We start from the raw sequence: 57,001 nt of genomic DNA, 5'->3' as shown, positions 1-57,001 counted from the left end.
GCTCCACCCCGAGGTATTCGGTGCCGGTGATCGAAGAGCAGCTGCCCGCCTCCGTGCCGGTGACGCCCGAGGTACGCTCGACCTGCGTGCCACTTACATGGCTGCCTGCCAGCGTGGTGCCCTCTTCAACCTTCGGCGGCGCATCGCCCTCGACAGGGCGCGGCCGGCCACAGGGACGCCCCGGCTCGGCCGAGCCACGGCCCAGCTTGCACAGTTCTTCACGGCGCTGCCGAGCGACTTCGCGGGCGGACATCCCTTGGCGCTTGGCGGCCTTCCAGGCGCCTTCCTGCGGCATGGTGCCGCGAGCCTGACCGCCGTTAAAACGCCGACGCTGGGCCTTCTTGCCGGTCTGCGCCATGGCATCCCGGCGCGCCATGCAGATCGCGCGAACCTCCGAGATCATCGGATGCGGGCCAGCGGCCTCACCCCCGGATTCGACCTTGTCGCACAGCTGGTCCAGGCCGCTTTCGACCATCGCGGCGTCGCGGCTCGGGGCGGTGTTGACCGACGCATCGCGCTCTGCCTTCTCGCCCTTGCAGCCGCAACCACAGTCCTTCTTGGATTCCTGGGCGGGCGCAGCCACCGGCTCCGATCCCTTGATGCGATCCCCACGGCGCGGTTCCGGCGCAACGGCCTTCTTGCCTTCCGTGGAGAGCGCCTGACGCCGCAGGCGGCAGATCTCGCGACCGCTCATGTTCGAGCAGTCGACCTCGACGTTCTGCGACTGGGCCAGGGCTTCCAGCTGGCGCGAACGCTCGGCGCCGGCGGGGGCCATGCCACCCGCGGCCTGGGCACGCGTATTGGTTCGGCCCACAGCCTTCTTGCCCTGGCGCGCCATCTTCTGGCGCCGCTCAAGGGCGGCCTGGCGCCCATTCGAGACGCCCGTGTGCGCGCCCGGTTCCGGGCGGCGCTCGGGCGTGGTGTCGCGGGTCTCGGCGGAGACCTGCGACGAGGATTCACTGGAGTGCATCTCCGGCTCCCGCGCCTGGGGTGCCGGGGCAGGGTCCGCCTTCGCCTGGCGCGCATCTCGCGCAGCCCCAGCGGAGCGGCTGCTCCCTTTGGTTTGGTCGGTCGACTTCACGGCAGCCTTGCCATTGCGAGACATGGCTTTGCGCCGTTCCAGGGCACGTTCACGCCCCGAGAGACCTTCAGACGCAGATGTCGGATTACTCATGGCACTTCCTTACAGTTGGCGGCAGCAACGGTAAATAACGCTTTACTGAACTGCCGGGCCCGAAGGCGGACCCGGCAGGTACGGGCCCTAATTAGCGACCGCGATCGACCACGAAGGCCGTGCCCTGGCTCTGGGCATAGTTATCGTAGGCGAGGAAGCGAACCATCATGCCTGGGTTGGCACGGCGGCACTGCTCGATCTCGCTCAGCACGGCCTCGACGGACTGCTCGCCGAACATCGGGAGCTTCCACATGTACCAGTAGTTGGACATGGCGTGTTCTTTTTCGCTGTACTCGACCGCCGGGTTCCAGCCCTGGGCAATCGTGTACTCGATCTGACGGCGAACCTGATCGGCGTTCATCTCGGGCAGGTAAGAGAAGGTCTCGTACTTCTGCACCGGCTTGAAGTTCTGAATATCGGACATGTCGTTAATCCTATGCGCTTGTTCTCTGAAGGTGCGGGCAGCCACTCAGGCCGCCCGCACACGGACGATCACTTGTGTTGGACGTCCAGCTTGTCGGTGGTGTCGAACTCGAACTTGATTTCCTTCCACGTTTCCATGGCGATCTTCAGTTCGGGACTGTGCTGGGCGGCCTGGGTCAGGATCTCCTTGCCTTCCTTCTCGATCTCGCGACCCTCGTTGCGCGCCTGGACGCAGGCCTCGACGGCCACGCGGTTGGCGGTCGCGCCCGGAGCATTGCCCCACGGGTGGCCCAGGGTGCCGCCACCGAACTGCAGCACGGAGTCGTCACCGAAGATCGCGACCAGGGCCGGCATGTGCCAGACGTGGATACCACCGGAGGCCACGGCGAACACACCCGGCATGGAACCCCAGTCCTGATCGAAGAAGATGCCGCGCGAGCGGTCTTCCGGGATGAAGGATTCACGCAGCAGGTCGATCCAGCCGAGCGTCGCCGCGCGGTCGCCTTCCAGCTTGCCGACCACGGTGCCGGTGTGGAGGTGGTCGCCACCGGACAGGCGCAGGATCTTGGCGAGCACACGGAAGTGGATGCCGTGCTTCGGATGACGGTCGATGACCGCGTGCATGGCACGGTGGATGTGCAGCAGCATGCCGTTGTCGCGGCACCAGTTGGCCAGGCCCGTGTTGGCACAGAAACCGCCGGTGATGTAGTCGTGCATGATGATCGGCGCGCCAATTTCCTTGGCGTACTCGGCACGCTTGTACATCTCTTCCGGGGTCGGCGCGGTGACGTTCAGGTAGTGACCCTTGCGCTCGCCGGTCTCGGCTTCGGCCTTTTCAGTCGCTTCCTGGACGAAATCGAAGCGGTCACGCCAGCGCATGAACGGCTGGGAGTTGATGTTCTCGTCGTCCTTGGTGAAGTCGAGACCGCCACGCAGGCACTCGTACACGGCACGGCCGTAGTTCTTCGCGGACAGACCCAGCTTCGGCTTGATGGTGCAACCCAGCATCGGGCGGCCGTACTTGTTCAGGCGATCACGCTCGACCTGGATACCCATGGGCGGACCACCACAGGTCTTCACGTAGGCGATCGGGAAGCGCACGTCTTCCAGGCGCAGCATGCGTATGGCCTTGAAGCCGAACACGTTACCGACCAGGGAGGTGAACACGTTCACCATGGAGCCTTCTTCGAACAGGTCGATCGGGTAGGCGATGAACGCGTAGAAGGACTCGTCGTCACCCGGGACGTCCTCGATCATGTACGCCCGACCCTTGTAGTAATCCATGTCGGTCAGGAGGTCGGTCCACACCGTGGTCCAGGTACCGGTGGAGGACTCGGCTGCCACAGCGGCGGCAGCTTCTTCGCGGTCGATACCGGGCTGCGGGGTAATCTTGAAACACGCCAGCAGGTCAGTATCCAGCGGCGTGTATTCGGGCATCCAGTATGTTTCGCGGTAATCCTTGACGCCCGCGGAGTACTTCTTGGCGGCAGACATGTGGCCTTCTCCTACGCGTTGGTTAATCGTGATGGTCGCCTAGATTAGGGAGGGCAATCACTAATAACAAATAAATAATCTAGATGCGACCGATAGACAATCGTTTATATAAAAGCCGGACAGCGGGAGGGCCACTGACCGGCAGGGGTTCGGGTTCGCAATGGTGCAGCCAGGCATCGAAACACCGACCGCGACGGATTGCGGAGGTCGATTGTAGTCGAAGACCGTAGCCTGTGCATGCCTTTGGCGCGACCCGCCGCACAGGCCCTGTGACGGGCCGCCGGGAACGCCCCGTCACACAGCCCACGACCGCGGGTATCAGGACGTGGCGGCAGTGGCAGGCTCTCCGTCACCGGCGGCATGGTGATCCCGCGCCAGATAGAGGTAGATGGCGGGCACCACGAACAGGGTGAACAGGGTCCCGATCGCCATGCCGCTCGCGATCACCAGGCCCATCGCGAAACGCGAGCCGGCGCCGGCCCCGGCGGCCATCAGCAAGGGCACCATCGCCACCACGGTCGCGGTGGTGGTCATCAGGATCGGCCGCAGGCGCAGGGCCGACGCCTCCTCGATCGCCTCGCGCAGCGTCCGGCCCTGGCGTTGCAGCTGGTTGGCAAACTCCACGATCAGGATGCCGTGCTTGGCGATCAGGCCGATCAGGGTCAGCAGCCCCACCTGGGTATAGATATTCAGCGAAGTCACCCCAAGGCTGATGAAGATCAGTGCCCCGGCGATCGACATCGGCACCGTGGTCAGAATGATCAACGGGTCGCGGAAGGACTCGAACTGAGCAGCCAGGACCAGGAAGATCACCAACAGGGCAAAGAAGAAGGTGACCACCAGCTCACTGCCCTCGGCCTTCAGCTGACGCGACTGTCCGGCATAGTCGACACTGACATCCGGTGGGAGCACGTCGGCGGCAATCTCGTCGACGATGTCCAGGGCCTCGCCCAGGGTCACGCCCGGCCGCGGCACACCCGACAGGGTCACGGCATTGAGCTGCTGGAAGCGCTTGAGCGAGCGCGGGGTCACCGTTTCTTCCAGTGTCACGATGCTGGATAACGGGATCGGCTCGCCGTCACGGGTACGCGTGAACAACTCTTCCAGCTGCTCCGGATTCAGGCGCTCGCTGCGCTGCACCTGAGGAATCACGCGATAGCTGCGGTTCTCCATCGCGAAGCGCCCGGCAAACCCGCCAGACAACATGGTCGCCAGATCGGCATTGAGCGTGGCCATGTCGATCCCGAGCTGGGCGGCGCGTTCGCGGTCGATCTTGAGATCCACCTGCGGCTGATCGAAGTCGAGATCGGAGTCCATGAAGATGAAGCGCCCGGTCGCCATCGCCCGCTGCATGATCTCGCTGGCGAACTGCTCCAGCTCCTCGAACGAACCGGTGGAGCCAAGGACCACACTCACCGGTGCACCGTCGCCCGGGGTGGGCAGCTGGGGCGGCTGGATCGCGAACACCTCCAGCGCCGGGATGCGGTCCAGACGTGGCTGCAGCTCCTCCTGCAGGATGGTCTCGGTATCCCGATCACGCTGATCCCAGGGTGCGAGGACGAAACCGCCCAGGGCCTGGTTGCCGGCACCGGCGATGCCCGGGCCGCCGCCAAAACCGTTCACGATAAAGATGTTATCGAGCTCCGGGATTTCGTCGAAGAAGCGGTCGGTCAACTCGGTGTTGCGTTCCAGCCAGTCCAGGCCCATGTAGGCATCGCCCTCCATGATGGAGAACGCGAAGCCCTGGTCCTCCGGCGGCTCCAGCTCGCTCTGCGAGGTGACGAACAGGAAGTAGCAGGACACCAGCACGATGGCACCGAACACCGCGATGGTGAAGCGGTCATTCAGCGCACCATGCAGGCGCCGACGATAGCGTTGCTGGAGGGAGTCGAAGCGTGCATCCAGCCAGCCTTCGATGCGTCCGCGCTTCTCGGTGGCGCCATCGCGCAGGATCTTCGAGCACATCATCGGCGACAACGTGATCGCGACAATCCCCGAGATCACGACGGTCGCCGCCAGGGTGAACGCGAACTCGATGAAGAGCGTCCCGGTCAGCCCGCCGATGAAGCCCAGCGGCAGGAACACCGCCACCAGGGTGGTCGACATCGCCACGATCGGCCAGGCGAGTTCGCGCGCCCCCTGGATCGCCGCGTCCATACGCGACATCCCCTCCTCGATATGACGGGAGATGTTCTCCAGCATGATGATGGCGTCATCCACCACTATGCCGATGGCCAGCACCATCGCCAGCAGGGTCAACAGGTTCAGCGAGAACCCCATCAGCAGCATCAGCATGAAGGTGCCGACCAGCGATAGCGGCACCGCTACGGCCGGGATAATCACGCTGCGCAACGAGCCGAGGAACAGGTAGATCACCACCAGCACGATCCCCAGCGCCAGGCCGATGGTCACCAGCACCTCGTCGATCGCACTCTGGATGTAGTCCGTGGAGTCGTAGACGATCTCGCCTTCCAGCCCCGAGGGCAGGCGCGGCAGGATGCGCTCGTCGAATACGTCGCGGACCTCGGCAATCACGTCCAGGGCGTTGGCATCCGGCGCCATCTCGATCCCGACGAAGGTGGCCGCCTCGCCATTGAAGCGCACCGAGGTGTCGTAGTTCTCCGAGCCCAGCTCCACCTCGGCCACGTCGCCCAGGCGCACCAGGTCGCCGCCGGTCTCGAACAGGATCAGCTGCTCGAACTCCTCCGGACGACTCAGATCGGTATCCGCCGTCAGGTCCAGCCCAACCATGGAACCCCGCGTCTGGCCCACGGCGGACAGCACATTGTTGCGCTCCAGGGCCTCGCGCACGTCGCGCCCGGTCACACCGAAGGCGGCCATGCGATCGGCATCCAGCCAGGCGCGCATCGCAAAGCTCTGGGCGCCCAGGATCTCGGCTCGCTGCACGCCGTTGATGGTCGCCAGTTCCGGCTGCACCTCGCGGATCAGGTAATCGGTGGTCTGGTTGTTGGACAACCGTTCGGAGTAGAACGACATGTACATTGCAGCCACGTCCTGCCCCACGGACAGATCCACCACCGAGTCCTCGGCCTCCGCCGGCAGGTCGCTGCGAATCTTGTCCACCTGGGCCGCGATCTGCGTCAGGGCCACGTTGGGATCGTAGTCCAGCTCCAGATGGGCCTCGACGATGCTGATTCCCGCGCGGCTGGTGGAGACGAGGTAATCGATCCCCTCGGCCTCGGCCACCTCGCGCTCCATCGGCGTGGTGATGAAGCCCTGCACCAGATCGGCATCCGCGCCGATATACGCGGTGCTGACGGTCACCACCGCGTTCTGCACCTCGGGGAACTGGCGCACGTTCAGATCAAATACCGCGCGCACCCCGAACAACAGGATGAACAGACTCACCACCGTGGCGAGCACCGGCTTCTGGATGAAGATATCGGTAAAGCGCATGCCAGCGACCCCGCTCTAGCGGTTCGCCGGGCGCGGGTCGCGCTCGGCATCGGGCTGGGCATCCTCGGTGATCTCGACCGGGGAGTCGTTTTGCAGCTTGAGCAGGCCACTGGCCGCGATACGCTCACCCGGCTCCAGCCCGTCAAGGACCTGCACCAGATCACCGCGGCGCGCGCCGGTCTCGATCAGGCGTTGTTCCACCCGCAGCTGGCCTTCGTCGTCCTCCGCGATCACGAATACCGATTGCCCCCAGGGCGCAAAGCGGATCGCGGTCTGCGGCGCGACCACCGCCTCCTCGGACTCCCCGCGATCCAGCGTCACCCGGGCGAACTGCCCCGCACGCAGGCGACCCTGTTCGTTTTCCAGCAGGGCCTGCACGCGGAACATGCGCGAGGCCGCGCGGACCCGCGGCTCGATGGCCGTGACCTCGCCGGTGAACTCTTCGCCAAAGGCATCCACCTCCACACGGACGTCCTGACCCAGGGCGATCTCGCCCAGGCGGCGCTCCGGCAGGGTGAAATTCACATACAGCGGCTGCAACGCCTCCAGCACCACGATCGGATCCCCGGGCCCGACGAACTGCCCGACGCTCACCTCGCGGATACCCAGTTCGCCAGCAAACGGCGCGCGCAGGCTCTTCTGCTGGATGCGCGCCTCCTGCGCCTTCACCGAGGCCTGGGCCTGCTCGGCCTCGGCGACCCGGCGCTGAAATTCCGAATCCGAGATGTCGTTGCGCTCGATCAGGCCCCTGGCGCGCTCCAGCTCGCGGCGCGCCAGGCGCTCGCCGGCCCGCAGGTTGTCGAGCTCGGCCTCGTCCAGGGTGGTATCCAGGTCGACCAGCGGATCGCCGGCCTCGACCCGCGCACCGTTCTCGAAGTGGATGGTCTTGACGATTCCCTGCGCCTCGAAGCTCAGGGTCGCGCCCTGCACGGCCTCCAGGCTACCGATCGCACGCACCTGCGGAGTCCAGGAGTCCGTCGACACCTCGGCGGCGTTGATGGTCACCACCGGCTCCGGCATATCTTCGAAGTACTCCGCAATCTCCTGATCGACGAAGGCCTTGAAGCCGAAAATACCGCCGAGCACGATGGCCACCGCCACCAGCATAAGGATGAAACGCTTCATTCAGGATCTCCCGGATCCGGCGGATTCAATGCCGCCTGCATCTTGAGTTGTAGTCGAAGTGCTAGCCGGCGGGTGGTGCGTCGCCCGCACCGATGCCCGCATCGTGCAGCGCCGCACGCACGCGCTCGGTCTCCGCGCGCACCACCGTGGGCTCGTCCGGGTCCAGACGCGGTTCCCAGCGCCAGCCGGTCATCAGGGCGTGGAAATGCCGAATCAGATGATCATAGGGGCGGTGGATGTCGTAGGCATCCAGCAGGCCCCGCGCACTGGCAAGGCTTTGCATCCCCACGTTCAGCGCCCACGGCCCCAGTCCCATCTCGTCTTCGGAGATCTCGCGCGCCGGGGGCAGATCGCTGCGTTCGCGCGCCTCGGCCACCACCGCATGCACCGCCTCGCTGATCGGCTTCCCGGCCTCCAGCAATGCCATGCGGCGCGGAAGCGACACATTCGCCCAGACCACCTCGGTCACCAGGTACTGGGTCAGGCGGTAGTAGTCGGGGTTCTGCGCGGCGAAATCGATGTCGGTCAGCACGATCGCCAGCATGCGCGAGCGTGTGCCCAGGGAGAGCTCGGGGATGGCCCGGAAAAGCGCCGCCCGCTGCAGCGTCGTGCGTGCCGCCACCGCCGCCAGCAGGTCCTCTTTCGACTCGAAGTGCTGGTACAGCGTACCGGTCGCGTACTCGCAGTCCGCCGCCAGCTTCGACATTTGCAGGGCCAGCAGGCCGTCCTCGCGGATGCGCTCGTGCGCCCGCTCGATGAACAGCGCCTCGCGCGTCTCGCGCTCGCGGCGTTTGCGATCCCCGGTAGTCATGGCGCTCAGCATATCGAACCCACGACGATTTTTGAACCCGGTTCAAAACAGATTCCAAAAAAGGCCGGGGCAGCATGCCCCGGCCCCCGGTTCGCGTATTCAGCCCGTCTCGCGCAACAGCCGCACGATCGCGTCGGCGACACTCTTGCTGGACTGTGGGTTTTGCCCGGTCACCAGCTTGCCGTCCACCACCACGTGATCGGCCCAGTCGTCGGCGGTATCCACCTCGCCGCCGAGCTCCTGCAGCTTGTCCTGCAGCAGGAACGGCATCGCGGTGTCCAGCTGGACCGCCTTCTCCTCGCTGTTGGTGAAGGCCGCCACCTTGCGCCCCTTCACCGCGGAACTGCCATCCGCCAGCATCGCACCGACCAGACAGGCCGGCCCGTGACAGACGGCGCCAACCACCTTGTCGTTGTCCATGAATTCCGCGACCAGGCGCTGGACATGCGGATTGTCCGGCAGGTCGAACATGGTGCCGTGGCCGCCGGGGAAAAAGATCGCGGCATAGGCGCCGTGGTTCGTGTGCTCATTCAGCGCGATGGTGTCATCCAGGGCCTCCTGCGCGGCCACCGCCGCGGAGCCCGCATGACTGGCCTCCAGGCTTTTCGGATCCAGCGGCACGGGGCCGCCCTTCGGACTGGCCACCTTGACCTCGAATCCCGCCTTGCGGAAGCGATCATAGGGCTCGGCGAACTCGTCGAACCATACGCCCGTCGCCTGGCCTGGAGCGATCTCGCCGTGACTGGTTACTACCATCAGAATCGTCTGGCTCATCCCTTGTCTCCTTGCATCCATGTCTCCGGTGGACTCGCCGGCCGGCTACAGGTTCCTGGTGTGCAAGGCCTGGGTGAACGAGCAGCGAGTCTGACGGCGAAAAACAGACGCGGAAGGATCAAGCAAACGAGAAAGCCGAAGGACCGCGCGGCCGGATCGCCGCGGGCTGGGCATCAGACGCGGTAGTACTCGCGATACCACTCGACGAAGCGGGCGATGCCATCTTCCACCGCGGTCGCGGGGGCATAGCCCACGTCCTGACGCAGGGCCTCGACATCCGCATAGGTGTCCGGGACATCCCCCGGCTGCAACGGCAGGAGGTTCTTCTCGGCCTTCATGCCCAGGCAGTCCTCGAGCACCTCGATGTAGCGCATCAGCTCCACCGGCTCGTGGTTGCCGATGTTGTAGAGCCGGTAGGGGGCTGCGCTGGTGGCCGAGTCGGGCTCGGCCCCGTTCCAGTCGGGGTTGCGCGGGGCCACGTGATCCAGGGTGCGGATCACGCCCTCAACGATGTCGTCGATATAGGTGAAGTCGCGCCGGTGGTGGCCGTAGTTGAAGACGTCGATCGGCTCGCCCGCCAGGATCTTCTTGGTGAACATGAACAGCGCCATGTCCGGGCGGCCCCAGGGGCCGTAGACGGTGAAGAAGCGCAGTCCGGTCACCGGCAGGTCGTAGAGATGGCTGTAGGTATGCGCCATCAGCTCGTTGGCCTTCTTGCTGGCGGCGTACAGGCTCAGCGGGTGATCGACGTTGTCGTGCACCGAGAACGGCATGGTGGTGTTGGCGCCGTAGACCGAGCTCGAGCTGGCATAGACCAGGTGCTCGACGCCGTTATGGCGGCAGCCCTCCAGGATGTTGCCGAAACCGACCAGGTTGGTGTCGACATAGGCCGCCGGGTTCTCCAGCGAATAGCGCACGCCGGCCTGGGCCGCCAGGTTCACCACCCGCTCCGGGCGGTGTTCGCGGAACACCCGCTCCATCGCGGCGCGATCGGCGATGTCCTCGCGCACCTCGGTGAAGTTCGGGTGGTCCTGGGTGCGCGCCAGGCGCGCCTCCTTCAGCGAGACGTCGTAGTAGTCGTTCAGATTGTCGACGCCGACCACCTGGTCGCCACGCTCCAGCAGGCGCAGGCTCAGAGCGCTGCCGATGAAACCGGCCGAGCCGGTCACAAGAACTTTCATCGCGTTAGTCCTGGTCGTCCGGCAGGGTAATGTTCAGCTCGAGGACCTCGCAGTCCCCTTCGCGGTCCACGTTCATCTGCACGGCCTCGTCGTCCACCTGAACGTATTTGCGGATCACCTGCAGCAGCTCCTGCTGCATGGCCGGGAGGTAGTCGGGCCCGGAGCGCGCCGCACGCTCGCGCGCCACGATGATCTGCAGACGCTCCTTGGCAACGCTGGCGCTCTTCTGCCGCGGCTGACGGAAGTAATCGAAAATCCCCATGATCAACCCTTGAACAGGCGCCCGAAGAAGCCCTTCTTCGGCACATCGACAAAGCGCAGCGGGCGTTCCTCGCCCAGGAACCGGTCCACCGCGTCCTGGTAGGCCTGCCCGGCGTCGGATTCCTCGTCCAGCACCACCGGCTGTCCGGCGTTCGAGGCATTCAGCACCGCCTGGGATTCCGGGATCACGCCCAGGAGTTCGATCGCCAGGATCTCGCCGACGTCCTCGATGCTCAGCATCTCGCCGCGTTCGGCGCGCTCGGCGGAGTAACGCGTCAGCAGCAGCTTGCCCTCGATCGGCTCACCGCCTTGCTCCACCTTGCGCGTCTTGCTCGCCAGGATGCCGAGGATGCGGTCGGAGTCGCGCACCGAGGAAACCTCGGGGTTGGTCACCACGATCGCCTCGTCGGCAAAGTAGGCGGCCATTAGTGCGCCGCGCTCGATCCCGGCCGGGCTGTCGCAGACGATAAAGTCAAAGTCATCGGACAACTCGTTCAGCACGCGCTCCACGCCATCCTGGCTCAGGGCGTCCTTGTCGCGGGTCTGCGAGGCGGGAAGGATGTAGAGGTTGTCCACACGCTTGTCGCGGATCAGAGCCTGCTTCAGGTTCGCATCGCCGTTGATCACGTTGACGAAGTCGTACACCACGCGCCGCTCGCAGCCCATGATCAGGTCGAGGTTGCGCAGACCGACGTCGAAATCGATCACGACGGTCTTGTGACCGCGCTGGGCCAGGCCAGTGGCAATCGCGGCCGAGGTGGTGGTCTTGCCCACCCCGCCCTTGCCGGAGGTAATCACTACGATACGTGCCATGTTGGCGGTAGCTCCTTGTCGTCTTGCACGCGCCCGGCCTTCCCGGGGCGTGCGGACGGGTTCCTGTCATTCGTGACCGGCAGGTGGCCGGTCAGATCTCCGCGATCTTGAGGCTTTCGTCGTCCAGTGTCACCAGCCGATTCTCGCCGCGTTCTGCTTCCGTGATGTCTTCGGCGATCCGGTAGTGTCCGGCAATGGACAACAGCTCGGCGTCCAGGCGCCGACAAAAGATACGCGCGGTCACCAGACCGCGCACCCCGGCCAGCGCACGCCCACGTAACGGACCCAGCACATGGATATGCCCGTCCGCCAGCAGTTCGGCGCCCGGCGAGACTGCGCCGGTCACGATCAGGTCGCCCCCACGGGCGTAGATCTGCTGCCCAGAACGCACCGGTTGATCGACGATGCGAGTCGCGCTGTGGACCGCCGCGACGGCGGCCGGCGGGCGTGCCTGCTCGGGCTCGACGGCCTTGTCCTGCACCGGGGGCTCGTCTTCCAGTGGCACCTCGCCGGAGGGTGCGCCGCCACGCCCGCCCAGTTGCAGCACCGGCAGGACGTCGAACAGTTCGGCATAGCTCTGCAGGCGCTCGGCGGCGGCACCTGCCTGCAGGCCGATCAGCTTAAAGCCCTCGGCGCGCACGCGCTCGATGGTTGCCTGCAGGTCCGACTCCGGGCTCTCGGCCACTGCCTCCAGATCGAGCACGATGGGCATGTCGCGCATCAGATCCGGAGCCTGGTCGCGCCGCGCGGCCAGCACCTCGCCCAGAACCTGCGGATCGGTCTGGTACACGCGCAGCACCGAGACCAGCATCATGCGGCCTTTCAATTCAATGGCCTGGACAGAACTCGGGGACGCGCTCATCGGATCGGCTGGCTCGCTGGCGGTGACGTGCACAAAACAGGGGCGGCGTCCGGCATCTGGAGCGCCGGACAGGACGTGCGCTTTATAGCGCGGACAGGGAAAGCGCAGCAAGGGTGCGGGATCACTTCCGCCGCCGCATCAGCTGCGCGGCGGGCCCGGGATCAGCGTGTTGGTGCGGCGCACGTAGTCGGCATAACCGGGGCGGGATTCATGCAGACGACTTTCCAGCAACGTGACGCCGGACACACGCAGGATCAGCAGGATCATCAGCACCGCCGAGGGCACGGCCCACCAGCCGCCCGCAGCCAGGGCCAGCAGGCCGAACCCGACCCAGACCACAATCTCGCCAAAATAGTTGGGATGACGGCTGTAGCGCCACAGGCCGCGATCCATCACCTGCCCGCGATTGCCCGGATCGGCGCGAAAACGTGCCATCTGCGCATCCGCCAGCGTCTCGAAAAAAAGCCCCACCGCCCAGAACAGCAACCCGGCGACGGCCAGCGGCCACCACACCGCCTCGACCCGCACCACGGCCAGCATGGGCAGGCCGATCACCGCCACCAGTGCGCCCTGCAGCCAGAAGATCGTGACCAGACTGCGCGCGGCAAAGGCACCCTCGCTTCGGCCCGCACGCATGTCCGTGTAACGCCCGTCCTCGCCGTGGTCCCAATTGCGCCAGGTAATAAAGGCGGACAGCCGCAGCCCCCACAACAGCACCGGGATCACGATCCACAGCCCCAGCACGGGCCACCCGGCCAGCCCCCACCACACCAGCGTGACCAGGACGAAACCCAGACCCCAGTAGCGGTCCACCAGGCTCGCGTCGCGTCGCAACACGCTCGCCGCCCAGACCCCCGTCATCAGGGCCAGCGCTGCGCCGAACCCGACCAGGAACATCACCCAACCGGCCATCCGCTAGGCCTCGGGCCGGCGAAACAGGATATGCGACACGAACCACTCGTTCCCGCCGCGATAATCGAACAACTCGGCGCAGGCCATGTAGAACATGCGCCAGCGCTGGAACCACAGCGCGGCATCCTGCGCGCCGTAGGTCTGTTCGAACAATGGCATCAGCTCGTCCCGCGCGGCGTCCTGGCGCGCCAGCCAGGCGTTCAGGGTGCGCGCGTAGTGGTGGCCGTTCACTCGCCACTGGCGCACCACGCGCAGATCCTCCTGAAAATGCCGCGCCAGATCATCCGATGGCATCAACCCGTCGCGGAAGAAGTACTGCCCCATCCAGTCGTGTTCGCCCTCGCTCTCGAAGAAGTAGGCGAACTCGCGATGGGCGAAGACATGCATGAACAACTGCCCGCCCGGACGCAGCCAGGTCGCCACGCGCCGCAGCAGCTCGGGCCAGTTGCGCATGTGCTCGAACATCTCCACCGAGACCACCCGGTCGAACCCGGTCTGGTCCGGGGCAAAGGTGTTCATGTCTGCGGTGACGATCGTGAGGTTCTCCAGGCCGCGCGCGTCCCGGCGGGCCTCGATCGAGGCTCTCTGAGTCGCCGAGTTGGACACCGAGACGATGCGCGACTTCGGGTATTGCTCCGCCATCCAGAGCGACAGCGAACCCCAGCCACAGCCCAGCTCCAGGACCTGCTGCCCATTCTCGAGGCCTGCTCGTTCGCAGGTCAGCTGCAGCATGGCCGCCTCCGCCCCGCGCAGGTCATCCACGCCCTCCGGCCACCAGGCGCAGGAGTATTTCAACCACGGCCCGAGGCAACGCTCGAAATATTCGGTCGGCACCTCGTAGTGCTGCTCGTTCGCCACCTCGGTGGACAACGCCACGGGCGCGGCGCGCATGGCCTCGATCAACGTATAGCGCCGCTCCATCGCCTCCTCGGCCGGGGCCCCGCTCTCGCGCAACCGCTCCGCCAGCAGCCGCCGAATGCCGGCCCGCACGAGCGTATCCGGCAACCGTCCCTGTTCCGCCCACTCGATCATTCGCTGCATGCCGTGCGTCCCCGCGTTGAGATGTTTCGTTGACCCGGCGAGAGGCATGCGGTTCCCCGGTGGCCGCGCACGCACAAAACCGGATCGCTGACACACAGGCCCGCAGGGGTGCTAGATTGTGCCCTTAACCAGCTGCATACCGCTCATGGCGCAACGTCACCGAATTCCGGCCCGAACCCTGCATCGCGTCTGGGCGCCCTTCTCCAAGGGCGTTCAGGAGCGTCTCGAAACCTTCCTGGGCGAGCTCGACGACCGCCTGATGGATGCCTCCGAGCGCGCGATCGATTCCCAGCGCGCGGCCCAGAATCTTGCCCTTTCGCGCCAGATTCGCATGGCGAGTGGCGCTATCCTCCAGCGTTTTCGTGACCGACTTCACAATGCGATCCTGCCCGAAGAGCCGGAACACGCGCTCCCTGCCACGGGCGAACACGAGCTGAGCCTGATGGACGCCGCCGATACCGAGCGCGAGGTGGCCCTGCGCAAGCTGGTCACGGGCGCGCGTTCCGTAATGTCGGCCGAAATCGATGCCCTGGAAACGGTCACCCGGGACTACCACCTGGTCCCCACACCCGAGGACGCCCCCTGGCACCCGCATGCCCTGGGCGAGGCCTTCCTGGAGGCACTGGAGGCCGTGCCCCTGCCACCGGAAGACTGTCTGGTGCTGCTGCACTGGTTCGATCGCGACGTGATGCGCGAACTGCAGCCGGAGATGCAGGCGCTGATGCAGGCCTTCCGTTACGCCGGCTTCGCGGTGCCCGAGGCACACGCCAGGGCACGCACCCGGCCGGGCGCTACTGCTCCGGCCTCTTCTTCCGCGCCTCAGGCTCCAGCCGGGGGCAGCGGGCCACCCCCTTCCGGCCCTTCCGGCCCTTCCGGCGCAACGGGCAATTGGGCGCAATTCGGTTATCAGGTGCCCGTCTCGGGACAGGTCGTCGCCAACACCGGTGTGGCACCCGGGACCGGTGCCGGCTACGGCTCGGCGGCAGAGGCGGTAACAACCGTCCTTAACAGCGCTCCGCCCAGCACGCTGGAACCCTTCGTGATGGACCTGCTGCAGGGCCTGTTCGACATGATCCTGAAGCGCGACGACCTCAACCCCGCTTTGCGCGAACCTCTGTCCGATCTGCAGCTCCCGCTGGTGCGCATCGCCATGCGCGAGACGCATTTTTTCCGTGACCGAACGCACCCGGCCCGGCAGATGACCGGCCTGCTGCTGAACATCGCACTGCGCATTGATCCCGACCTGCCGCTGGAAGAAGCCCGGGGCCTGCCGCTCAGCCGGCTGGTCTTCGAGAACGTCGAACGCGTGCGCAACGCAGGCCTTGGCGACAGTGAGGCCTTCAACGAGGCACTGACGCGCCTGCAGGACGATCTCGCCGAGGTCGAGGAGAAGATCGCCCATCAGGCGGCCGATGAACAGGCCGAGGCACAGCAGGAAGAGCGCACCCTGGAGATCACCTACAACGTGGAGTCCACGGTGGAGCGCACCGTGATCTCCATGGGCCAGGACATCCCCGACGAGGCCCGCGAGCAACTGATGGATGCCTGGGTTCCGTTAATGACCGCGCAGAAGACTGCCGAGGCACGGAGCGGTGATGCGGACGACACAACCGCAGCGGCCACCCCCGGGAGCGAAGCCACCAACGACAACGACGGCATGGCCCTGCTTCACGAACTGCTGGCTCTGATGCAGGCGGAACCGGATTTTCAGGCCTCGGCGCCATTGCTGGCGCGCATCCGCGCGTTTCTCGATCGAGCCCCTTTGACGAAAGAAGAACGTGCCCGCATCAAACAGGACCTGGTCAGCGCTCACCTGGTCGCCGCCGGAAAACGGCGCTCGGCACCGGCCGAACCTCCCTCGCCCGAGACAGGCCCCTCCACGACGTCGACGGACAAGGCCGGTTCCGCGGAAGAGCGCATGCAAAAGGCCCGGAAGCGGGCCGGCAGCCGGTCGAGTTCGATGTTCGATACCTCACCCCGGCATGCCGACGACGATCCGTCCCTGATGCGCGACCATGACGACGAGCATGTCGAGCATGCCGACAACCTGATCTCCGGCACCTGGATCCAGTTCACCTCCCCCGCCGGCACCAAGGTCACGCGCATGAAGCTGGTCTGGCGCGGCAGTCACGCCGGACGCCTGCTGTTCACCGATGCCGCGGGACGGGCCAAGCGCCAGCACAGCATTCAGGGTCTGGCGCACGAATTCCGCAGCGGGCGCGCCCAGATCATTCCGGAAGAATCGCTGTTCGATCACCTGATGGACCAGCGCCTCGGCCAGACCGCCTGAGTGCCCGCCGCCCCAACCGGTGGATCCACACGGACCTTTCCCGCGCCGCGGCGGTCCATCTTCCGGGACCATACGGAAGACACCAATGACGCGCTCAATGGCGGCCCTGTTCGCGGGCCTGGTACTGGGGATCCTGATGACCGGATGCAGCAGCCCGCAGAAGATGCCGACGGTGGATCACGTCGACCTCGATCGCTACATGGGCGACTGGTACGTGATCGCGAATATCCCCACCTTCCTCGAGCGCGATGCCTTCAACGCGCTGGAGCAGTACGCGCTGAACGACGACGGGACCATCGCCACCACCTTCTCGTTCAACAAGGGCGGCTTTGACGGGCCGCGCCGCGAGTACAACCCGACGGGCTTCGTGCAGAGCGAGGACAACGCCGAATGGGGCATGCGCTTCCTGTGGCCGTTCAAGGCCGAGTTCCTGATCATCTATCTCGACGAGGCGTACAGCCAGACGGTCATCGGCCGCAGCAAACGCGACTACGTCTGGATCATGGCGCGCGAGCCGGAGATGCCCGAGGACGACTACCAGACGATCCTCGCCTACCTCGACGAGCTCGGCTACGACACCGACGAGATCCAGCGCGTACCCCAGCGCTGGGACGACTGACGTCCCCGTGCTGCGGCGGGCCTAATCCCTGACGCGCCCGTAGCCGCCGCCGCCCGGGGTCCGGATCTCCACCGCATCCCCCGGCGCCACCGACTGGCGATCACAGCCTGCCATCGACTCGCGCGTACCATCCGCGCGCAGGATGGCATCCTCGCCCAGCGCCCCCGGCTCGCCACCCTCCAGCCCGAACGGGGGCACGCGACGCCGATTGGCCAGCAGCACCACCTCCATCGCCGCATCAAAACCCAACCGCCGGATCACGCCGCCACCCCCCCGGCGCTGGCCCCGGCCGCCGGAGCCCCGGCGATAGCCGAACTGCTCCACCCGAACCGGGAAACGACTCTCCAGCACCTCCGGGTCGGTCAGGCGCGAATTGGTCATGTGCGTCTGTACGGCGCTGGCCCCGTCATAGCCGGGTCCGGCCCCGGCGCCGCCGGCGATGGTCTCGTAGTACTGCCGCTCGGCATCGCCGAAGGTCAGATTGTTCATCGTGCCCTGGGCCGCGGCCTGCACCCCGAGGGCGCCGAACAGCGCGTCGGTCACCACCTGCGAGGTCTCGACGTTGCCCGCCACCACGGCAGCGGGTGGGGCCGGGTTCAGCAGGCACCCCCCCGGGATCGCCAGGTCCACCGGCACCAGGCAGCCATCGTTCAGGGGAATCTCGTCCTCCAGCAGCGTGCGCAGCACGTACAGCACCGCCGCACGGACGATGGAGCCCGGGGCGTTGAAGTTGTCCTCGCGGGCCGGCGAGGTCCCCGCGAAATCGATCCGCAGGCGACGCGCTCCCGGATCGGGGGTCACGGCCACCCGGATCTCGGCCCCGTTGTCCAGCGCATAGGTGAACGTGCCACCCTCCAGGCCCGCGATCAGCCGATGTACCGCCTCGGTGGCGTTGTCCTGCACATGCCGCATGTAGGCCGCCACCTTGGCCACGCCATATTCGTCCAGCAGCCGGCCCAGCTCTTCGAGCCCCTTGCGGTTGGCCGCCACCTGGGCCTCCAGATCGGCCAGATTCTGCTCCGGGTTGCGTGCCGGCCACTCGCCCGATCCCAGTAGCGCCCGCATCGCCGGAGACGCGAAACGCCCATCGCGCACAAGAAGGGTCGGCGGGATCAGCACGCCCTCTTCTGCCAGCCGACGGGAGAAGGCCGGCATCGAGCCCGGCGTGATGCCGCCGACATCGGCATGGTGGCCGCGCGAGGCCACGAAAAACGCCGGTTGCGCGATCCCGGCCTGCGGATCCTCCGTCACTGCATCCCCGGGCCCCACGAAGACCGGCGTGACCACGGTGATGTCCGGCAGGTGGGTGCCGCCGTTGTAGGGATCGTTCAGCACCCAGGCGTCTCCGGGACGCAGATCACCCTCCGCCGCCGCGACCACCGCGCGCACACTGGCGCCCATCGAGCCCAGATGCACCGGCATGTGCGGGGCATTGGCGACCAGGTTCCCGCTGGCATCGAACAGCGCACAGGAGAAATCCAGGCGTTCCTTGATGTTCACCGAATGGGCGGTATTGCGCAGGGTGAACCCCATCTGGTCGGCGATTGCCATGAAGCGATTGTTGAAGACTTCCAGCAGGATGGGGTCGCGCGGGATCGCGTCCACATCGGTGGTCTCGGCTGTCTCGGCTGCCCCCCGCCGACCGGCGCCCGCCTCGCGCTCCAGGCACAGCGTGCCCTCGTGCTCGATGCGACCCCGCCAGCCCGGCTCCAGCACCAGCGTCGCGGTGTCCTCGATCACCAGTGCCGGCCCTGCCAGCGTCATCCCGGGGCTCAGGGCCTCGCGCCGGTACAGGGGTACGTCGCGCATCTCGCCCGCCACGACCATCGCGACCGTATCCGCCTCCGCTGCGGGACGCTCGACCATCGTTTCCGGTACCCGATCCGGCGGCAACTCGGTACCGGTCGCGATGGCCTCGGCCGCTGCGACCGCTACCACCAGCTCGCGATCCGGCGGGGCGAAGCCGTAACGCCCGCGATAAGCCGCAGCGAAGGCCTCCATCAGAGAAGGGGTGGATCCGGCCGAGACCTCCAGCGCCGTATCCGAGCCGGCTAGCCGCAGATGCAGCCGTCGCTCGATGCGCATGTCCCCGGATTCCACCCCCTGTTCCGCCAGGGCCGCGGCCGCCACCGTGGCCTGATCGTCCAGTGCGGCCTCGATCGCTGCGACATGCTCCTCGTCCAGGGGCCACTCCAGGCTGCGCTCGCGCAGAGCTCGTAGTTCCCCCAGCCCCATCCCGTAGGCGGACAGCACGCCTCCCAGCGGATGGAACAGGATGTGGCGCATGCCCAATTGCTCCGCGACCCGGCAGGCATGCTGCCCACCCGCCCCGCCAAAGCAGACCAAGGCATAGCGCGACACGTCATGGCCCCGCTGCACCGAGATGGTCTTGATCGCCTGGGCCATGTGCTCGACCGCGATCTGCAACAATCCCTCGGCCAGCCTCTCCGGCGTCACCCGTTCAGCCGTCATCGACATGATCTGAACCGCCAGCTCATCGAACTGCTTCCGGACCGGCTCCGGGTCCAGAGGACGGTCGCGCTCGGGGCCGAACACGGCCGGGAAATACTCCGGTCGCAAGCGCCCCAGCAGCACATTGCAATCGGTCACCGTCAACGGGCCACCCTGGCCGTAACAGGCCGGGCCGGGCTGCGCCCCGGCGGACTCCGGCCCGACCCGCAAGCGGATACCGTCGAAGCGGCAGACCGACCCACCGCCAGCGGCCACGGTATGGATATCCAGCATCGGCACGCGCAGACGCGCGCCCGCCACCTCGCTCTCCTGGCGGCGTTCCAGCTCCCCGGCCAGGTGTGCGACATCGGTGGAGGTCCCGCCCATGTCGAAGGTGATCAGACGCTCGAACCCCAGGGGCGCGGCGGTCTTCAGCGCGCCGACGATGCCGCCGGCCGGCCCGGACAGGATCGCGTCGCGGCCGCGAAAATGCGCCGCGCCCACCAGCCCGCCATGCGACTGCATGAAGCGCAGCGGCACATCCCCCAGTTCGCCGGCCACCTGATCGACATAGCGGCGCAGGACGGGCGACAGGTAGGCATCCACTACCGTGGTCTCGCCGCGCGGCACCAGCTTGATCAGCGGGCTGGTCGCGTGGCTGGTCGCTACCTCGGCAAAGCCCATCTCCCGCGCGAGCGCCGCGATGGCCTGCTCATGCGCCGGATAGCGATAGCCGTGGATGCAGACGATCGCCACCGAACGAATGCCCTCATCCAGCGCCGCCTGCAGGCGCGGACGCAGCTCATCAAGCTCCACCGGCTGGAGGACCTTGCCGGCCGCGTTCACCCGTTCGCGCACCGGTGCAACCCGCGCATAGATCGGCTGTGGCAGGCGGATGATGCGCGCAAACAGGTCGGGCCGCGCCTGGTGCCCGATCGCCAGTGCGTCCTCCAACCCCGCAGTAATCACCAGCAGGGTCGGCTCGCCCTTGCGCTCCAGTAGCGCGTTGGTCGCCACCGTGGTGCCCATGCGCAGCTCGTGGATCACCCCGGCGGGGATCGCCGCGCCGGCGGCCAGGCCGAGGAGGTCGCGGACACCCTGCACCGCGGCGTCGGCATACGCCTGCGGGTTGTCCGACAGCAGCTTGCGAGTGTGCAACCGTCCTTCCGGATCGCGCGCCACCAGGTCGGTGAAGGTGCCGCCGCGATCCACCCAGAACTGCCATTGGTTGTCGGTTCCGGCTTGAGTCATGTCTGCCGCTCTGGTTTGATCACGTGAACTCGGGCGCCGCGCGCCAGTCGCAAGCGCGTCACCTAAAAGGAAATGCTCCCGCATGGATCCCGTCACCCAAGCCAGCCTGGGCGCCGTTGTCGGCGGCCTGACCCTCGGATCACGCCTGGGCCGCAAGGCCATCCTGCTGGGCGCCGCCGTGGCCATCGTCCCGGACCTGGACGTGCTTATAGCCTACGGGGACGACGTCTCCGATTTCATCTATCACCGCGGTTTCAGCCACTCCCTGCTGGTCCATCTGCTGGTCGCGACGGGCGTAGCGGGCCTGCTCGCACGCATTCCGGCCACCCGCGATATCGGCTTCGGACGCTGGTGGTGGTTCCTGTTCCTGGTGCTGTCCACGCATGTGCTGCTGGATGCGCTCACCACCTACGGCACCCAGCTACTTTGGCCATTCGCCGGGCCGGTGGGGACCGCCTCGATCTTCGTGATCGACCCGCTCTACACCCTGCCCCTGCTGGTCGCGGCCATCGGCGCGCTGTTCTACCGCTTCGCGCCACGGCTACTGGTGGCCGGGCTGGTCCTGTCCACCGCCTATGCCGGGTCCGGACTGGCGCTGAAGGTCTGGATCGACCACCGCATCCAGCCCACCCTCATCGCGATGGACCTGCAGGACCAGCCCCGCATGGTGCAGCCTACCCCGTTCAACCTCCTGCTGTGGCGCATCACCGTCGTGGATGATGACCAATTCCTGGAGGCATGGGTGGGCATCTTCGACCAGCCGATCCGGCCGGACTTCGAGGCCTTCGAGCGCGGCGCGCACCTGCAGGAGGAGGCCCTGGCCCTGGAGGACGGCCAGCGTCTGCAATGGTTCGCCGGCGACTTCCTGCGCTTCCACCGCGCCGAGCACACCGACGCCCCCGACCGGCTGGTCGTCACCGACCTGCGCCTCGGCGCACCTGGCTTCTTCCCCTTCGGCTTCGAGATCGCCGAGGAACGCGACGGCGACTGGCACCCCATCACCAGCCGCCAGGTCCGCGAGACCGGCCCGCGTGAAGACGCGATCCGTGCCATCGCCACGCGCATCATTGATCCGGAGGGTGCCCCCTGCCTCATGGACCTGGCCGAACCCGATTACGCCATCACCCGGCCGCCGCCGCGCTGCCGCCTGCAGATGCCGTGATCGGATCCGACGAGCCTGAACCGGGACCCGCGGCCGCCTGCGAACTGTGTGGCCGCACGATGGACGCGCTGACCCGCCACCACCTGATCCCGCGCAAGCAGCACCGGCGCAAGCGCATCCGCCGGCGATTCAGCCGCGCCGAGCGCGAGGCCCGCATCCTGTGGGTCTGCCGCCCCTGCCATGACCACATCCACAAGCACTTCGACGAACAAACCATGGCGGAACGCCTGAACACCCGCGAGGCGCTCCTCGCCGAACCGGTCGTCCACGACTTCGTCACCTGGATCGCCCGCCACCCACCCGGCTTCAAGCCCCGCGGCTAGCCCCCGGGGGACACAGGACGGCCACTTCCCAAGCCCCGACCTCTTTTGCCTGCGCCGGCGGTGTCGGCGGCTGGTCCCGGTTCGTCCTCCGGTGTTTACGTGCCTCCGTCCGGCCGCCTGCCGTGCGCTGACTCGCCAGCGCGCCCCGAGGCACTTTCTTGCTTGCCCAAGAAAGTGCCCAAAGAAGGGCCCCCGGGTTCCGCCCGGGAACCTTGCTCCAGGGCCCTCGGGCCGGCGGCGCTGAACTCGCTGCGCCTTCGGCTCCGCTCAGACATCCAGCGCCTTCTCCCGGCCCGAGAACCCTTCCGCAAGGGGCTCCATACGGGAGGCCAAGGTCAAAACAGACGGTGTTCCGTCCCCCGGACATAACAATAGGCAATGCCGTCCGAAGGCCCCGGCGCCCGCTTTGCGGGCGCGGCACGCAACGGCCAAAGGCCAAAGGCCAAAGGCCGAGCGTGCCGAAGATGCTCGAAGACCTAGCCATCATCCATTACCAATATCGTCGGAACGGCCGTTGTCTTGACCTTCCTCCCCGTTGTCGTCGCGCCGAGTGGAGAGGCTTTTCGCGGGAGAAAAGGCGCTGGATGTCTGAGCGAAGCCGAAGGCGCAGCGAGTTCAGCGCCGCCCGCGAAAAGCCTCGGAGCGAGGGAAACCCCGGCCCGCTGCGCGGGCCGGGGTCGCGGCAGTCGGGCGTGTTTCTTGGGTACTTCTTTGCACGAGCAAAGAAGTACCTCGCGGTGCGCTCGCGAGAGAGCGCCTGGCAGGCGGCGGACCGAAGCCACCGTAAACACCGGATGCCGAACCAGGACCAGCCACTAGCCGGCAAGCAGGATCCCCGAGGCCAAAAATGCAAAAGGGGCCACTCGGGCCCCTTTGCTTAAATCTGGCGGAGAGGGAGGGATTACGGCGACGTGGTCGCCGCCCTCCGGGCCGCCTCCGCGCTGCTTCGGCGTTCCGGTGTCGCTTCGCGCCACCGGTCGAACCATCATCTCGATCGATCGAGGGTTCGAATCCCGATACGCCAGGGGCTGGAAATACAAAAGGGGCCAACCTGGCCCCTTTGCTTGAATCTGGCGGAGAGGGAGGGATTCGAACCCTCGATACGGGGTTACCGTATACACACTTTCCAGGCGTGCGCCTTCGACCGCTCGGCCACCTCTCCGTTTTCCGCAACCGCTGGACGGTCACGAAGCGCGGAATCCTAAACCAGGCGCGGCAGCGGCGCAATGGAGGGGACGAAAAACAGCAGCTTGCGGGATCAGGAACCGCCCTTGCCCGGAAGTCCGGGAAAGGCGTGCACATTGCCCCCGGCAGTTCCCGCGTCGTGAATGCGCGGGGTACCCACTGCCGTGACCTCGTCGATCCGGATCAACGCGTGCATCGGCACATGGAAGCGCTCCACACCCTCGAACTCGGTGCGCAAGCGCTCCTCCGAGGGGTCCACCACCACCTGTGTGCGCTCGCCGAACAGCAGGCCCTCGATGGTGACGAAACCGTAAAGCTCGTCCTGGTAAACGTCACGGGCGTACAGCTCGTACGTTTTTCCGTTGTTCAGGAAATTGATTCGGTACCGCAGATTCTTGTCCATGGGCTCCATCATGGGGGAGCAACCGCAGATTGCAACGGGTTGGCGTTGGTCCGGAGCGCCAGAGTCGGTATGATTCCGGGCGTTATCCGCATGGGTCCCGGCACGCCAACGATGAATTCCTCCCAGGAGCTGCTCGATCATTTGAGCCGCAACAGCTCGCCGTACCAGGATCCGCTCACGCGGATTCGCTGGGATGCGCTGTCTTCGGAGGACTACTGGATCCCGGAAGAGGCCATCTCGCTGTTCGGCACGCCGGAATATTCGGCGCTGTCGGGCGAGCAGAAACGGCGCCTCTCGCAATACGAATTTCTCTATTTCATCAGTGGCGCGCTGTGGCTGGAAGGCCTGTTCATGGAGCGCATCTCGCGCATCTCCATGCACTCGACCGGCCGCCTGGACCGGCTGAACTACCGCCTGCATGAGCTGCGTGAAGAGGCCGGTCACAGCCTGATGTTCATCGAGTTCATGCGCCGCAGCGGGCTGGAGCTGCCGGAACGGCGCTTCCCGAAACCCAAGCTCGCCACCCTGGTCGGCCGCTTTGCCCCCTTCGAGTCCTCGATCTTCTGGATCGCGGTGATGATCGGCGAGGAGGTCCCGGACCGGATGAACCGCCTGATCCACCAGCGCCGCGACCAGATCAGCCCCACGGTGCATGACGTCGTCTCCACCCACATGATCGACGAAGCGCGCCACATGGCACATGCCCGCGACACGCTGGAAAGCTACCTGGATACCCTGCCGGCCTGGCAGAAGGCGGCCTACCGCCCGCTGATGCGTCGGGTGTTCCGCCAGTTCGTGCACGCCTTCTACTACCCCACGGCGGATATCTACCAGCTCGCGGGCCTGCCCGCGGGCCCGAACTACCGCCGTCTGGCGCACGATAACCCCCGTCGGGCCGCCTTCATCGATACCTGTGTCGACCCCGCACTGCAGGTCCTTCGCGCCCAGGGTCTGGTCCTGAACTGGCGATAGGGTCACCACCTCCCTGCGCCGGTCATCGCCCAGCACTGCCTGCACGGCCGATTGGGTATCATCGGTTCATGTTCCCGCACCTTCGCCTTCGCCCACCGAGCTCGACCTGGCGCCAGATCGAGCTCGGCGTGTTCATCGTGTTGCTGGTGATGATCGGCCTGCGGGTCTGGTTCCAGCCGCCCTCGGCCCTCCAGCAATTGACCTTCCGCGAGGAACTGCAGGTAGTGCTGGTCGAAGCGCCCTTGGGGCGCTCGGAGCTGGCGGCCACTAGTGGCCACGACCAACTGGAACTGGCCCTGCTGCATGGCTTCGCGAAGGAACTGGGCACGCGCATTCGCGTAACCCGCGTGGAGACCGCCGCCGAGGCCCACCGCCGCCTGCGCGAACACCGGGCGGACCTGGCCGCCGGGCTGCTGGTGGACCCCGATGAACCGACGATCGAACGCGGTCCGGAGATCCTCGCCATCCAGCAGGTTCTCGCCTTCTGGCGCGGCAACGAATCCACCGCTGCACTGCCCGCCCTCGCCAGCCTGCCCGCCGGAACCCGACTCGGACTCACCGCACAGTCGCCGCTGCCGGAACGCCTGCGGGCCCATCTGGCCCACGCCGACGCGGCGAGGCAACAGGTATCGGTCCGGGCAGGGGATCCGGAGTCCGAGACCCCGAATCCGGGCCTGTTCGAGACCCTCGGGTACGAGCCGCGAGACCCGCCGGTCGAACTGGTACCCATCGGGACCGCCGAAGCGCAACGCCAGGCATTGGCCGCGGGCCAAATCGACTATGCCCTGATGAGCTCCCTGGAGTTCGGCCGGCTGCAACGCTTGCATCCCGATCTGCGTACCGCCTATGAGTTCGAGCGCGGGGTGGCCGTCACCTGGCTGTTCCCGGCCGGCTTCGACCGCAGCCTGATCGACGCGGCGGAGGCCTACATTGACCGCCTGCGAGAGAACCGTGACCTGGAACTGATGATCGACCGCTACCTGGGCCATCTGGAGACCCACGACCTGGTGGACGCCCTGACCTTCGCCCGGCGCGTGGATAGCCAGCTGGATCGCTTTCGCGGCCTGTTCGAACGCGCCGGCGCAGAATACGGCCTGGACTGGCGCTTCATCGCCGCCGTGGCCTACCAGGAGTCTCACTGGAACGCGGAGGCCATCTCCCCCACCGGTGTGCGCGGACTGATGATGCTGACCCAGAACACCGCATCCGGCCTCGGCGTCGAGGACCGCACCGATCCGGCATCCAGCGTCGACGGCGGCACCCGCTACCTGCTGGACCTGCGTGAGCGCCTACCGGAACGCATCCCGGAACCGGACCGCACCTGGATGACGCTGGCGGCATACAACGTCGGTCTGGGACACCTGCATGACGCCCGGCGCCTGGCCGACGCCAACGGCGACGATCCGGATCGCTGGCTGGACGTAATGCAGTGGCTGCCACGGCTGGCGGAACGCGAATGGCACGAGCAAACCCGCTATGGCTACGCCCGCGGCTGGGAGCCGGTCCTCTACGTGCAGAACATTCGCAGCTATTACGACAAGTTGATCCAGCGCTTCCCCGCAAGCAGCGATCAGATCCCCAACGCACCGCAAATCTACCGTCGCGTCCCCCTGTCGCTCTGAAGCGTGGCGGGCGCGGTCAGCGCGCGCCCTCGTCTTCCCTGGACGACGCTGATGAGTCGCGTTGACCCCCGCAGATTTTTCGAGACAAGGCGCGCCGTACGTGCCTTGGCGGCCTGCGATCCGCTGCCCATCCATGAGCCCCGAGGCAGAATCGGGAACATGGGGCACCCAAACGCACGTGTACATTGATCAATGTTTCCCTAGAATCCGCACCCCACACCCTTACCCCCGGACCCAGGCCCATGAATGCTTCCACCCGCGCCTCCCTGCGCGCAGCCATCGGACCAGGCCTGCTGATGGCCGGAGCGGCAGTGGGCGTCTCGCATCTGGTCCAGGCCACCCGGGGCGGGGCCGAATACGGGCTGTTGCTCATCCCGATCGTACTGCTGGCCTGCCTGTTCAAGTATCCATTCCTGGAGTTCGGCCCCCGCTACGCGGCCGCCACTGGACATCACCTGCTGACCGGCTACCACCGGCTCGGCAACTGGGCCCTCGGGCTCTACATCGCGGTGACCGTGGGTACCCTGTTTACCATCCAGGCAGTGGTCACGCTGACCACCGCCGGGCTGGTCACACTGGTCTTTGACCTGGATCTGTCGGTCACCCTGGTCTCGGCCCTGGTGCTGGCCGCATGCATTACGTTCCTGATGATCGGCGCCTATCGCGGGCTGGATCTGGGCATGAAGATCATCATGGCGGCGCTCAGCGTCTCCACCGTGGCCGCCGTGGCACTCGCCTTCCGCGAAGCTCCGGACCTGGTCACCCTGTCCGGCGCGCAAGAGTGGTCGAGCCTCTGGACCCTGGCCGGCTTCGCGTTCGTGCTGGCCCTTCTGGGATGGATGCCGATCCCGCTCGATGTGGCCGCCTGGCATTCGATCTGGACCCAGGAGCGCGCCCGCCAGACGGGCCACGCCCCGACGGTACGCGAGGCGATCTTCGACTTCCGCCTGGGCTACCTGGGCGCGGTGGTGATTGCCCTCGCGTTCATGCTGCTGGGCGCGGTGCTGATGTATGGCAGCGGGATCGGCTTTGCCCCGGGGGCGGCCGCCTTCTCCGCTCAGCTGGTAGACCTGTACGCCCATAGTCTGGGCGAATGGAGCCGCACCCTGATCGCCGTGGCCGCCCTGACCACAATGTTCTCGACCACCCTGGCCGTCACCGATGCCTACCCCCGTGTGATCGTGGCGATCATCCGCACCCTGCGCGAGGACGGCCACGCACCACAGACCATGGATCCCTCGCGCAAAGGCGAACGAGGCCTGGACTGGTGGGGCTACCGGATCGCGCTGCTGGTGGTCGCCAGCGGCGCCGTGCTGCTGATTTCGCAGGCCGGGGAACACTTCACCCGCCTAGTCGATTTCGCCACGCTGCTGTCGTTCCTGTCCGCCCCAGTACTGGCCTGGATCACCTTCAAGGTGGTGATGTCACCGGACATGCCGGAGCAACACCGACCAGGGCGCGGCATGCGCGCCCTGTCCTGGGCCGGGATCGTATTCGGCCTGGTGTTCTCGGTGCTCTACATCCTCTGGCGCCTGTTCGGCTAACCCGCGACGCCAAGAACCGCCTTTAACGCCCTTGATCGTCACGGGCGTGAAGGCAAAAACGCGCCAGGATGGCCACATCGTGATCGGCCTGCCCGGCCTCCAACGCCTCGTCCACCGCGCGTCGCACCGGCATAAGTCCGTCGAGGCTCAGCCCCACCTCCTCGCCCAGCCCGGCCACAATGCCCAGATCCTTGTGGTAGAGCCCGGTCTGGAAACCGGGCTCGAAGTCGCCATCCAGTAGCCGCTGGCCGTGTACCTCCAGGATGCGCGAACCGGCAAAGCCTCCCATTAACGCCTCGCGCATGCGCGCCGGGTCCACCCCGGTCTGTTCGGCCAACGCAAACGCCTCCCCGATCGCGACCAGGGTCTCGCCCACCACCAGCTGGTTGCAGGCCTTGGCGATCTGTCCCGCGCCGCTGTCGCCCACGTGGGTCAGGGTGGAGCCCACCACCTCGAAGATCGGTCGCAGCCTCTCGACAACATCGACCGGCCCGCCCACCATCAGGCTCAGGGTCCCGGCCCGCGCGCCCGGCTCCCCGCCCGAAACCGGGGCATCCACGAAGGTCACCTCGCGTTCGGCGGCCGCGCGGGCGATGGCGCGGGTACGCATCGGGTCAATGGTGCTGTGATCGATCACGATCAGTCCGGGACGGGCGTGCTCCAGGACCCCGTCCGGCCCCAGCATCAGCGCCTCGACATCCGGCGTATCGGAGACATTCAGCACCAGCACCCGCACGCCGCGAACCAGCTCCGGGAGGCTCGTGCATGGCTGCGCCCCATCCTGCGCGAGTGCTTCCGCCGTCTCCGGCCGTCGCGCCCAGACCTGGACGTCGGCCCCGGCGGCGAGGAGGTTGCGATTCATGGGTGCCCCCATGATGCCGAGGCCAATGGCCCCGATCGGCTGCAGTTCGGGCGGGATCTGGGATGCGGACATACGGCACTCCGAAAACGGCACCCACGCACTGTAACAACCCCGCTGGAAAAGCGGCACATGGAGGGTGAACCGGATCATGCAACGCGAACACCTGCACGGCTCCCTGCTCGCCTTCACCGGCGTGATGGCGCTCAGCTTCGACGGACTGCTGGTGCGCCTGGCCAACACCCAGGGCATGGATATCGTCTTCTGGCGCGGGTTGCTGATGGCCCTCGCCCTGACCCTGCTGCTGCGGATCCTCGACGGGCGCTGGGCCTGGACCCACCTGCGACTGGGCGGGCGCGATGCCGGCTGGGTGGCGGCCGGATTCGCGGCGACCACCATCCTGTTCGTGCTCGCCATCCTGCACACCACGGTCGCCAACGTGGTGGTCATCCTGGCGGCCTCGCCGCTGTTCGCGGCCGTGTTCTCCGGACTGCTACTGCGCGAATGGGTGCCGCTGCGGACCTGGATCGCCATGCTGATCGCTATCGGCGGGATCGTCGGGGTGTTGGCCGGCTCGCTGGAGGCCGGGGGCTGGCTGGGCGACGCCCTGGCGCTGCTGGCGGCCCTGGTGGTCGGCATCAACCTGACCCTGCTGCGCCGCTCGCCCCGGATGGACCGGCTGGCCGTGATCGCGGCGGGCGGGATGCTGGCCGCGCTGATCGCCTGGCCGCTGGCGACGCCACTCGCGATCGGGCTCGACAGCCTCGCGGTCCTGGCGATCATGGGCCTCCTCCAGCTCCCCCTGGCGCTGACCCTGATCGCCCTGTCGACCCGCTTTCTGCCGGCCGGCGAGGTGGCCCTGTTCCTGGTGCTGGAGGCGGTGTTCGGCACGCTCTGGGTCTGGCTGTTCCTGGCCGAGGCCCCCGGCACCCTCACGCTACTGGCCGGCGGCTTGGTCCTGCTCACCCTGGCCGTGCATGCAACCTGGGGCATGCACCAAAAAAGCTCACTCGAATATTCTAATTTTCGACTTTATATCAAATGCTTATCTTGTATTTTATCGGAATAATCGCCAACGGTTCCCGTCTTACCCAATAACCGGACACCAGAGGCATGGACGCCGCCTGGATCCGGTCTCTGATTGCAACGCGGCATACGCCCCGGGCGTATCGAAAACAAAACACGGGAACAAACGCAGGAGCCCGATCATGAAAAAACGCTTCATCCTTCCGCTGGCCATGGCGGCCGCCGTATTCGCCCTGCCGGGTGCCGCCCTCGCCGACAACGGCTACTCCGAACAGAAAGTCGTCTATCACGTGAACCACGACAACGAACAGCGGCAGATCGGCGCGATGCGGAACATCCAGAACCACATCAACGCCGTGGGCGCCGACCGCATGAGCATCAAGGTCGTGATGCACGGCAACGGGCTCAGCCTGCTGCAGCACGCCAAATCGAACGAGGACCTGAAGGCCTTCGTCGATCAGCTGAAGATGCAGGACGTGGACTTCCAGGTGTGCAACAACACCGTCGTTGGCCGGAACATCGATGTCGCAAACGATCTCTACGACGCCTCCGAGGACGACATCATCCCGAGCGGCGTGGCCCACCTGTCGCACCTGCAGCAGCAGGGCTACACCTACGTGCGTCCGTAATACCCCTGCGGCAAGCACCGCGGCGACCGCCATCTCCCGGTCGTCGCTTCGGGCCCGGGTCTCCTGGGCCCTTTTCTTTGTGCAACAAGACTCCACTCGCAAACCCGCCCCACACGGCACATGACCCTTTTTGTGGCGCTGCAGACGGGAATAGGCGCATGGCTGATGCGTCTTATTCATACCTGTCGAGCGCCTTCACCGCGAAGTCCCCGATCGCAGCGCGCCAACCCCGGCGCAAGGCCCCGTGGCGCACCTCAAACCCGCCCGGGTTCGTTGTTGTTTCAGGAGGAACCTGTGCAATGAACGCAGTGAAACTGCTCCTTCCCGCCCTGCTCGCCATGGTGCTCGGCATCCCCGGCCTGGCGGCCGCGAGCGGCTTCGACTATGGCACGCACAAAGTGATCTACCACGTGAACTACGACGACGAGCGGCGCTACATGGCCGCGATGGGCAACATCCAGAACCATATCAACGCCGTGGGCGCCGACAACATGGAGATCAAGGTGGTGATGCACGGCGACGGCCTCGGCCTGCTGCAGACCGCCAACACCAACGAAAACCTGCGCGGCCGCATCGAGAACCTGAAGATGCAGAACGTGGAGTTCCAGGTCTGTGCGAACACCCTGCGCGGACGCAATATCGCCCTCGAAGAACTCTTCGACGCCTCCGAGGATGACGTAATCCCGAGCGGCGTGGCCCACATCTCCTGGCTGCAGCACCAGGGCTTTACCTACAGCCGGCCCTAACAGATTCCGAAAATGTGCCGAAAGATCGGCCCGGATCGCGAGATCCGGGCCTTTTTCATGGCATCACAGGGGGACATTGGGGGTGCCGCCGCGAATCGGTATGGTGTGCATTCTCCATCCGCCACGAGTCCCGCCGTGTCCGCCATCTCCATTCAGCAGCTGTACAAGGCGTACGACGGCGTTGCGGTCGTGGACGGCGTGGATCTGGAGATTGCCCCCGGCGAGTTCTTCGGCCTGCTGGGCCCCAATGGCGCCGGCAAGACCACTACCCTGCGCATGCTGCTGGGCATGACGCCGATCGACGGCGGGCAGGTCGAGGTCCTCGGCCTGCCGATGCCCGAGGGCGAGCGCGCGGTCCGCGAACGCCTGGGCATCGTGCCGCAGTTCGACACCCTCGATCCCGACTTCACGGTGATCGAGAACATGCGCACCTACGCCGCCTATTTCGGGATGGCCGGGCCGGAGGTGGAGTCGCGCATCGACCGGCTACTGGGGCAGGTCAACCTGAACGACAAGCGCGGCGCGCGCATCAATGCCCTGTCCGGCGGCATGAAGCGGCGCCTGACCCTGGCCCGTGCGCTGATCAACGAACCCGAGGTGGTCGTGCTGGACGAGCCCACCACCGGTCTCGACCCGCAGGCCCGGCATCATCTGTGGCGCCAGCTTCGGGCGCTGCGCGCCTCGGGCGTCACCCTCGTGCTGACCACCCACTACATGGAAGAAGCCGAGGAGCTGTGCGACCGCATCGCGATCATCGACCACGGCCGCATCATCGCCTGTGATGCCCCAAGCCGGCTCATCGCCGAACACATCGAGCCCTGGGTGCTGACCGTCGGCGGTGCGGACGCCGGGGAGGTCCTGCAGCGCGAACTGGGCCCGAAGGACCGGGCCCACCAGGTAGCGGACACCTGGCTGGTCTACACCGCCGAGCCGGACCGCCTGCGCGAGCGCCTGCGCACGCTCGGCCACGAGCCCACCCTGCGCGAGGCGGATCTGGAAGACGTCTTCCTGAAACTCACCGGCCACGAGCTGAGGGACTAAGCCCATGTCCGGCGACCACCCCATCCTGCCCCGCCCCAGCCTGCGCTTCGTCGCCGTCTGGCGGCGTAACCTGCTGGTCTGGCGCAAGCTGATCGTGCCGTCGATGCTGGGCAATTTCGGCGAGCCGATCCTGTATCTGCTGGCCTTTGGCTACGGCTTCGGCAGCCTGGTGGGCGATCTCGACGGCATGCGCTACATGGTCTTCATTGCCTCCGGCATCATCTGCTCCTCCGCGATGTTCACCGCGAGCTTCGAGGGCATGTATTCCGCCTACACCCGCATGGCGGAACAGAACACCTGGCTGGGCATGCTGGCCACCCCGCTCACGCTGGACGACATCGTCTTCGCCGAGGCCGTCTGGGCCGCGACCAAGGGCCTGATCAGCGCCATCACCATCCTGGTCGTCGCCAGCGTGCTGGGGCTGGTCGCCGATGCCCGCGCCCTGCTCGCGCTGCCGGTGATCTTCCTCGCCGCGTTCACCTTCGGCGCGCTGGCCCTGGTCATTACCGCCCTGGCGCGCAGCTACGACTTCTTCCTCTACTACTTCACCCTGGCCGTCACGCCGATGTTGCTGCTGTCCGGGGTGTTCTTTCCGCTGACCGAACTGCCCGGCTGGGTGCAGGGCCTGGCCTTGGCACTACCACTGGCGCATGTACTGGAGATCGTGCGTCCGCTGATGACCGGCACCTGGCCCGCGGCCTGGCTGCCGCACCTGGCCGTGATCACCGCCTACGGCGGGAGCGCCATCATCCTGGCCACCTACCTGATCCGCCGGCGCCTGCTGCGCTGAACGCCGCGAGTCCCCAGTCCCGCTCCGGCACGGCACCCGGTTGTGCCAGAATGTCGGGCTTCCCAGCCAGCCCGAGCCCACGATGACCGAGTCTTCCTCCGGCGAACCGATTGCCCCCTTCGACCCGACGGCCGACCACCGCGAGTATCTGGCCACGGCCGCCGGCGGGCTCGCCCCGCTGGTCGCTCGCGAGCTGGAGGGATTCGGTGCCCTGGACCTGCGCGAAGACCGCGCCGGCATCCACTTTTGCGCGGATCTCGCCACGCTGTACCGCTGCCTGCTTGGCAGCCGCGTGACCAGCCGCATCCTGCTGCCGCTGGCGCGCTTCGACGAACCCGACGGCGATGCCTGCTACGTCGCCAGCCGGACCCTGGACTGGCCCGTCCTGTTCGGCCTCGACGCCACCTTTGCCGTGGATGTCACCGGCAAGAGTTCACACATCGGGCATACCCAGTTCGCCGGGGTGCGCGTGAAGGACGGCATCGCCGACGCCTTCCGCGACGCCACCGGCGAACGCCCCGACGTGGACGCCGCCGATCCGGACGTGCGCGTGCTGCTGCAACTGCAGGGCCGGCAGGCACAGGTCAGCCTGGACCTCGGCAACGGTGGCCTGCACCGTCGCGGCTATCGCGGCAGCGGCGGCGACGCCCCGCTGCGCGAGAACCTCGCCGCCGCACTGCTGATGCGTGCCGGCTGGCCGGAACACCTGGAGACCCATCCCGACGCACAGTTCCTCGACCCCTTCTGCGGCAGCGGAACCCTGGTGATCGAGGCCGCCCTGATGGCCACCCATACCGCCCCCGGCCTGCTGCGCGAGGGTTTCCGCCCCCACGGCTGGTCCGGCCACGACGCCGGGCTCTGGGACCGCTGCGTGGCCGAGGCGCGTGACGCGGTGCGCGTCTGGGACGGCCCGGCGCTGCTGGGCAGCGACCGCGACCGGGGGGCGGTGGCCGCCGCCCGCAAGGCGGCCCAGGCCGCCGGCGTGCGCGACTGCACGCGCTTCGAGCAGGCCGATGCCCTGACCCTGGAGCCCCCGGCCGACCACGGCATGCTGGTCAGCAACCCGCCCTACGGCGAACGCATCGGCAACACCCCGGAACTGATCAAGCTCTACAGCCTGCTGGGCGAGCGCCTGCGCAGCGCCTTCGGCGGCTGGCATGTCGCCCTGCTGGTGGCGGACACCACCGACTCGCAACGCCTGGGCCTGCGCGCCAGCCACAAGCACCGCTTCTACAACGGCACCCTTGCCTGCCACCTACTGCAGTTCGAGATCCATCGGCGCGACGAGCCGGCCGCGGCCCCTGCGCCGGATTTCGCCAATCGACTGCAAAAGAACCTGCGCCACCTGGCCCGCTGGGCGCGGCGCCAGGAGATCACCTGCTATCGCATCTACGACGCCGACCTGGCCGAATATCCCCTGCAGATCGACCGCTACGAGGCCGAGGACGGCACGGTTCACCTGCATGTGCAGGAGTTCGCTGCCCCCGCCAGCGTCGATCCCGCACGCGCCGAGGCGCGCCTGCGCGGGGCACTGGCCGCGATGCTGGAGGTTACCGGCGTCGAACCCGCCCATCTGCATTACAAGCAGCGCCGGGCCCAGAAGGGACGCTCGCAGTACCAGCGCGCGGAGACCGCCCAGCCCGCCCCGTTTCCGGTGCACGAGCACGGCTGCCGCCTGTGGGTCGACCTGGATGCCTACCTCGACAGCGGGCTGTTCCTGGACCACCGGCCGATGCGACTGCGCCTGCAACAGGAATGCCGCGGCCTGCGCCTGTTGAACCTGTTCTGCTACACCGCCGCAGTCAGCGTGCACGCCGCGGTGGGCGGTGCCCGCCAGACCGTCTCGGTGGATCTGTCCAACACCTACCTGGAGTGGGCCGCGGACAACTTCCGCGCCAACGGCCTGGAGGCCGAGATCCGCGATGGCCGCAGCCGGCGCGAGCCCGGCACCCACGCCCTGCTGCGCGAGGACGTGGTCCACTGGCTGGAAGGGGCCAGCGATACGCCCGGCATGGTGTTCGAGCGGATCTTCCTGGATCCGCCCACCTTCTCCAACTCCAAGCGCACCGAGGACGACTTCGAGGTGCAGCGCGACCATGCCCACCTGATCCTCCTGGCGGCGCGCCTGCTCACCCCGGATGGCGTTCTCTACTTCTCCACCAACCGCCGCCGTTTCGAACTGGACCACGAGGCCCTGACCGGGCTTGAGGCCCGCGACATCACCCGCGAGACCCTGGACGAGGACTACCGCCGACCGCCCCCGCCCCATCGTTGCTGGGCCATCACGCACGCAGGCCGCGATTAAAGAGGCGGGGCGCCGAGGGCAACGACGTCCCGCCCTGCACAGGGCACACACAAAAAACGCCCCGGGAAAACCCGGGGCGTTTTTTCTTCACCGTGTCACGATCAACTCGGTGGGTAGAAGGTTTCCAGGTAGTCCAGGATCTCTTCCTCCACTTCGGGGGAGAACTCCCAGAGCCCCTGGGTGTCCTGCATCCAGCGGATCTGTTCCAGCCAGATCTTGCGGGTGTACCCACGGCTGGTGAACAACCGGGCCGAGTGACATACCGTGCAATTGTTCTTGACGGTATCGAATCCCGGCGCCTTGATCAGCCCGGTTTCCGAGTCGGTCTTGTATTCCTCGGCCGCCTCGACGTGGTCGCCCGCGGTCGCGGGCGCCACCCAGAGGAGGCCGAGGATGGCCGGCAACAACAGGACCATCTTCGACTTCATTAGGGCTCCTTAGGCTTTGACTCGGACATCAATGTGGTGGGCCTTGTTGTTGCCGTAGCCCCGCGGGTTCCAGCCCGGCAGCACCATCGGCTGACGATCGCCCTTGCTGTTGGTGGCCACGGCCCACACCTGATGGAAACCGGGTTCGGAGAACTCGATGTCCGCCTCCCAGGTCTGCCATGCAAACTTGTTCACCGGACGCTTCAGGTCGGCCTTTTGCCAGGTCACCCCGAAATCGGTCGACACATGAAGCTCCTCGACATCGCCATAGCCATCCCAGGCCTTGCCCGCAACCTTCAGCGTGCTGCCAACGGAGGTCTCGGCACCGGTCTGCGGATAGGTGATCAGGGACTTCACCGGCATTTCCTCGAGGACGACCATGTCCTCGTTCGGCACGTCGGCACCCGGCTCCACCGGATGACGCGGTACGCGATAGCTGTGGCCAGTCATGCCCTGACCGTCATGCTCGCGATCACGGACGAGGATCTCGGTCAGCCACTTGCCGCTGGCGGAACCCGGGAAGCCCGGGGTAATCAGGCGCAGCGGATAGCCGTGCTGTTCCGGGATGTCTTCCCCATTCATCGCCCAGACGATGAGGGTCTCGTCTTCCACAGCCTTGCGCATGGGGCAGCCACGCGACAGCGCATCCAGATCATCACGGCCGCTCAGGTGCGCGTCACCGGCCTTGAAGCCAATGTACTCGGCCTTGTCGGCGTCGTAACCGACGTCTTCCAGCACGTCGCGCAAACGCACACCCGTCCAGGTCGGACAGCCGACCGCACCCAGATCCCACTGGTTACCGCGCGGGGACGGCTCGAACGCGGCACGCCCGTTGCCACCACACTCGATCCAGATTTGCAGGGTGTGGTGCTCGAACTTCTCCTTGAGGTCCGCGATGGTGTAGGACTTCTCCTCGTTCGCCGCTTCGCCGTGGACCGTCAGGGTCCATGCAGATGCGTCGATCCCGGCCTTCTCCGGAGGAACGCCGTTGTTGCGGATGAACATATTGGGGAACGGGGTCACTTCGTCGTGCAGCAGGTGCGGCGGCAGTTCACCGTTGATCGGGCGGTCATTCAGCCAGATGAAGCCGTCCACCTTGCCATCTACGTGGAAGCCCTCGATGCCGGCGGCCACGGCACTGGACAGGGTGCTGCGCTGGAACATGGTCTGCATGGCGGTTTCCGCGCCCAGACCCATCACGGCCAGGGCGGCACCGCCCTTGCCCAGGCGACCCAGGAAACCACGACGGGCGGCGCCCGTCTCGGTCAGCTGTTCGGTCTCCCGGGTTTCTTCTTCGGACTTGCGGTCCATCTCGGAACCATCGTTCTTGTGGTCAGTCATTTGCCTGCCTCCGGCTTGTTCTCGGAACAAAATCTCATGTACTGCCCCTCTCTCCCTGGGACAGCCACTTGGAGTTGTAGCAAACGCCTTCAAAGCCTGCAATAAAAAATGGGGATTTTTTACAAGATCCAGAAACTTCTACATAACGCCTGTATTCGATCATCGATATGCGGTGTAGAATAGGGCCCCATTGGATCTCGCAACTTGCTGATCACAGACTTTTATTAACCCTTTTTAATATAAACGGAAGCTACACAATGAAGATCACTTTTTGTCATTCCGCATATTCCGGTTTTATTATATTTACAGTGGCGCTGATCGGCTCGTTGCTCGCAGGCGGCATTGCCAGCGCGGAGCCCGCAGCATCCATCGAGATCCACGAAATCGAAGCCGGCGAAGGGCCCGGGATCGTGCGGCATGACACGGCCATCCTGCATTACACCGGGTCGCTGGAAGAGGACGGGAGCGTGTTCGATTCCAGCCGCGAGTCCGGCGCACCATTTGCGCTCACGCTGGGCGCGGGTCAGGTGATCCCGGGCTTCGAACAGGGCGTGATGGGCATGCGCGAAGGCGGCAAGCGCGAGATCGTCATCCCGCCGGAACTCGGCTATGGCGAACGCGGGGCCGGCAACATCATCCCGTCCAACGCGACCCTGCGCTTCGAGGTCGAGATCCTCGACGTCGAACGCGCACCGTTTAGCGGGCTGGACAACGAAGGCCTGGCCGAGAAGATCCGCGAGGGCGCAACCATCGTCGACATCCGCCGTCCGAACGAATGGGCGGAGACCGGCGTGATCGAGGGCAGCTACCGCATTACCGCCTTCGACGAGAATGGCGAGCTCAACCCGACCTTTGGCGAGCAGTTCACCAATCTGGTCAAGCCCGACGAGGAAGTCGTACTGATCTGCCGCGTGGGCAACCGCACCGGCGCCCTCGCCCGCGCTTTGGCCGACGGCCTTGGCTACGAGAACGTCTACAACGTGACCGACGGGATCATGGAATGGCTGGACGACGATCGCCTGGTACAGCACGACTGCCCCGAGACCGCCGAAACGGCCCAGTGCTGATCTCAGAGTGAGTGCGTCGGGGGTGCCGGCTCCGGATCCGGATCGGCATCCCCGTCATCGAAATCGAGACGCTGGTTCGTGCCCGGACCAGCGTCTTCTTTCGCGTCCGGTGGCGACAGGCTAAGGCCCGCGTCGGAGGCCACATCCGCCAGGTCGCGGATCTGATCGAGCGGCGGCAGCTCTTCGAGGCGCTGCAGACCCAGGTCGTCGAGGAAGCTACGGGTGGTCGCGTACAGCGCGGGGCGGCCCGGCACCTCCTTGTGCCCTACCACCCGTACCCACTCGCGTTCCTGCAGCGTGCGCATGATCCCGGTACTGACCGCTACCCCGCGCACAGCCTCGATCTCGGCGCGGGTGACCGGCTGGCGATAGGCGATGATCGCCAGCGTCTCCAGCAGGGCCCGTGACAGCCGCGCCGGGCGCTCGGGCTGGGCCGCCTGCACGGTCGCGGAGAAGCGCGAACGCACGCGGAACCTATACCCGCCAGCGGAGCGTACCAGCTCGATCGCGCGATCGTTATAGCGTTCCTGCAGACGACCCAGCGCCCGTTCCAGCAAGGCCTGATCGATCTCGCCAAGGTCCTCGCAGGCAGCCTTCAGGTCGCGCGGCCCCACCGGTTCCGCGGCCGCGAACAGCACGGCCTCCACCGCCAGCTCGACGGCCCGCAACTGTTCGTCATCAACAGCGGTGGCAGACACCTGCACACCCGATACAGTGGTTTCGTTCACGCCGGCTCTCCCCCTTCGTCTCCCACGGGCGCCCCACGCCGGCGCAACCGGATAGGGCTGTAGGGTTCGCTCTGGCCCCACTCGATCAGGCCCGCCTTGGTCAGCTCCAGCACCGCCAGGAACGACACCACGACTCCCTGGCGCCCCTCGGTAGCCAGAAGCAGGGTCACGAAATCGGTGAAGCGTTCGGGATGCAGGCTGTCGAGGATGTTCGACATGCGTTCGCGCACCGACAGCTGCTCGGTGGAGACATGATGGTGCGCCATCAGACTGGCGCGGTGCATCACCGCCGCCAGCGCCTCCATGAGCTCGTCCAGCGTCGGCCCGGGCGGCGGTGGGCCCTCGAGCGCCTCGACGCTGGCGCCGGCGGCGAACACATCGCGATCCATGCGCGGGAGGGCATCCACTCGTTCGGCGGCGATCTTGAACTGTTCGTATTCCTGCAGCTGCCGGATCAGCGCCATTCGCGGGTCGGCATCCTCGTCTGCCTCGGCCTCCTTCGGCCGCGGCAGGAGCATGCGCGACTTGATCTCGGCCAGCAGGGCCGCCATCACCAGATACTCCCCCGCCAACTCCAGGCGCAGGGCCTGCATTACCTCGATATAGCCCATGTACTGCCGAGTGATCTCGGCGATGGGGATCGACAGGATGTCGAGGTTCTGGCGACGGATCAGGTACAGCAACAGATCCAGCGGCCCCTCGAAGGAGTCGAGAAAGACCTCCAGGGCGTCGGGCGGGATATAGAGATCGGCCGGCAGTTCCGCCACCGGCTCGCCATGCACACGATAAAGCACCTCCCCGTGCGAGCCGGTCTCGACGGTCGCGGGGCGCTCGAGGTCGTCGCTCGAGTCAGCGTACGGGTCCATGCCTCAGACTCTGGCTCATCGCAGGTAGTCCAGGCCCATGGCCCGGCGCACCTCTTCCAGGGTCTCGCGGGCCTCTTCGCGGGCGGCCTCGGAGCCCTCGACGATGATGGAGCGCACCAGCGCCGGATCCTCGGCGTATTCCTTCGCACGTTGCTGGATGGGTTCCAGCTCGGCCTGCACCGCCTCGATCAGCGGGCGCTTGCAGTCGAGGCAGCCGATGCCGGCCGTGGTACAGCCGGCGTACAGCTCCTCACGCTGGCTCGCATCGGTGTAGACCTTGTGCAGGTCCCATACCGGGCACTTTTCCGGATCCCCCGGATCGGTGCGCCGCACCCGCGCGGGGTCCGTCGGCATGGTACGGATCAGGCTCTCCACCTCGGCCGGCTCGGTGCGCAGGCTGATGGTGTTGCCGTAGCTCTTGGACATCTTGCGTCCATCCAGGCCCGGCATCTTCGAGGCCGGGGTCAGGCGCGGCTGCGGTTCCGGCAGGATGATCTTGCCGCCACCCTCGAGGTAGCCGAACAGGCGCTCGCGATCCCCCAACGAGATGTTCTGCTGCGAATCGAGCATGGCCCGGGCAACCTCCAGGGACTCTTCTTCGCCCTGCTCCTGGAACCGCTTGCGCAGGTCGCGGTAGCGCTTGGCGGCCTTCTTGCCCATCTTGTCGGCGGCCGCCTCGGCCTTCTCGGCAAAGCCGGGCTCGCGGCCGTAGAGGTGATTGAAGCGCCGTGCGATCTCGCGCGTGACCTCCAGGTGCGATACTTGGTCCTCGCCCACCGGGACCATGCCGGCGCGGTAGGCCAGCACGTCGGCGCTCTGCAGCACCGGATAGCCGAGGAATCCGTAGGTCGCCAGGTCCTTCTCGCGCAGCTGCTCCTGCTGATCCTTGTAGGTCGGCACCCGCTCCAGCCAGCCGAGCGGGGTAATCATCGACAACAACAGATGCAACTCGGCGTGCTCCGGCACGCGCGACTGCACGAACAGCGTAGCGGAACCCGGGCTCACTCCGGCCGCCAGCCAGTCGATGACCATCTCGGTCACGTGCTGCTGCAGGTCACCCGGATCCTCGTAATGGGTGGTCAGCGCATGCCAGTCGGCGACGAAGAAGAAGCACTCGTAGTTGTGCTGCAACTCGATCCAGTTCTTCAGCACACCGTGGTAGTGGCCCAGATGCAGGCGCCCGGTGGGGCGCATGCCGGAGATCACGCGCTGGTTGGTACCCTGGTTACTGCTCACGGAATCTATCCCTTCCTCTCAGAATAAAACGGGCGCGTCCACGCCCGGTCAGTCGTCTCAGAACATGCCGCCGGACAAGGCGAACAGCATGGCCAGCAGCATCGCCGTGCGATCCACATCGTTGATGCGCACGCGGCCGTCCGCCATTGCCAGCGTGCCGTGCCAGTAGCCGGCCTCGGCATCGCGACGAACCCAGCCATCCGCAGCCAGGGCATGCAACTGCGCGTCCAGGTCGATATCGGGATACGCGGCGTCGAATTCGGCCACCCATTCCAGCCCGAGTCGCAGATCGCTGTCCAGCCGCAGGGTCTCCAGCGGGCGGGTCGTCAGACTTTGCTGCGTGCCATGCAGGCCGAGCTCGGCGTCCAGCGCGACCTGCCGGGGCGGCTCGTCGTTCAGCGACGCCCGCAACTGGATCGCCGGCTGGTGTTCAATCATGCCGCCCAGGGCATCGATCATCGCCGAACCGATCAGGGCATTGCGCTGCTCGCCCTCAATGCCGCGCGCGTCGACCGCTTCCAGCTCGGCCAGAAACTGCAGCATGCTGGGACGGTCCCAGCGCAGGATCCCCGCCTGCAGGTCCAGGGCCGTCAGCGTCAGGGCATCCCCCGCGCCGTCATCCACCCGGGCGTGATCGACCTGCAGCCGCAGGCGCGAATCCATGCGGTCGTTGTTCGTATGCTGGAAGGCGTCGAGGCGGGGGCGCTCCAGGTGAAGGCGGGTCGCCTCGCCCTCACGCAATTCGATCACGGCCGCCGCCAGGCCGCCTTCGTAGTCCGGCAGCCGCCCGAAGACCCCGTCGGCATCGGCCTCGAAAACCGTGGCATAACGCGCCTCGCGCGCCTCCCACGAGAAGCTGTCATCGGACAATCTCGTTTCCGGCAGGTCCAGGCTCACCAGGATCTGCTCGGACGACCAGGCGAAGCGCCCCTGGCCCGCCGCAAGATCCAGCCACAGCGGACCGCCCACCGTAGCGGCGTGTTCGGCCACCTCGGGCACGTTCATCAGGTCCATGCGCAGATCGTCGAACGCAATGCGGGTGGTCACGCCACCGCCGATCCCCGAGCGCGAATGCACCTGCAGATCCAGCGAGCGCAACAGGTGGGCGAGCAGCGAGTCGTCCGGGGCGGCCAGGGTATCCAGATCCACGAAGGAATCGCCGCGCGCCCCCAGCAGGCCATGGCGCACAGCGTGTACCAGGGGGATCTCGAAGCGCCCGTCGGCATCCTCCAGGATCAGCCGACTGCGACCGCTGGCGGCCAGGTAGCCGCGCTCGTATTCGAGCATCTCGTGACGCAGATACACCTCGCCAAGCTGAGCCTCGTGTGTCTCGGCGACGGTACCCTCGACCTGTGTGCCGACCACCACCGGCCAGATGGCCGCCACTGCCAGCACCACCACCGCAAGAACCACCCACTTACGCATTGCGCCTCCCTGCGGCCGTGCCGCGCCGTGATCCCCGCCGTCGGCCGGGGCTATTCATCCAGAAATCCCACGTCGCCCAGGCCATGCCGCATCACCTCGGGCGCGTCGCCGGTTAGATCCACCACGCTGGTGGCCTCCAGGGTCCCGGCGCCGCCGTCAATCACCAGATCCACCACCTTGCCCAGGCGCTCCTCGATCTCCCAGGGCTCGCTCAACGGGTGTTCATCCCCGGGGAGTTGCAGGGTCGCGGACATCAGCGGCGACCCCAGCTCTTCCAGCAGCGCCGAGACAATCGGGCTCGCCGGCACGCGCATGCCGATCGTACGGCGCTTCGGGTGCTGCAGCCGCCGCGGGACCTCGCGGGTGGCGGGCAGAATGAACGTGTAGGCCCCCGGGGTCAGGGCCTTCATCAGGCGAAAGGCGGTGTTGTCCACCATCGCGTACACGCCCAGTTCCGAGAGATCGCGGCACAACAGCGTCAGGTGATGGGTCTCGTCCACCTGACGGATGCGGCGAATGCGATCCGCCCCGGTCTTGTCGCCCGGCAGGCAGGCCAGCGCATAGCAGGCATCCGTCGGCAGGGCGATGACGGCCCCCTCCTGCAGCTGGTCCAGGACCTGCCGTATCAGCCGGGGCTGGGGATTATCGGGGTGGATCGAGATCATGGGACAAGTCGGTGCGGTGATCGGCCGCGCAGTGTAGCGCATCCATCGGCGCGCCCATAAGAACGGGCCCTTAAGGAGACGCTGATTGAATCGCGCGCTCGCGCTCGAGTCGCTTTTGCGTGCGAACAAGGCGCGGTGACTGCCGTGCAGTCACTCTGCACAAAGGAACCGCAACGCTGTTCGCGCACAAAAGCGGCCGAGCCCCTACGTTCAATGGTTTGTGGGGTTGGTGCCCCCTGTTCCCCGATCCTGCGTTGCGCCGCTTGCGGGTAGAACCACTACCCGCTGCTCGACGCGCCTTGTCTCGGAAAACAGGGGGCACCAACGCGAGCGCGCGATTCAATCAGCGTCTCCTTAACGGCATCCGCCCGCCGACATCGTTAGACTGGTGCCCTTACCGAGGAGAATGCCGATGCTGTACATGATCCAGGGCGAGGATGCCCCCGATTCGCTGGATGCGCGCCTGGCCGCGCGCCCGGAACACGTCGCCCGGCTGCAGGCCCTGCGCGACGACGGCCGGCTGATCCTGGCCGGCCCCTGCCCCGCCATCGACAGCAACGACCCGGGCCCGGCCGGCTTCACCGGCAGCCTGATCGTCGCGGAGTTCCCCTCGCTGGAGGCCGCGCGCGAATGGGCCGACGCCGACCCCTACGTGGCGGCCGGCGTGTACACCACGGTCGACGTACGCCCGTTCAAGCAGGTGTTTTGATGAAGCGGCGCATCCTGACTATAGCCCTGAGCGCCCTGGCGCTCGCCGGGCTGCTCGCCGCCTGCGACACGCAGGACCAAGCCACGCCGGAGTTCACCGGTGACGACGTCACCACGGATACCGGGGACGCCGATACCGTCGCCATCGTCAACGGTGAAGCGATCACCCGCGCCGACCTGTTCGCCTACGCCGGCATGGACGAGGATCCCGGCCCGGCCGCGAGCGACGGCACGCTGGAGGAAGTCATCAGCCTTGAGCTACTGCGTCAGGAGGCGGTCGCCCGCGGGCTGGATACCGATGCCGAGACCCGGCGCATCCTGCGCATGGTCGAGACCAACCTGCTGGCTTCGCTGCTGATGGAGCGCATCACCGCAGAGCTCGACATCACCCAGGCGGACCTCGAAGCGGAGTACAACCGCCAGATCGAGCAAATCCGCGGTACCGAATATCGCGCGCGGCACATCCTGGTGGAAGACGTGGAACGCGCCCGCGAACTGCTCGAAGAGCTGGAGGCCGACGCGGACTTTGCCGAACTGGCCGAGGCCCATTCCACCGATCCGGGCTCGGCGGCCCGTGGTGGCGAACTTGGCTGGTTCGCCCCGGAACAAATGGTCCCCGCATTCAGCGAGGCGGCCATGGCGCTGGAACCGGGCGAGACCACCGCGGAACCGGTCGAGAGCCGCTTCGGCTGGCACATCATCCGCCTGGAGGAAACCCGCGATACCCCGGTCCCGGAACTGGAAGACGTGCGCGCGGAGCTGATCGAGATCCTCGAAAGCCGTGCCATCCAGGAGTATCTGGAGGCGCTGCGCGAGGATGCCGACGTCGAGATCCCGACCCGGCCCGCCAACCAGTAAGGCCGGAACGCTGTGTACCCAACGGGTACGCCGCGTCCGTTTCAGTGCCCGTCGTGCCCGGCCCCGTGGCCCATGTCGCGAGCGTCTCCGTCCATATTGTGCCCGCGGGGGTGCCCCTCACCGGCACCCTCGCTCCGCTGCACCCGGGCATGAATCGCCATGGTTTCGCCGTCGGCAAACTCCAGGAGAACCGGGATCCAGTCCCCCGCCGTCAGCGGCTCGTGCAGGCCGATGAACATCAGATGCAGTCCGCCCGGCTCCAGCACCAGGGTCTCCCCAGCCGGGAGTTCCAGGCCGTCGACCTGGCGCATGCGCATCACGCCATCCACATGGGCATGCTCGTGTAGCTCCACCACCTTCGCGATGGGCGCCTCCGCCGCAACGATCCGATAATCCTGATCGCCGCTATTGCGGAGCACGAAGTACCCCCCCGTCATGTCGCCCGGCATCAGACGAATCCACGGCGTCCCCTCCATCTCCAGGCCATCGCGGCACTCGCAGATCTGCGGCGCCTCGGCCAGGACCGGAGCCACAACGCCGCCCGCCAGCAAACCCGCCGCCAAAAGGCCGCCAAGAAACCGCTTGGATCCCTTCATCGCCTTTATCCTCATTTAAGCAAACCGTAATATTGGCACAATAGGGACCGACCGCAACCGCGGGGGTTCCCCCACAAACCGCGATGGTATGATGTGGCCCGCTGCGGGAACCTCCGGCCCGCGCGCTTCTCCAAGCGACGAGCCACACCCGGCTTGCCAGTACCGCGAACACAACCGAGATACCCATGCCGCGCGCCCTCCGCCGAGCCATCCTCCCTGTCCTGATCCTCGCCGTCGCGGTGGTGGGATTCATGATTCTGCGCGCGACCGGGCCCTCGGCCCCGCCGCCGGAGGCCAGCGAACGCACCTGGCCGGTGCAGGGTCTGACCGCCGAGCCCGGCACCCACCGCCCGGGCATCATGCTGAACGGACGCAGCCAGTCCGCCCGCGATGCGCTGCTGCGTGCCGCGGTCGAGGGCGAGATCGAAGACGTGCCGGCGCGCGCAGGACAGCGGGTGGCGTCGGGCGATGCCCTCGTCCGCATCGACCCGCGCGAGGCCCAGCTCCTGCTGGACCAGCGCGAGGCCGAACGCCAGGAACTGGAAGGCGCGGTCGAGAGCGAGGAACTGCGCGCGCGCTTCGACCGCGAGGCCCTGCGCCGCGAACGCGAACTGCTGGCGATCGCCGAGCGCGGCCTGGAACGGGCCCGCGACCTGCGCGGACGCAATCTCGGTTCCGAATCCGACGTCGATGCCGCGCGCGAACGCCTGCAACAGGCCAGCATCACCGTGGACAGCCGCGAGCAGGCCGTGGCCGATGCCCCGATGCGCCGGGCCCAGGCCGAGGCCCGCCTGGCGCGCGCCCGCGCCGCCGAGGCGCAGGCCGCGATCGACCTGGAACGCACCACCATCCGCGCCCCCTTCGACGCCCGCATCGTGGACGTCGAGGTTGCCACTGGCGAACGCGCCCGGCCGGGGGACCCGCTGTTGAGGCTGTACGCCGTGGACGATCTGGAGATTCGTGCCAGCCTCCCTGAGCACCTGGTCGCCCGGGTCGAGGCCCTGCTGCAGGAGGGCACATCCCTCCCCGCGCACGCGACGGTCGGCGGCCACGAGATCGAGACCGAGCTCGCGCGCCTGGAGGGCGAGACCCGCAGCGGCGACTCCGGGATGCGCGGGGTGTTCGAGGTTCGCTCGGGCGGCCAGCGCCTACCGCTGAATCGATTCGTCGAGCTGCGCCTGCAGCTGCCCGAGGAGCCCGACAGCCTGGCCGTTCCGTTCGAGTCCCTGTTCGGGCGCGACCGCGTGTTCCGCGTGGTCGACGGCCGCCTGGAGTCGCTGCAGGTGGACCGTCTGGGTGACTTCATCGACGCGGACGGCAACACCCTCGCCCTGATCCGCAGCGACGCGATCGCCGCTGGCGACACCCTAATCGCCACCCGCCTGCCGAATGCCGTGGATGGCCTGCGGGTCGAGGTTGAAGAACAGGATTCCGGCCGATGAGCGAATCGGAGACCGGCAGCGCGCCGGAATCCGGGCAGCCCATGCCTGGTGGCGGCGCGCAGGAACACGACGGGCCTCCACGCGGCCCGATCCAGCTGTTTCTGGAGCATCGCCTCGCCGCCAACCTGCTGATTGCACTGATGCTGCTGGCCGGGGCCTTTGCCCTGACCAAGCTGAATACCCAGTTCTTCCCCAACTTCGAACTCGACTTCGTGACCGTCGAAGTGCCCTGGACGGGGGCCAGCGCGGAGGATGTCGAACGCGCCATCGTCGACCCGCTGGAGCAGGACCTGCGCACCGTTGACGGCCTGCGCAACATGACCTCCACCTCGGCACTGGGCATCGGCGTGGTCACCATGGAGTTCGAGGCCGGGACCGACATGACCCTGGCGCTGGAGCAGGTCAACGACCGTGTGAACCAGCAGCGCAACCTGCCAGAGGCCGCCGAGACCCCGGTGGTCACCCGCATCATCCGCTACGAGCCGGTGGCGCGGTTGCTGCTGACCGGCCCCGAGGACCCGCAGCAACTGCGCATCCTCGCGCGTCAGTTCGAACGCGAACTGCTGGATGCCGGCATCGCGCGCATCGAGTTCACCGGCCTGACCGAGGACGAGATGGCCATCCAGGTGCCATCCGCAACGCTCTACCGCCTGGACATGACGCTCGCGGATATCGGCGAGCAGATCCGCGCCATGGCGCAGGACCTGCCGGCCGGCTCGGTGGGTCGCGACGACACCGCACGCCAGATCCGCAGCCTGGAGCAAGCGCGCGACATCGTCAGCTTCGAGCGCCTGGTACTGCGCGGCGATGGCGAGCTGGGGCGCCTGACCCTGGGCGATATCGCGACCCTGGACCTGCGCCATCGCGACGGGCAGGTACGCGTCCGCGCCAACGGCCAGCGGGCGATCGAGATGCAATTGCTGCGCTCGGAGACCGGCGACTCCCTCGCCGCCGCGCAGGTGCTGGAGGACTGGCTGGCCGAAACCCGCCCCGCCCTGCCGCCCGGGGTTGATCTACAGGTCACCGATGCCTTCTGGGAGCTCCTGTCCGAGCGCATCACGCTGCTGCTGAAAAACGGTCTGGGCGGCCTGTTGCTCGTCCTGGCAATCCTGTTCCTGTTCCTCAACCGCCACATCGCCCTGCGCGTGGCACTGGGCATCCCGATCGCGTTCACCGCCGCCTTCGTGGTGCTGTGGGTGGTCGGCGGCTCGATCAACATGATCTCGCTGTTCGGCTTCATCATGTCGCTGGGGATCATCGTCGACAACGCCATCGTGGTCTCGGAGCACGCCTACAGCCTGCACCAGCGCGGAATGTCGGCCAGCCGTGCCGCGCGCGACGGGGCCCGGCGCATGGTCGGCCCGGTGATCGCCGCCTCGCTGACCACGGTCGCCGCCTTCCTGCCGCTGATGCTGATCGGGGGGATCATCGGCAACATCCTGTTCGACATCCCGCTGGTGGTGATCTGCGTCATTGTCGCCACCTTGCTGATCGCCTTCCTGATCCTGCCTGCACACCTCAAGGGCGTGATGCACCGGCTCAAGCCGCCGCGCCCGGGCAGCCTGCGCGAGCGGTTCGACAACGGCTTCGAGGGCTTCCGCAACGGCGCCTTCCGCCGCGCGGTCACGGTCTCGGTCAATCATTCCGGCACCACTCTTGCCTTGGCCGTCGGCGCTCTGATCCTGGCCATCGGCCTGGCCGCCAGCGGGCGCATCGGCTTCACCTTCTTCCCGTCGCCGGAGGGCACCATCGTCAACGCTGGCGTCAACTTCGTCGCCGGCACCCCGCCGGAGCGGGTGGAGGCCTTCCTGATCCACGTCGAGGAGGCCCTGGCGGAGACCGAACAGGAGCTCGGCGGCGACCTGGTGCGCGCCTCGGTGACTCGGCTTGGGCGCGGGATCGACCCCGGCGACGGCAACGCCCCACGCGGCGACCAGTTCGGCAACATCCAGGTCGAACTGGCATCGCCGGAACAGCGCGAGGTGCGCAACCGCCAATTCATCCAGGCCTGGGAGGAGCGCGTGCGCCAGGCCCCGGGCATCGAGAATTTCAGCATCGACGAGCGCCAGACCGGCCCGCCAGGACGCGATCTGGAGGTCCGCCTGACCGGCGACGACCCGCATGTGCTGAAAAATGCGGCACTGGAACTGGCGGATATCTTCGACGACTTCGCCGGCACCTTCGCCACCAACGACGACACCCCGTTCGGCCGCGAACAGCTGGTGTTCCAGGTCAAGCCGGAGGGCCGCGCCCTGGGCCTGACCACCGAATCGGTCGGTGCCCAGCTGCGCGACGCCTTCGACGGCCACCTCGCCCAGCTCTACCAGGACGGACTGGAGGAGGTCGAGGTGCGCGTGCGCCTGCCGGATCACGAACGCCATTCCAGCGAGAGCCTGGAGCGGCTGAACCTGCGCCTGCCGAGCGGCGAATTCGCCCCGCTGGGCAGCGTGGTCGATCTGCGCTCGCGCCAGGGCTTCGAGACCCTGCGCCATGCCGATACCCGCCTGGCCATCCAGGTCTCCACCGAGGTCGACCGCAGCGTGAACAACGCCGCGCGCATCCGTGCTGCGCTGGAGGACGGCCCGCTGGACGACCTCGCGGCACGCTACGGCATCGAGTATTCCTTCGAGGGGCGTGCAGCCGACCAGGCCGAGACGTTCGCCGACATGCGCACGGGCCTGATCCTGGCGCTGGGGCTGATGTACATCACCCTGGCCTGGGTGTTCGGCTCCTGGGGCTGGCCACTGATCGTGATGGCGATCATCCCGTTCGGCATCCTCGGCGCCCTGCTCGGACACTGGATCCTGAACGTGGAGCTGACCATCCTGTCGCTGTTCGGCCTGTTCGGCCTGACCGGGATCGTGGTCAACAACTCGATCATCCTGGTGAGCTTCTACCAGGGCCTGCGCGAGGCCGGGCTGGCCCTGCAGGAGGCGATCGTCGAGGCCGCCTGCCAGCGCCTGCGCGCGGTGATCCTGACCTCGGTCACCACCATCGCCGGCCTCACCCCGCTGCTGTTCGAACGCTCGGTCCAGGCCCAGTTCCTGATCCCGATGGCGATCTCCATCGTCTTCGGCCTGGCCATCGCCACCGTCCTGGTGCTGTTCGTGATCCCCGCCCTGCTGCGCCTCTACGAAGGCCGCTTCGACCGCGGCGCCACCACCACCCACCACGCCACCGAATAGCCCTCCGCGCCCACCCGTGGCTTTGTACTCCCGCCACGAAGCGCACGAAGAAGGGCCAGGTCAAGGTCAAGGGCGGGTTGCACCACAGAGGGCACGGAAGGCACGGAGAAATCCGATGGCGGGCCAGGGGGGCCGAAAAGCTGGGGCGAGAAGAACGGTGAGTGGTCCAGTCAGACCAGTGGCGGGCATTGATGCGCTTCCTTTGGCTCCACGGCATCGGCATCCTGCCCGGTTCGAAACTGTCTTCGCTTTTCTCTGTGTATGCCGTGTCCTCTGTGTATGCCGTGTCCTCTGTGGTGCAATCGCCCTTCGCGTGCCCTTCGTGCGCTTCGTGGTTGATCAAACGAGACCGGCCCGACGGCGTGTACTCAGCCGACGGGCTATACTGGATTCGTATGTTTGAAGGGAGTTACACGTGACTGCATCCCTCGCTCTCGACCAAATGACCACGACCGAAAAGCTCCGCGCCATGGAGGAGCTTTGGGAAGACTTGGCGCGTAATCCGGCGGATGTCCCGGTCCCCAATTGGCATCGCGACGTGCTGGAACAGCGCCAGGCGACCGCCGCCAGCGGTGAGGCCCGATTTCGCCCCTGGGACGACGCCAAGCGACGCCTGCGCAACGGGTAACGGCCTGCCTTGCGCTTGATCGAACTCCTCGACGCGGCGGAAGAGGACCTGGCCCGAGGTGCTGCGTTCTACACCTCCCGGTCACCGGGGCTGGGCGAGTATTTCCTCGATGCCCTCTTTTCCGACATCGACTCCCTGCTCCTGTACGCCGGCGTGCACGAGCAGCATCATGGTTTCCATCGTCTGCTTTCCCGCCGCTTCCCCTTCGCGATCTACTATCGGGTCGATGACGAAATCATCCGCGTCTACGCCATCCTCGATTGCCGCCAGGCCCCGGGTCATCTCGCCACACGCCTGAGCGATCCAGACGAGTAGCTCGAATTTCCACCACGAAGCGCACGAAGATACGAAGAAGGGCCTTCGTGTGTTTCGTGGCGAATCAAACCGCCGCGGCCTGGCGGCGGTCGACGAGGCGGATGGGAATGGATGCCAGCAGCCCGGCGAGGAACAGGAACAGGCAGAACAGGATGGCGTTCTCGAGGCCCAGCCAGACCTGGAGCAGCCCGATGCCGAGCAGGCCGAAGATCGCCGCGGCCTTGGACGCCAGCCCCCAGAACCCAAACCAGCGCCCGGCCTCGCGCGCCGGGACCATCAGCGCCACCAGCGCACGCCCGGCGGACTGCGCCGAGCCGAGGCAAAGCCCGGCCAGGATGCCGACGCCGAGGAACACCATCTGCGCCTCCACCGGCCGTCCCAGCAGCACGCTCAGCCACTGGGCGATGGTCGGCGTGGCAAAGATCGCCAGCACCGCCAATGCCCAAAGCACCAGCGTGATGCGATAGATGCGCACCGGCCCCGCACGATCCTGCAGGAACCCGAAGCCCACGGCACCGATCACCGCGGTGATCTGGGTCACCACGAACATCATCACGCGCGTCGGCTCGTCCCACTGGATCACCTGCGCGCCATAGATGAAGGTGAAGGCGATGATGATGTAGATCCCGGCCATCACGAAAAAGATGGACACGAACAGCGCGCGCAGGTCGCGGCGCTCGCCCAGCGTGACCAGCGAGGCCTTCACCCGCTTCCAGCCCAGCCCCAGCTGGACGTTGCGCGCCATGCGCCGACGGGTACCGCGCTCCTTCAGGAACAGGAAGGTCGGCAGCGCCGAGACCAGGAAGAACGCGGCCGCGAACGGCCCGACCCAGCGAATGCGCTCGAAGTTCTCCGCGCTCACCTCGCCCAGAAGCCCCAGGGCAAAGGCCGTCGCCACCAGCCCGCCGATATACCCGAGCCCCCAGCCCAGCCCCGAGATCCAGCCGAGCTTCTCCGGTGGCCCCAGGTCAGGCAGGAAGCTGGCGATAAAGGACTCGCCGATGGCATAGCCGAAGTTCGAGGCGATGATCAGCGCCATGCCGAAGAACACCAGCCCCGGCTCGACGAAGTACAGCAACGCGGTGGTGATGATCGTCAGCACCCACGAGGCGGCGAGGAAACGCTTGCGCGAGGCGGTGGCATCCATGATCGCCCCGGCAAACGGGGCGGCCACGATCACCATCGCGTAGCTGACCGCCAGGGCCACGCTCCACAACAGGTTACCGAGGCGATAATCCGGGGCATCGCCGACAATCACCCGCGTAAACAGGTCGCCGAAGATCACCGTGATGATCAACAAGGTGTAGGCCTGATTGGCGAAGTCGAACATCGCCCAGCCGAAGATCTCGCGCCGGGGGGCGGGCGCGTTCTCGGGGTGGCGCCGAATCAGCGGCATGCAGGAATCTCGGGGGTCATGACGGGCTACATGCTAACCCACCTCCTCAGCGCTCGCGGATCACGACGGCATCGCCGTCCGTTTCGACCGCGAAGTGCTCGAGGAAACTGCGGCCCAGACGCGAGCGCGGCAGTGCATCGTCGGGCAACACGATCGCACTGACCCCCGAACGGCGTAGCGCGCCCACCTGCAACTGCTCGATCCGGACGCGCTGCCCATGCTGCGTGCCCCGGACGTCGCGGATGCGCACCGAGCGCCCCTGATCGGCGTCAATCCCGGCCTGCTCGGCATCGGTCTCACGCAGCAACACCGAGTCAGCCTGCGCATCGACGACGACGGTAACGGCCGTACCGTTCACCCCGGCGGTCAGCGCATGCTCGCCGCGCGAATCCCGATGCACCCGCACCTCGACACCTCCCTCCGCCGGCCCGACCGGCCGCGCCGGGGCCGCCCGTTGCTGCACCCGCAGCTCATGCTGTCGGCCGCCGTACTCCACCAGGGCCGCGCCCGGGCGCGTGCGCAGGACCCGCACCCCGCCCGGGCCGGACTCGCCGGTGGAGACCACGGCGCGCTCGTCCCCCACGGACAGCACCGCGCGATCCCCGAACACCGCATGCAAGCGCAGTTCCTCCGCGGCCACAGAGGCCGGCCACCACAGCATTAGCCACACCGCCAGACCGAACACGGCCGGCGAACAGTATCGAGCGAGACGAGTCCAAGTCATGCCGCTGTTATAGCCCCTCCGGCTGAACGAAACCGGAACGCCAGGCGACAACCCCCGCGCCTGCTACCATCAGGGCGTGCATATCCTCCTGGAGTCCCCGTGTCCCGTTCATCCTCGTCCACCGCGTCCAGCCCACCCCCGACCCGGCATATCGCCCTGCGCCATGCCTTTACCGTGACATTGCTGGTAATCGGGCTGTGGCTGATGCACATGAACCTGCGGGTCCTGCCCGAGGCCGGGGTGATGGCGCTGTGGATCGGCGTCACCCTGCTGATCGCCCATGGCGGCTTCCGGCGCCACCGGGTACGGCGCGCGGCCTTCCTGCGCGGCTACCTGGAGCCGACCAGCCAATGGCCTCGCCGCCTGCGGGGCGGGCCGCTGATGGCCCTGCGTCACCTGATCATCGGCGCGCTGCTGGGCGGTCTGCTGCTGATCACCCTCGCGCGCATCCCGACACAGGAGGTCTGGGCCGCCCTGCTGGTCGCCGGCTTCGTGCTGGTGATCAGCGAGGCCCTGTTCGCCCGACTGTTGCGCGGCCATGCCCATCCGCAGTTCGCACCGGAACTGGTCCGCCGCGGGGCCCTGAGGCTCACGGGCCTGCTGCTGATCGTCACCTTGCTGGCGCTGGCCCTGCAGGCCCGGTACCCCGACCTGACCGGCGCCACGCTGGAACAGGCGGTCTGGTTCCTGGTCCATCAGGAGGCCGCGCGCAGCCATCTGCTGGAGGCCGGGTTGCAACTCGCGGCCGCCCAGGATGCCCTGCGCCTGTGGCTGGGCCAGCAGTGGTTCCCGCAGGGTGTGGAATCCCTGCCGGCCCTGCTCGGCTGGCTGCTGGTGCTCGCGGAACAGGCCTTCCTGGCGCTCGGCTTCCTGCTGCTGGCCAACGGCCTGCTGCCGCTGCGCCCGACGAACGACACCCTGGGCGACCCGCGCAACGCCCCCGTCATCGAGTAGCCCGGACCCCGCCATGCCGTCGTGCATCCCGCAAGCCCCAACCGGCACCCGGCCATGGCGATGACGGCGGGGTGGCATACGGCCTGGACCTGGCTGGTCCTGACCCTACTGGCCAGCACCAGCCTTTTGTGGCTAGCCAGCCAGCACGAACCCCGTAACTGGGAAGAGACCGCTCCGCTGACCCTGCAACTCGGCGAGCAGCGCTACCAGGTCGAGCAAGAACGCCTCACCCGCCTCGAACGCTTCACGCTCGAATGGCTGGAGGCCGGCGACGCCGAGGCCCGGGAGCACTGGCAAGGCCGCGTGGATGCCGAACTCGATGCCCGCTTCGCGGAACTGCACGACCGCGTCCCCGAGGTCGCGGACTGGTACTACTCGCTGGGCGCCGAATACATGCGCCTGTGGCTGCGCGGGACCCAGTGGCTGGGTGACGCCGAACCGAATGCCCCCGCGCGGATGCTGCGCGAACGCCTGCTGCCCGAGGCGCTGTGGGAGCGCGCCCTGCAGGACCTGGCCACCCGCGTCGAATGGGGTCTGGACGAGCAACAACGCCAGGTCCGCGACGCCTGGCGTCTGGAGCTGGCCGACCGCCTCGCGGACGCGCGCATCCCGAGCCCACCGCCGCGCGCCGGCGGGGGCTCAGCGGCCGAGATCGAACGCGGCCACGCCCTGCACGCGGCGCTGGATATCGACCTGGAGCGCTTCGACCAGCGCACCGGCCTGGCGGCCACGGCCGCCGCCGGCACCGGGCTCGCGACCCCGTTGATCGCGCGCGCCGTGCAGGCCCGGCTGGCCGCCCGCGCCACGCAGGCGGGGCTGGCGCGCAGCCTCGGTCGCGCCGGCCGCGCGGGCGCCCTTGGTGCCGGGGTCTGCGCCTGGAGCGGTCCGTTCTCGCTGGGCTGTGGCATCACGGCCGCCGGGGCCACGATCATCGGCGTGGACTGGCTGCTTCTGCGGCTCGACGAGACCCGCCACCGCGAAGACCTGGAGCAGGCCCTGCACGAGGCCCTGGACGCCCTGCACGCCGAGACCCGCCTGGCCTGGCAGCAGGCCATCGCCGAGCGCGTCGAGGCCCGGCACGCGGCCAGTCGCGCCGCGGTCGAGAACACCTTCCAGCCCTGGCGCCGACCAGGACCAACGTCGGGGGCTGCGTCCGGAGATGGCCACGGCCCCTCGGGGGCCTCGCCATGACGGGAAAACGAGCACCGTCATCGCGAGGAGCGCAGCGACGTGGCGATCTCCGGGGGTGACCCCGGCGTCGGGCCGAGGCGAAGCGTCGGGGCTGCGTCAGGAGATGGCCACGGTCCCTGCGGGGCCTCGCCATGACAGGGACATTACGACTTGGGGCCTGCAGTTTCTCGGCAGTCGAGCAGCGCTGCGTTACACTCCGCACACCGTTACCTCGCGCCCGCGCCTACTGATGAATACGATTCCCAAGCGCCACAAGACCGTCCCCGTCCGCGTCGGCAACGTCACCGTCGGCGGCGACCACCCGGTGATGGTGCAATCGATGACCAATACCGACACCGCGGACGCCCTGCGCACCGCCGTGCAGGTGGCGGAACTCGCGCGCGCCGGCTCCGAGGTCGTGCGCATCACGGTGAACTCCGAGGCCGCGGCGAAGGCCGTACCGGAGATCCGCGAACGCCTGGACGCGATGGGACTGGACGTGCCGCTGGTCGGGGACTTCCACTTCAACGGCCACAAGCTGCTGACTCAATACCCGGAGTGCGCGCAGGCGCTGGCCAAGCTGCGCATCAACCCGGGCAACGTCGGGCGCGGCTCGAAGCGCGACAGCCAGTACGCGGCCATGATCGAGACCGCCTGCGAGTACGACAAGCCGGTGCGCATCGGCGTGAACTGGGGCAGCCTCGACCAGGCCCTGCTCGCGCGGATGATGGACGCGAACAACGAGCGCGCCGACCCCCTGTCACCGGAAGCGGTGATGCAGGAGGCCCTGATCACCTCGGCGCTGGAGAGCGCGGCCGAGGCCGAACGTATCGGCCTGCCGCATGACCGCATCATCCTGTCGGCCAAGGTCAGCGGCGTGCAACCGCTGATCTCGGTCTATCAGGACCTGGCCGCACGCTGCGACTACCCGCTGCATCTGGGGCTTACCGAGGCCGGCATGGGGGCCAAGGGCATCGTCGCCTCCACGGCCGCGCTATCGGTGCTCCTGCAACAGGGCATCGGCGACACCATCCGTATCTCGCTGACACCGGAGCCCGGCGGCGACCGCACCCGCGAGGTCCTGGTTGCCCAGGAGATCCTGCAGAGTATGGGGCTGCGTAGCTTCCTGCCGTCGGTGGTTGCCTGCCCCGGCTGCGGACGCACGTCCAGCGAATACTTCCAGCACCTGGCGCAGGACATCCAGACCTACATCCGCCACCAGATGCCCACCTGGAAGGAACGCTATCCGGGCGTGGAGGAGATGACCGTCGCGGTGATGGGCTGCGTGGTCAACGGCCCCGGCGAGAGCAAGCACGCCAACATCGGCATCTCCCTGCCCGGCACCGGCGAACAACCGGTCGCCCCGGTCTACGAGGACGGCGAGAAGACCGTTACCCTCAAGGGCGACCACATCGCCGAAGAATTCCAGGCCCGCGTCGAGGCCTACATCGAACGCCGCTACCGCCAGACCGCGTAACGCTCACGTGCAACACGAAGCGCACGAAGGCTCGAAGAAGAGCCAGGTCAAAAGCGCATCACAGGACGGTTGGAAGATGGGAAGGGTTATTGGAGTGTGGGGCACTGGCTAGCACGGCCCCCCTGCAACGCCCTTTACGGTTTATCCCAATCCCTCTTTCTTCCGATCTTCGCGTTTTCCTGTCGATCACCCCTAACCTTCTTCGGGCCCTCCATGGGCTCTGCGGTGAAAAACCCAACAACGGCTCGCCACCCTCCCTCGTCATCCCGGCCGTAGCGAAGCGCAG

49 protein-coding genes and 1 tRNA gene (1 of these 50 cut by a window edge) are annotated in these 57,001 nt (G+C 67.0%); 23 read left to right on the top strand and 27 right to left on the bottom strand.

Features of this window, described 5'->3' with window-relative positions:
* From G333_RS0112900 to G333_RS0112840, 13 genes are all read right to left on the bottom strand, one after another.
* Positions 1-1,105: the 5' end (the start) of a CsoS2 family carboxysome shell protein gene (locus G333_RS0112900; RefSeq protein WP_026289383.1), read on the bottom strand. It extends 1,844 nt beyond the left edge of the window; only the first 1,105 of its 2,949 coding nucleotides appear in the window; its start codon is at positions 1,103-1,105; its stop codon lies off the left edge, out of view.
* A gap of 160 nt (positions 1,106-1,265) precedes the next feature.
* The gene (locus G333_RS0112895; protein ID WP_018144354.1) at positions 1,266-1,598 is read right to left on the bottom strand and encodes a ribulose bisphosphate carboxylase small subunit; all 333 of its coding nucleotides are present in this window, start codon (positions 1,596-1,598) and stop codon (positions 1,266-1,268) included.
* A gap of 68 nt (positions 1,599-1,666) precedes the next feature.
* The gene (locus G333_RS0112890; protein WP_018144355.1) at positions 1,667-3,091 is read right to left on the bottom strand and encodes a form I ribulose bisphosphate carboxylase large subunit; all 1,425 of its coding nucleotides are present in this window, start codon (positions 3,089-3,091) and stop codon (positions 1,667-1,669) included.
* A 318-nt stretch (positions 3,092-3,409) separates the two neighbouring features.
* On the bottom strand, positions 3,410-6,508 hold the full coding sequence (locus tag G333_RS0112885; RefSeq protein WP_019628639.1) for an efflux RND transporter permease subunit: 3,099 nt from the start codon (positions 6,506-6,508) through the stop codon (positions 3,410-3,412).
* Between the two features lie 15 nt (positions 6,509-6,523).
* Positions 6,524-7,633: an efflux RND transporter periplasmic adaptor subunit gene (locus G333_RS0112880; RefSeq protein ID WP_019628638.1), complete on the bottom strand. Its 1,110-nt coding sequence runs from the start codon at positions 7,631-7,633 to the stop codon at positions 6,524-6,526.
* Positions 7,634-7,694: 61 nt separating this feature from the next.
* Positions 7,695-8,456, bottom strand: a complete 762-nt coding sequence (locus tag G333_RS0112875; RefSeq protein ID WP_019628637.1) for a TetR/AcrR family transcriptional regulator — start codon at positions 8,454-8,456, stop codon at positions 7,695-7,697.
* An 87-nt stretch (positions 8,457-8,543) separates the two neighbouring features.
* Positions 8,544-9,218 (bottom strand): type 1 glutamine amidotransferase domain-containing protein, encoded by a 675-nt coding sequence (locus tag G333_RS0112870; RefSeq protein ID WP_018937840.1) that lies wholly within the window; start codon positions 9,216-9,218, stop codon positions 8,544-8,546.
* A gap of 173 nt (positions 9,219-9,391) precedes the next feature.
* Positions 9,392-10,399 (bottom strand): NAD-dependent epimerase, encoded by a 1,008-nt coding sequence (locus tag G333_RS0112865; RefSeq protein WP_019628636.1) that lies wholly within the window; start codon positions 10,397-10,399, stop codon positions 9,392-9,394.
* Between the two features lie 4 nt (positions 10,400-10,403).
* Complete coding sequence (gene minE / locus G333_RS0112860; RefSeq protein WP_018937842.1) at positions 10,404-10,661, bottom strand: cell division topological specificity factor MinE; 258 nt, start codon at positions 10,659-10,661, stop codon at positions 10,404-10,406.
* A 2-nt stretch (positions 10,662-10,663) separates the two neighbouring features.
* On the bottom strand, positions 10,664-11,473 hold the full coding sequence (minD, locus tag G333_RS0112855) for a septum site-determining protein MinD (protein WP_018937843.1): 810 nt from the start codon (positions 11,471-11,473) through the stop codon (positions 10,664-10,666).
* A gap of 91 nt (positions 11,474-11,564) precedes the next feature.
* Complete coding sequence (minC, locus tag G333_RS0112850) at positions 11,565-12,287, bottom strand: septum site-determining protein MinC (RefSeq protein WP_018952369.1); 723 nt, start codon at positions 12,285-12,287, stop codon at positions 11,565-11,567.
* A gap of 186 nt (positions 12,288-12,473) precedes the next feature.
* Entirely contained in the window at positions 12,474-13,247 is a 774-nt protein-coding gene (locus G333_RS0112845) for a DUF1295 domain-containing protein (protein ID WP_019562901.1), read from the bottom strand.
* A gap of 3 nt (positions 13,248-13,250) precedes the next feature.
* Positions 13,251-14,288: a cyclopropane-fatty-acyl-phospholipid synthase family protein gene (locus tag G333_RS0112840; RefSeq protein WP_026330456.1), complete on the bottom strand. Its 1,038-nt coding sequence runs from the start codon at positions 14,286-14,288 to the stop codon at positions 13,251-13,253.
* Between the two features lie 145 nt (positions 14,289-14,433).
* Between G333_RS0112840 and G333_RS0112835 the strand changes: the two genes are divergently transcribed.
* Complete coding sequence (locus tag G333_RS0112835) at positions 14,434-16,578, top strand: DUF1631 family protein (RefSeq protein WP_019628635.1); 2,145 nt, start codon at positions 14,434-14,436, stop codon at positions 16,576-16,578.
* 85 nt (positions 16,579-16,663) lie between these two features.
* A complete protein-coding gene (locus G333_RS0112830; protein ID WP_019628634.1) occupies positions 16,664-17,197 on the top strand; it encodes a lipocalin family protein in 534 nt (177 codons plus the stop codon).
* Between the two features lie 21 nt (positions 17,198-17,218).
* Here the strand turns inward: G333_RS0112830 and G333_RS0112825 are convergent, their stop codons facing one another.
* Positions 17,219-20,899 (bottom strand): hydantoinase B/oxoprolinase family protein, encoded by a 3,681-nt coding sequence (locus G333_RS0112825; protein WP_019628633.1) that lies wholly within the window; start codon positions 20,897-20,899, stop codon positions 17,219-17,221.
* Positions 20,900-20,981: 82 nt separating this feature from the next.
* On the opposite strand from G333_RS0112825, the gene G333_RS0112820 reads away from it, so the two are divergent.
* Together G333_RS0112820 and G333_RS0112815 are read left to right on the top strand one after the other, a co-directional pair.
* Positions 20,982-22,061 carry a metal-dependent hydrolase gene (locus G333_RS0112820; RefSeq protein ID WP_019628632.1) on the top strand — a complete coding sequence of 360 codons (1,080 nt, stop codon included), beginning with the start codon at positions 20,982-20,984 and terminating at the stop codon, positions 22,059-22,061.
* Positions 22,062-22,120: 59 nt separating this feature from the next.
* Positions 22,121-22,384 (top strand): hypothetical protein, encoded by a 264-nt coding sequence (locus G333_RS0112815; RefSeq protein WP_038038383.1) that lies wholly within the window; start codon positions 22,121-22,123, stop codon positions 22,382-22,384.
* Positions 22,385-23,455: 1,071 nt separating this feature from the next.
* On the opposite strand, the gene G333_RS0112810 is transcribed toward G333_RS0112815, so the two are convergent.
* Together G333_RS0112810 and G333_RS0112805 are read right to left on the bottom strand one after the other, a co-directional pair.
* A tRNA-Ser gene (locus tag G333_RS0112810) sits at positions 23,456-23,546 on the bottom strand.
* A 96-nt stretch (positions 23,547-23,642) separates the two neighbouring features.
* Positions 23,643-23,972, bottom strand: coding sequence for a DUF1820 family protein (locus G333_RS0112805; protein WP_018144371.1), 330 nt, complete (start codon positions 23,970-23,972; stop codon positions 23,643-23,645).
* A gap of 111 nt (positions 23,973-24,083) precedes the next feature.
* On the opposite strand from G333_RS0112805, the gene G333_RS0112800 reads away from it, so the two are divergent.
* The 3 genes from G333_RS0112800 to G333_RS0112790 all read left to right on the top strand — a co-directional run bounded on the left by G333_RS0112800 (position 24,084) and on the right by G333_RS0112790 (position 28,110).
* Positions 24,084-24,944, top strand: a complete 861-nt coding sequence (locus G333_RS0112800) for a diiron oxygenase (RefSeq protein WP_026289547.1) — start codon at positions 24,084-24,086, stop codon at positions 24,942-24,944.
* Between the two features lie 68 nt (positions 24,945-25,012).
* On the top strand, positions 25,013-26,566 hold the full coding sequence (gene mltF / locus G333_RS0112795; protein WP_018937852.1) for a membrane-bound lytic murein transglycosylase MltF: 1,554 nt from the start codon (positions 25,013-25,015) through the stop codon (positions 26,564-26,566).
* Positions 26,567-26,808: 242 nt separating this feature from the next.
* Complete coding sequence (locus G333_RS0112790) at positions 26,809-28,110, top strand: NRAMP family divalent metal transporter (RefSeq protein ID WP_018952385.1); 1,302 nt, start codon at positions 26,809-26,811, stop codon at positions 28,108-28,110.
* Positions 28,111-28,132: 22 nt separating this feature from the next.
* Here G333_RS0112790 and G333_RS0112785 read toward each other — a convergent pair whose 3' ends face one another.
* Complete coding sequence (locus G333_RS0112785) at positions 28,133-29,044, bottom strand: NAD(P)-dependent oxidoreductase (protein WP_019628630.1); 912 nt, start codon at positions 29,042-29,044, stop codon at positions 28,133-28,135.
* A 76-nt stretch (positions 29,045-29,120) separates the two neighbouring features.
* Between G333_RS0112785 and G333_RS0112780 the strand changes: the two genes are divergently transcribed.
* The 6 genes from G333_RS0112780 (at position 29,121) to rlmKL (ending at position 35,506) form a co-directional block, all read left to right on the top strand.
* Entirely contained in the window at positions 29,121-30,038 is a 918-nt protein-coding gene (locus G333_RS0112780) for a DMT family transporter (protein ID WP_019628629.1), read from the top strand.
* A 139-nt stretch (positions 30,039-30,177) separates the two neighbouring features.
* Entirely contained in the window at positions 30,178-30,624 is a 447-nt protein-coding gene (locus tag G333_RS0112775) for a DsrE family protein (RefSeq protein ID WP_018937856.1), read from the top strand.
* Positions 30,625-30,923: 299 nt separating this feature from the next.
* Positions 30,924-31,370 (top strand): DsrE family protein, encoded by a 447-nt coding sequence (locus G333_RS0112770; RefSeq protein WP_019628628.1) that lies wholly within the window; start codon positions 30,924-30,926, stop codon positions 31,368-31,370.
* 135 nt (positions 31,371-31,505) lie between these two features.
* Complete coding sequence (locus G333_RS0112765; protein WP_019628627.1) at positions 31,506-32,411, top strand: ABC transporter ATP-binding protein; 906 nt, start codon at positions 31,506-31,508, stop codon at positions 32,409-32,411.
* Positions 32,412-32,415: 4 nt separating this feature from the next.
* Positions 32,416-33,201 (top strand): ABC transporter permease, encoded by a 786-nt coding sequence (locus tag G333_RS0112760; RefSeq protein WP_019628626.1) that lies wholly within the window; start codon positions 32,416-32,418, stop codon positions 33,199-33,201.
* Positions 33,202-33,283: 82 nt separating this feature from the next.
* Positions 33,284-35,506 (top strand): bifunctional 23S rRNA (guanine(2069)-N(7))-methyltransferase RlmK/23S rRNA (guanine(2445)-N(2))-methyltransferase RlmL, encoded by a 2,223-nt coding sequence (rlmKL, locus tag G333_RS0112755; RefSeq protein WP_019628625.1) that lies wholly within the window; start codon positions 33,284-33,286, stop codon positions 35,504-35,506.
* A 101-nt stretch (positions 35,507-35,607) separates the two neighbouring features.
* Here the strand turns inward: rlmKL and G333_RS0112750 are convergent, their stop codons facing one another.
* Complete coding sequence (locus G333_RS0112750) at positions 35,608-35,934, bottom strand: hypothetical protein (RefSeq protein ID WP_019628624.1); 327 nt, start codon at positions 35,932-35,934, stop codon at positions 35,608-35,610.
* Positions 35,935-35,943: 9 nt separating this feature from the next.
* Complete coding sequence (locus G333_RS0112745; protein WP_018937861.1) at positions 35,944-37,275, bottom strand: sulfite oxidase; 1,332 nt, start codon at positions 37,273-37,275, stop codon at positions 35,944-35,946.
* Between the two features lie 257 nt (positions 37,276-37,532).
* On the opposite strand from G333_RS0112745, the gene G333_RS0112740 reads away from it, so the two are divergent.
* Entirely contained in the window at positions 37,533-38,342 is an 810-nt protein-coding gene (locus G333_RS0112740; protein ID WP_019628623.1) for an FKBP-type peptidyl-prolyl cis-trans isomerase, read from the top strand.
* 2 nt (positions 38,343-38,344) lie between these two features.
* Here G333_RS0112740 and scpB read toward each other — a convergent pair whose 3' ends face one another.
* From scpB to G333_RS0112715, 5 genes are read right to left on the bottom strand one after another with little or no spacing between them, the layout of a single operon-like run.
* On the bottom strand, positions 38,345-39,070 hold the full coding sequence (scpB, locus tag G333_RS0112735) for an SMC-Scp complex subunit ScpB (RefSeq protein WP_019628622.1): 726 nt from the start codon (positions 39,068-39,070) through the stop codon (positions 38,345-38,347).
* Positions 39,067-39,936, bottom strand: coding sequence for a ScpA family protein (locus G333_RS0112730; RefSeq protein ID WP_019628621.1), 870 nt, complete (start codon positions 39,934-39,936; stop codon positions 39,067-39,069). Before G333_RS0112730 ends, scpB begins: the two co-directional genes overlap by 4 nt.
* Positions 39,937-39,951: 15 nt before the next feature.
* Positions 39,952-41,172: a tryptophan--tRNA ligase gene (locus tag G333_RS0112725; protein WP_018951017.1), complete on the bottom strand. Its 1,221-nt coding sequence runs from the start codon at positions 41,170-41,172 to the stop codon at positions 39,952-39,954.
* A gap of 57 nt (positions 41,173-41,229) precedes the next feature.
* Entirely contained in the window at positions 41,230-42,597 is a 1,368-nt protein-coding gene (locus G333_RS0112720; RefSeq protein WP_019628620.1) for a DUF945 family protein, read from the bottom strand.
* A gap of 50 nt (positions 42,598-42,647) precedes the next feature.
* Entirely contained in the window at positions 42,648-43,262 is a 615-nt protein-coding gene (locus tag G333_RS0112715; RefSeq protein WP_019628619.1) for an L-threonylcarbamoyladenylate synthase, read from the bottom strand.
* Positions 43,263-43,674: 412 nt separating this feature from the next.
* Between G333_RS0112715 and G333_RS0112710 the strand changes: the two genes are divergently transcribed.
* A complete protein-coding gene (locus G333_RS0112710) occupies positions 43,675-43,971 on the top strand; it encodes a YciI family protein (RefSeq protein ID WP_018144390.1) in 297 nt (98 codons plus the stop codon).
* Positions 43,971-44,828, top strand: coding sequence for a peptidylprolyl isomerase (locus G333_RS0112705; RefSeq protein ID WP_018175989.1), 858 nt, complete (start codon positions 43,971-43,973; stop codon positions 44,826-44,828). Before G333_RS0112710 ends, G333_RS0112705 begins: the two co-directional genes overlap by 1 nt.
* A gap of 41 nt (positions 44,829-44,869) precedes the next feature.
* Here G333_RS0112705 and G333_RS0112700 read toward each other — a convergent pair whose 3' ends face one another.
* Positions 44,870-45,424 carry a copper chaperone PCu(A)C gene (locus tag G333_RS0112700; protein WP_019628618.1) on the bottom strand — a complete coding sequence of 185 codons (555 nt, stop codon included), beginning with the start codon at positions 45,422-45,424 and terminating at the stop codon, positions 44,870-44,872.
* A 185-nt stretch (positions 45,425-45,609) separates the two neighbouring features.
* Between G333_RS0112700 and G333_RS0112695 the strand changes: the two genes are divergently transcribed.
* From G333_RS0112695 to G333_RS0112680, 4 genes are all read left to right on the top strand, one after another.
* A complete protein-coding gene (locus G333_RS0112695; RefSeq protein ID WP_018175991.1) occupies positions 45,610-46,866 on the top strand; it encodes an efflux RND transporter periplasmic adaptor subunit in 1,257 nt (418 codons plus the stop codon).
* Entirely contained in the window at positions 46,863-50,051 is a 3,189-nt protein-coding gene (locus tag G333_RS0112690; protein WP_019628617.1) for an efflux RND transporter permease subunit, read from the top strand. The genes G333_RS0112695 and G333_RS0112690 overlap by 4 nt, the downstream gene beginning before the upstream one ends.
* A gap of 442 nt (positions 50,052-50,493) precedes the next feature.
* The gene (locus G333_RS0112685) at positions 50,494-50,679 is read left to right on the top strand and encodes an addiction module protein (RefSeq protein WP_018175993.1); all 186 of its coding nucleotides are present in this window, start codon (positions 50,494-50,496) and stop codon (positions 50,677-50,679) included.
* 9 nt (positions 50,680-50,688) lie between these two features.
* Entirely contained in the window at positions 50,689-50,994 is a 306-nt protein-coding gene (locus tag G333_RS0112680) for a type II toxin-antitoxin system RelE/ParE family toxin (RefSeq protein ID WP_018175994.1), read from the top strand.
* 64 nt (positions 50,995-51,058) lie between these two features.
* Here the strand turns inward: G333_RS0112680 and G333_RS0112675 are convergent, their stop codons facing one another.
* On the bottom strand, positions 51,059-52,390 hold the full coding sequence (locus tag G333_RS0112675) for an MFS transporter (protein ID WP_019628616.1): 1,332 nt from the start codon (positions 52,388-52,390) through the stop codon (positions 51,059-51,061).
* A gap of 46 nt (positions 52,391-52,436) precedes the next feature.
* Positions 52,437-53,051, bottom strand: a complete 615-nt coding sequence (locus G333_RS0112670) for a TIGR02281 family clan AA aspartic protease (protein ID WP_018175996.1) — start codon at positions 53,049-53,051, stop codon at positions 52,437-52,439.
* A 162-nt stretch (positions 53,052-53,213) separates the two neighbouring features.
* Between G333_RS0112670 and G333_RS0112665 the strand changes: the two genes are divergently transcribed.
* The 3 genes from G333_RS0112665 to ispG all read left to right on the top strand — a co-directional run bounded on the left by G333_RS0112665 (position 53,214) and on the right by ispG (position 56,715).
* Positions 53,214-54,068 carry a hypothetical protein gene (locus tag G333_RS0112665; protein WP_019628615.1) on the top strand — a complete coding sequence of 285 codons (855 nt, stop codon included), beginning with the start codon at positions 53,214-53,216 and terminating at the stop codon, positions 54,066-54,068.
* 54 nt (positions 54,069-54,122) lie between these two features.
* Positions 54,123-55,259 (top strand): hypothetical protein, encoded by a 1,137-nt coding sequence (locus G333_RS0112660; RefSeq protein WP_019628614.1) that lies wholly within the window; start codon positions 54,123-54,125, stop codon positions 55,257-55,259.
* Positions 55,260-55,488: 229 nt separating this feature from the next.
* Complete coding sequence (gene ispG / locus G333_RS0112655) at positions 55,489-56,715, top strand: flavodoxin-dependent (E)-4-hydroxy-3-methylbut-2-enyl-diphosphate synthase (RefSeq protein ID WP_019562876.1); 1,227 nt, start codon at positions 55,489-55,491, stop codon at positions 56,713-56,715.
* Positions 56,716-57,001 lie beyond the last annotated feature (286 nt).

The organism is Thioalkalivibrio sp. AKL10, assembly GCF_000381845.1.
In the GTDB taxonomy this organism is placed as follows: Bacteria; Pseudomonadota; Gammaproteobacteria; order Ectothiorhodospirales; family Ectothiorhodospiraceae; genus Thioalkalivibrio; species Thioalkalivibrio versutus.
Note: the sequence above shows the minus strand (reverse complement) of the source record. Positions and strands in the feature narration are given on the sequence as shown.

What these genes read in the sequence shown, in the direction of transcription:
- G333_RS0112895 (WP_018144354.1), bottom strand. Translation starts at nt 1,598, where the DNA reads ATGTCCGATATTCAGAACTTCAAGCCGGTGCAGAAGTACGAGACCTTC.
- G333_RS0112890 (WP_018144355.1), bottom strand. Translation starts at nt 3,091, where the DNA reads ATGTCTGCCGCCAAGAAGTACTCCGCGGGCGTCAAGGATTACCGCGAA.
- G333_RS0112885 (WP_019628639.1), bottom strand. Translation starts at nt 6,508, where the DNA reads ATGCGCTTTACCGATATCTTCATCCAGAAGCCGGTGCTCGCCACGGTG.
- G333_RS0112880 (WP_019628638.1), bottom strand. Translation starts at nt 7,633, where the DNA reads ATGAAGCGTTTCATCCTTATGCTGGTGGCGGTGGCCATCGTGCTCGGC.
- G333_RS0112875 (WP_019628637.1), bottom strand. Translation starts at nt 8,456, where the DNA reads ATGCTGAGCGCCATGACTACCGGGGATCGCAAACGCCGCGAGCGCGAG.
- G333_RS0112870 (WP_018937840.1), bottom strand. Translation starts at nt 9,218, where the DNA reads ATGAGCCAGACGATTCTGATGGTAGTAACCAGTCACGGCGAGATCGCT.
- G333_RS0112865 (WP_019628636.1), bottom strand. Translation starts at nt 10,399, where the DNA reads ATGAAAGTTCTTGTGACCGGCTCGGCCGGTTTCATCGGCAGCGCTCTG.
- minE (WP_018937842.1), bottom strand. Translation starts at nt 10,661, where the DNA reads ATGGGGATTTTCGATTACTTCCGTCAGCCGCGGCAGAAGAGCGCCAGC.
- minD (WP_018937843.1), bottom strand. Translation starts at nt 11,473, where the DNA reads ATGGCACGTATCGTAGTGATTACCTCCGGCAAGGGCGGGGTGGGCAAG.
- minC (WP_018952369.1), bottom strand. Translation starts at nt 12,287, where the DNA reads ATGATGCTGGTCTCGGTGCTGCGCGTGTACCAGACCGATCCGCAGGTT.
- G333_RS0112845 (WP_019562901.1), bottom strand. Translation starts at nt 13,247, where the DNA reads ATGGCCGGTTGGGTGATGTTCCTGGTCGGGTTCGGCGCAGCGCTGGCC.
- G333_RS0112840 (WP_026330456.1), bottom strand. Translation starts at nt 14,288, where the DNA reads ATGCAGCGAATGATCGAGTGGGCGGAACAGGGACGGTTGCCGGATACG.
- G333_RS0112835 (WP_019628635.1), top strand. Translation starts at nt 14,434, where the DNA reads ATGGCGCAACGTCACCGAATTCCGGCCCGAACCCTGCATCGCGTCTGG.
- G333_RS0112830 (WP_019628634.1), top strand. Translation starts at nt 16,664, where the DNA reads ATGACGCGCTCAATGGCGGCCCTGTTCGCGGGCCTGGTACTGGGGATC.
- G333_RS0112825 (WP_019628633.1), bottom strand. Translation starts at nt 20,899, where the DNA reads ATGACTCAAGCCGGAACCGACAACCAATGGCAGTTCTGGGTGGATCGC.
- G333_RS0112820 (WP_019628632.1), top strand. Translation starts at nt 20,982, where the DNA reads ATGGATCCCGTCACCCAAGCCAGCCTGGGCGCCGTTGTCGGCGGCCTG.
- G333_RS0112815 (WP_038038383.1), top strand. Translation starts at nt 22,121, where the DNA reads ATGGACGCGCTGACCCGCCACCACCTGATCCCGCGCAAGCAGCACCGG.
- G333_RS0112805 (WP_018144371.1), bottom strand. Translation starts at nt 23,972, where the DNA reads ATGGACAAGAATCTGCGGTACCGAATCAATTTCCTGAACAACGGAAAA.
- G333_RS0112800 (WP_026289547.1), top strand. Translation starts at nt 24,084, where the DNA reads ATGAATTCCTCCCAGGAGCTGCTCGATCATTTGAGCCGCAACAGCTCG.
- mltF (WP_018937852.1), top strand. Translation starts at nt 25,013, where the DNA reads ATGTTCCCGCACCTTCGCCTTCGCCCACCGAGCTCGACCTGGCGCCAG.
- G333_RS0112790 (WP_018952385.1), top strand. Translation starts at nt 26,809, where the DNA reads ATGAATGCTTCCACCCGCGCCTCCCTGCGCGCAGCCATCGGACCAGGC.
- G333_RS0112785 (WP_019628630.1), bottom strand. Translation starts at nt 29,044, where the DNA reads ATGTCCGCATCCCAGATCCCGCCCGAACTGCAGCCGATCGGGGCCATT.
- G333_RS0112780 (WP_019628629.1), top strand. Translation starts at nt 29,121, where the DNA reads ATGCAACGCGAACACCTGCACGGCTCCCTGCTCGCCTTCACCGGCGTG.
- G333_RS0112775 (WP_018937856.1), top strand. Translation starts at nt 30,178, where the DNA reads ATGAAAAAACGCTTCATCCTTCCGCTGGCCATGGCGGCCGCCGTATTC.
- G333_RS0112770 (WP_019628628.1), top strand. Translation starts at nt 30,924, where the DNA reads ATGAACGCAGTGAAACTGCTCCTTCCCGCCCTGCTCGCCATGGTGCTC.
- G333_RS0112760 (WP_019628626.1), top strand. Translation starts at nt 32,416, where the DNA reads ATGTCCGGCGACCACCCCATCCTGCCCCGCCCCAGCCTGCGCTTCGTC.
- rlmKL (WP_019628625.1), top strand. Translation starts at nt 33,284, where the DNA reads ATGACCGAGTCTTCCTCCGGCGAACCGATTGCCCCCTTCGACCCGACG.
- G333_RS0112750 (WP_019628624.1), bottom strand. Translation starts at nt 35,934, where the DNA reads ATGAAGTCGAAGATGGTCCTGTTGTTGCCGGCCATCCTCGGCCTCCTC.
- G333_RS0112745 (WP_018937861.1), bottom strand. Translation starts at nt 37,275, where the DNA reads ATGACTGACCACAAGAACGATGGTTCCGAGATGGACCGCAAGTCCGAA.
- G333_RS0112740 (WP_019628623.1), top strand. Translation starts at nt 37,533, where the DNA reads ATGAAGATCACTTTTTGTCATTCCGCATATTCCGGTTTTATTATATTT.
- G333_RS0112730 (WP_019628621.1), bottom strand. Translation starts at nt 39,936, where the DNA reads ATGGACCCGTACGCTGACTCGAGCGACGACCTCGAGCGCCCCGCGACC.
- G333_RS0112720 (WP_019628620.1), bottom strand. Translation starts at nt 42,597, where the DNA reads ATGCGTAAGTGGGTGGTTCTTGCGGTGGTGGTGCTGGCAGTGGCGGCC.
- G333_RS0112715 (WP_019628619.1), bottom strand. Translation starts at nt 43,262, where the DNA reads ATGATCTCGATCCACCCCGATAATCCCCAGCCCCGGCTGATACGGCAG.
- G333_RS0112710 (WP_018144390.1), top strand. Translation starts at nt 43,675, where the DNA reads ATGCTGTACATGATCCAGGGCGAGGATGCCCCCGATTCGCTGGATGCG.
- G333_RS0112705 (WP_018175989.1), top strand. Translation starts at nt 43,971, where the DNA reads ATGAAGCGGCGCATCCTGACTATAGCCCTGAGCGCCCTGGCGCTCGCC.
- G333_RS0112700 (WP_019628618.1), bottom strand. Translation starts at nt 45,424, where the DNA reads ATGAAGGGATCCAAGCGGTTTCTTGGCGGCCTTTTGGCGGCGGGTTTG.
- G333_RS0112695 (WP_018175991.1), top strand. Translation starts at nt 45,610, where the DNA reads ATGCCGCGCGCCCTCCGCCGAGCCATCCTCCCTGTCCTGATCCTCGCC.
- G333_RS0112690 (WP_019628617.1), top strand. Translation starts at nt 46,863, where the DNA reads ATGAGCGAATCGGAGACCGGCAGCGCGCCGGAATCCGGGCAGCCCATG.
- G333_RS0112685 (WP_018175993.1), top strand. Translation starts at nt 50,494, where the DNA reads ATGACCACGACCGAAAAGCTCCGCGCCATGGAGGAGCTTTGGGAAGAC.
- G333_RS0112675 (WP_019628616.1), bottom strand. Translation starts at nt 52,390, where the DNA reads ATGCCGCTGATTCGGCGCCACCCCGAGAACGCGCCCGCCCCCCGGCGC.
- G333_RS0112670 (WP_018175996.1), bottom strand. Translation starts at nt 53,051, where the DNA reads ATGCTGTGGTGGCCGGCCTCTGTGGCCGCGGAGGAACTGCGCTTGCAT.
- G333_RS0112660 (WP_019628614.1), top strand. Translation starts at nt 54,123, where the DNA reads ATGGCGATGACGGCGGGGTGGCATACGGCCTGGACCTGGCTGGTCCTG.
- ispG (WP_019562876.1), top strand. Translation starts at nt 55,489, where the DNA reads ATGAATACGATTCCCAAGCGCCACAAGACCGTCCCCGTCCGCGTCGGC.